This window comes from Geothermobacter hydrogeniphilus, from assembly GCF_002898515.1.
Lineage (GTDB): Bacteria > Desulfobacterota > Desulfuromonadia > Desulfuromonadales > Geothermobacteraceae > Geothermobacter_A.
Genome location: NZ_PPFX01000037.1, coordinates 1 through 40,748, shown reverse-complemented (window position 1 = coordinate 40,748; position 40,748 = coordinate 1). Strand labels below are relative to the sequence as shown.

Annotated in this window: 36 protein-coding genes; 12 read left to right on the top strand and 24 right to left on the bottom strand. The window is 56.9% G+C overall.

The features are described from left to right. Positions 1-242 precede the first annotated feature (242 nt). The 18 genes from C2E25_RS13790 to rnr form a co-directional block, all read right to left on the bottom strand. Positions 243-1,517, bottom strand: coding sequence for an ABC transporter ATP-binding protein (locus tag C2E25_RS13790; RefSeq protein ID WP_103116309.1), 1,275 nt, complete (start codon positions 1,515-1,517; stop codon positions 243-245). Between the two features lie 10 nt (positions 1,518-1,527). After that, positions 1,528-2,355, bottom strand: coding sequence for an ABC transporter permease (locus tag C2E25_RS13785; protein WP_103116314.1), 828 nt, complete (start codon positions 2,353-2,355; stop codon positions 1,528-1,530). Positions 2,356-2,366: 11 nt separating this feature from the next. Then, positions 2,367-3,281, bottom strand: a complete 915-nt coding sequence (locus C2E25_RS13780) for a glycosyltransferase family 2 protein (protein WP_233189438.1) — start codon at positions 3,279-3,281, stop codon at positions 2,367-2,369. A 3-nt stretch (positions 3,282-3,284) separates the two neighbouring features. Beyond that, entirely contained in the window at positions 3,285-4,190 is a 906-nt protein-coding gene (locus tag C2E25_RS13775) for a decaprenyl-phosphate phosphoribosyltransferase (protein WP_233189437.1), read from the bottom strand. Beyond that, positions 4,129-5,877: a tetratricopeptide repeat protein gene (locus C2E25_RS13770; RefSeq protein ID WP_103116307.1), complete on the bottom strand. Its 1,749-nt coding sequence runs from the start codon at positions 5,875-5,877 to the stop codon at positions 4,129-4,131. The genes C2E25_RS13775 and C2E25_RS13770 overlap by 62 nt, the downstream gene beginning before the upstream one ends. After that, on the bottom strand, positions 5,877-6,803 hold the full coding sequence (locus C2E25_RS13765) for an ABC transporter ATP-binding protein (RefSeq protein ID WP_103116306.1): 927 nt from the start codon (positions 6,801-6,803) through the stop codon (positions 5,877-5,879). Before C2E25_RS13765 ends, C2E25_RS13770 begins: the two co-directional genes overlap by 1 nt. Beyond that, the gene (locus C2E25_RS13760; RefSeq protein ID WP_199177438.1) at positions 6,796-7,752 is read right to left on the bottom strand and encodes a tetratricopeptide repeat protein; all 957 of its coding nucleotides are present in this window, start codon (positions 7,750-7,752) and stop codon (positions 6,796-6,798) included. The genes C2E25_RS13765 and C2E25_RS13760 overlap by 8 nt, the downstream gene beginning before the upstream one ends. Next, positions 7,722-8,510, bottom strand: a complete 789-nt coding sequence (locus C2E25_RS13755; RefSeq protein ID WP_103116305.1) for a hypothetical protein — start codon at positions 8,508-8,510, stop codon at positions 7,722-7,724. Before C2E25_RS13755 ends, C2E25_RS13760 begins: the two co-directional genes overlap by 31 nt. A gap of 111 nt (positions 8,511-8,621) precedes the next feature. Further along, positions 8,622-9,011, bottom strand: coding sequence for a hypothetical protein (locus C2E25_RS13750; protein ID WP_103116304.1), 390 nt, complete (start codon positions 9,009-9,011; stop codon positions 8,622-8,624). Positions 9,012-9,046: 35 nt separating this feature from the next. Beyond that, positions 9,047-9,274, bottom strand: a complete 228-nt coding sequence (locus C2E25_RS17995; protein WP_103116303.1) for a type IV pilin protein — start codon at positions 9,272-9,274, stop codon at positions 9,047-9,049. Positions 9,275-9,563: 289 nt separating this feature from the next. After that, entirely contained in the window at positions 9,564-10,958 is a 1,395-nt protein-coding gene (locus C2E25_RS13740; protein WP_269845117.1) for a sigma-54-dependent transcriptional regulator, read from the bottom strand. Positions 10,959-11,209: 251 nt separating this feature from the next. Next, positions 11,210-12,826, bottom strand: coding sequence for a two-component system sensor histidine kinase NtrB (locus C2E25_RS13735; RefSeq protein ID WP_158247274.1), 1,617 nt, complete (start codon positions 12,824-12,826; stop codon positions 11,210-11,212). A gap of 41 nt (positions 12,827-12,867) precedes the next feature. Continuing rightward, positions 12,868-14,085 (bottom strand): type II secretion system F family protein, encoded by a 1,218-nt coding sequence (locus C2E25_RS13730; RefSeq protein ID WP_103116301.1) that lies wholly within the window; start codon positions 14,083-14,085, stop codon positions 12,868-12,870. Between the two features lie 169 nt (positions 14,086-14,254). Next, a complete protein-coding gene (locus C2E25_RS13725; RefSeq protein ID WP_085010888.1) occupies positions 14,255-15,382 on the bottom strand; it encodes a type IV pilus twitching motility protein PilT in 1,128 nt (375 codons plus the stop codon). A 63-nt stretch (positions 15,383-15,445) separates the two neighbouring features. Further along, the gene (gene pilB, locus C2E25_RS13720; RefSeq protein WP_103116300.1) at positions 15,446-17,146 is read right to left on the bottom strand and encodes a type IV-A pilus assembly ATPase PilB; all 1,701 of its coding nucleotides are present in this window, start codon (positions 17,144-17,146) and stop codon (positions 15,446-15,448) included. A 90-nt stretch (positions 17,147-17,236) separates the two neighbouring features. Further along, positions 17,237-18,103, bottom strand: a complete 867-nt coding sequence (gene aroE / locus C2E25_RS13715) for a shikimate dehydrogenase (RefSeq protein ID WP_103116299.1) — start codon at positions 18,101-18,103, stop codon at positions 17,237-17,239. 1 nt (position 18,104) lies between these two features. Beyond that, positions 18,105-19,082, bottom strand: coding sequence for a bifunctional riboflavin kinase/FAD synthetase (locus C2E25_RS13710; RefSeq protein ID WP_103116298.1), 978 nt, complete (start codon positions 19,080-19,082; stop codon positions 18,105-18,107). Beyond that, positions 19,079-21,163 carry a ribonuclease R gene (gene rnr / locus C2E25_RS13705; RefSeq protein WP_158247273.1) on the bottom strand — a complete coding sequence of 695 codons (2,085 nt, stop codon included), beginning with the start codon at positions 21,161-21,163 and terminating at the stop codon, positions 19,079-19,081. The genes C2E25_RS13710 and rnr overlap by 4 nt, the downstream gene beginning before the upstream one ends. Before the next feature lie 401 nt (positions 21,164-21,564). Between rnr and C2E25_RS13700 the strand changes: the two genes are divergently transcribed. From C2E25_RS13700 to C2E25_RS13665, 8 genes are all read left to right on the top strand, one after another. Further along, the gene (locus C2E25_RS13700) at positions 21,565-21,984 is read left to right on the top strand and encodes a type IV pilus modification PilV family protein (RefSeq protein WP_158247272.1); all 420 of its coding nucleotides are present in this window, start codon (positions 21,565-21,567) and stop codon (positions 21,982-21,984) included. Beyond that, entirely contained in the window at positions 21,981-22,850 is an 870-nt protein-coding gene (locus C2E25_RS13695; protein ID WP_103116295.1) for a PilW family protein, read from the top strand. Before C2E25_RS13700 ends, C2E25_RS13695 begins: the two co-directional genes overlap by 4 nt. After that, a complete protein-coding gene (locus C2E25_RS13690) occupies positions 22,825-23,424 on the top strand; it encodes a PilX N-terminal domain-containing pilus assembly protein (protein ID WP_103116294.1) in 600 nt (199 codons plus the stop codon). The genes C2E25_RS13695 and C2E25_RS13690 overlap by 26 nt, the downstream gene beginning before the upstream one ends. A 28-nt stretch (positions 23,425-23,452) precedes the next feature. Further along, the gene (locus C2E25_RS13685) at positions 23,453-23,803 is read left to right on the top strand and encodes a hypothetical protein (protein ID WP_103116293.1); all 351 of its coding nucleotides are present in this window, start codon (positions 23,453-23,455) and stop codon (positions 23,801-23,803) included. A gap of 54 nt (positions 23,804-23,857) precedes the next feature. Continuing rightward, complete coding sequence (locus C2E25_RS13680) at positions 23,858-27,796, top strand: PilC/PilY family type IV pilus protein (RefSeq protein ID WP_158247270.1); 3,939 nt, start codon at positions 23,858-23,860, stop codon at positions 27,794-27,796. 1 nt (position 27,797) lies between these two features. Beyond that, a complete protein-coding gene (locus C2E25_RS13675; RefSeq protein WP_103116291.1) occupies positions 27,798-28,475 on the top strand; it encodes a hypothetical protein in 678 nt (225 codons plus the stop codon). Between the two features lie 225 nt (positions 28,476-28,700). Then, entirely contained in the window at positions 28,701-29,180 is a 480-nt protein-coding gene (locus C2E25_RS13670) for a prepilin-type N-terminal cleavage/methylation domain-containing protein (RefSeq protein WP_158247269.1), read from the top strand. A 113-nt stretch (positions 29,181-29,293) separates the two neighbouring features. Continuing rightward, positions 29,294-30,289, top strand: a complete 996-nt coding sequence (locus C2E25_RS13665) for a S1C family serine protease (protein ID WP_158247268.1) — start codon at positions 29,294-29,296, stop codon at positions 30,287-30,289. On the opposite strand, the gene C2E25_RS13660 is transcribed toward C2E25_RS13665, so the two are convergent. Further along, positions 30,286-31,644, bottom strand: coding sequence for a sigma-54-dependent transcriptional regulator (locus C2E25_RS13660; protein WP_233189436.1), 1,359 nt, complete (start codon positions 31,642-31,644; stop codon positions 30,286-30,288). The genes C2E25_RS13665 and C2E25_RS13660 overlap by 4 nt on opposite strands. Further along, positions 31,637-33,157, bottom strand: a complete 1,521-nt coding sequence (locus tag C2E25_RS13655) for a sensor histidine kinase (RefSeq protein ID WP_103116288.1) — start codon at positions 33,155-33,157, stop codon at positions 31,637-31,639. Before C2E25_RS13655 ends, C2E25_RS13660 begins: the two co-directional genes overlap by 8 nt. Before the next feature lie 167 nt (positions 33,158-33,324). Between C2E25_RS13655 and C2E25_RS13650 the strand changes: the two genes are divergently transcribed. The 4 genes from C2E25_RS13650 to C2E25_RS13635 all read left to right on the top strand — a co-directional run bounded on the left by C2E25_RS13650 (position 33,325) and on the right by C2E25_RS13635 (position 36,654). Continuing rightward, positions 33,325-33,879 (top strand): hypothetical protein, encoded by a 555-nt coding sequence (locus C2E25_RS13650; protein ID WP_103116287.1) that lies wholly within the window; start codon positions 33,325-33,327, stop codon positions 33,877-33,879. Between the two features lie 61 nt (positions 33,880-33,940). After that, positions 33,941-34,540 (top strand): DedA family protein, encoded by a 600-nt coding sequence (locus tag C2E25_RS13645; RefSeq protein WP_103116286.1) that lies wholly within the window; start codon positions 33,941-33,943, stop codon positions 34,538-34,540. 213 nt (positions 34,541-34,753) lie between these two features. Further along, positions 34,754-35,776 carry an agmatine deiminase family protein gene (locus C2E25_RS13640; RefSeq protein WP_103116285.1) on the top strand — a complete coding sequence of 341 codons (1,023 nt, stop codon included), beginning with the start codon at positions 34,754-34,756 and terminating at the stop codon, positions 35,774-35,776. Then, complete coding sequence (locus C2E25_RS13635; RefSeq protein ID WP_103116284.1) at positions 35,773-36,654, top strand: carbon-nitrogen hydrolase; 882 nt, start codon at positions 35,773-35,775, stop codon at positions 36,652-36,654. Before C2E25_RS13640 ends, C2E25_RS13635 begins: the two co-directional genes overlap by 4 nt. Positions 36,655-36,807: 153 nt before the next feature. On the opposite strand, the gene C2E25_RS13630 is transcribed toward C2E25_RS13635, so the two are convergent. From C2E25_RS13630 to C2E25_RS17900, 4 genes are all read right to left on the bottom strand, one after another. Continuing rightward, positions 36,808-37,674: an HDOD domain-containing protein gene (locus C2E25_RS13630; protein WP_103116283.1), complete on the bottom strand. Its 867-nt coding sequence runs from the start codon at positions 37,672-37,674 to the stop codon at positions 36,808-36,810. After that, positions 37,671-39,617 (bottom strand): GspE/PulE family protein, encoded by a 1,947-nt coding sequence (locus tag C2E25_RS13625; protein ID WP_233189435.1) that lies wholly within the window; start codon positions 39,615-39,617, stop codon positions 37,671-37,673. Before C2E25_RS13625 ends, C2E25_RS13630 begins: the two co-directional genes overlap by 4 nt. Before the next feature lie 110 nt (positions 39,618-39,727). Beyond that, positions 39,728-40,534, bottom strand: a complete 807-nt coding sequence (locus C2E25_RS13620; RefSeq protein ID WP_146032979.1) for a hypothetical protein — start codon at positions 40,532-40,534, stop codon at positions 39,728-39,730. Continuing rightward, positions 40,531-40,748 (bottom strand): hypothetical protein (locus C2E25_RS17900; protein ID WP_233189434.1); only part of this gene is annotated, 218 nt, incomplete at its 5' end. The genes C2E25_RS17900 and C2E25_RS13620, both read right to left, overlap by 4 nt.

Below are 40,748 nucleotides of genomic sequence, written 5' to 3'. Positions count from 1 at the left end.
ACGACAAGACCCCCGATGAGGCATATTGGCAAAAACCCCGGCCCGGCTACGCCGGACCGGCACTCAGGCTGGCGGCATAACCATGAAGGCTTTCCACCTTATTTCCGCCGCCGACCTGTCCGAACATCGGTGCCAGCTCTGACTATCTGTTCTTGTGTCAGTTAGATAATGCCACATAACTTTCAATTCGTATTGAGTTTCTATACAATCTAAACAGTTCAAATAATTTTGCTTCAGGTAGCTCAATTCTGGATGTCCGTTTTCCAAACATGGTTCACCATCAATCCCTCCTTGATCGACGGTTGAATGCCTGTGCCAAAAAAGTCTCCTGTTTCTACACGGACCTGTCCTGCATTCTCAATCGCATCTTCAATCTCTTTATTTACCACTACTTGCAAATCATAAGTATATACACCCTCAAACAGAGGAGTTTTTTCGATCTCCATAAAAACTTCTCCGCTACCACTCAAACAATTAAACCCACCATTACTATGCAAGTTATTACAAACAAAAAGTATTTCCCCATAACTGTTTTTTAGTATAAATCTAAACCAAACGTTATTCAGATTACAAAAAGACGAAACATAAGAAATCTTAAATCTTAGCCTCTCGCCTGAAATCAACAAATCGGTTTCATTGCCACCATCGTCAACAAAACAGCAATCATATAATCTGACGTGCCCACGACCCTTCCTATCTAATCTTTCTATCAACGTTTTCTTACTGAAACTATTATGCAGTGAAAGATATCTTTGAATACCATCACCAACATCACCAAAGAAAAATTTTTCCCCTTTATTCAGATTCATGACCTTTGTGCACAATTTTTTTACAGACCCCATATTATGACTGACATAAAATATTGTTCGCCCCTGTCTGCCAACATCTTCCATTTTGCCAAGACACTTTTTCTGAAAAGCCACATCACCGACCGCTAACACTTCATCGACAATCAAAATCTCAGATTCCAAATGGGCGGCTATTGCAAAAGCCAAGCGAACGTACATTCCTGAAGAATAACGTTTGACCGGGGTATCCAAAAAATTTTCTACTTCGGCAAAAGCAACTATTTCATCGAATTTTCTTCGTATCTCTTTTCGGGTCATTCCAAGAATGGCACCGTTCAGATAAATATTTTCTCGGCCCGTCAGTTCAGGATGAAACCCTGTCCCGACCTCAAGCAAACTCGCCATTCTTCCTCGAAGAGAAATTCGACCAGTCGTAGGTTCTGTAATTCGGCTCAATATTTTAAGAAGGGTCGATTTTCCTGCTCCATTAGGACCAATAATACCGATCCGTTCTCCCTGATCGACAGCAAATGAGATATCCTTCAATGCCCAGAATTCCTCAACCCGGCCACTGAAGACACCACTCCCGGAGATTCTAGGACGCAAAAGAGAACTTTTGACAGCGCTGAACTTTTCTGTCAACGCGTCACGCAAGGTGGGAAACCGCTGCCTGCTTTGGTTCAGGAAGAACCGCTTTGACAAACGTTCGATCTTTACAACCGTACTCACATCACCCCCCTCAGATCACGTCAGCAAATCCCTTTTCAGCTTTACGGAAATAGGCAAAGCCAGCCCAGAAAAAAACAACGCAAAGCACCAAAGAAAGCAAAAACCCGGGCCAGTAAATCGTTGCCGCCTTTCCTAGAATGGACCAGCGAAAACCGTCTATCACTCCGACCATCGGGTTCAATGAATAGAGCAGACGCCATTTATCCGGGATCACATTACTGCTGAACCCCACTGGAGACACGTAAAGGCCAAACTGAACAATAAAAGGTATAATGAGTCTGAAATCCCTATATTTGACATTCAAGGCAGACAACCAGAGGCCGCCCCCCAGAGCAGACAGAACTGCCAGTGCCAAAAAAACGGGTAAGGCAAGAATGTGCCAACCGGGAACAACATGATACCAGACCATCAGCAACAGCAGCAGCACAAAAGAGATCAAAAAATCAACAAAGCAGACAATGATTGCACTTGCCGGCATAATGACACGGGGGAAATACACTTTGGTAATCATCCCGGCGTTAATAATCAGTGAATTGCTGCTTTCAGTTAACGCTCCGGAAAATAGCTGCCAAGGAAGCAAGGCCGCAAGGACCAGTATTGGGTAAGGGGCATCTCCCTCTGAGGGAAGCCGGGCAATCTTGTCAAAAAGAACAGTAAAAACAACAAGGACCAAGAGTGGCCTCAGCACGCTCCATACCACACCAATGACGGTCTGTTTATAACGGACCAGGATATCCCGCCATGCCATGAACAGAAATAGTTCCCGGTATCTCCAGAGGTCCAGCCAATACTGCTGTCTGGTTTTACCAGCCTCAATTACAAGATCATACTCATCCATATCTGCCATTATTATCTGTAATGTCCCTGAAGCTCACATCTGAAAAAACCGCGAACAAAACCACATAGAAAACCTATGCCAAATTTCCCCATTTCCCGGTGTTTCCTCGTTGGAGAGAAAATCAGAAACATGTGTCGACTACAGTTTATCCCGACCAACAAGAAGAGAATCTTAGGGTATCGTCTCCTGAGTTGAGAGAAGGAGAGACCGACGACCATCGGCTTACTCAACCTGGGAACCAGCAACGGTGGATGATGATAGCCAAGGTCTGCAAGGCTGATTACTGTTTTTGAGGCAAGATGGAAACGAACAACAAACTCCACGTCCTCCTGGCCAACAAACTCGGAGACAAACCCGCCCAGATCCTCAAGAACATCACGCCGATAAGCCATGCAGCGACTGGTCATAAAAAAAGAATCGTGAAAATCATATTTATCCTTGATCAAGCCGAAACTGGCACTCCCATGAGGAATCAGAGCATCGACCTCTCGGTTATCGTCAAAAGCCTCGATCAGGCGGGAGAGGAAAAACGGTTGCAACAATACCGTGTCATCGTCCAGAAAAAGGATGATTTCGCCCTTTGCGCGAGCAAGTCCGAAGTTACGCGAATATCCCATGCGACCATAATTTTTATCCAGCGGGAAATAGCGGATGTTCAGTTGCTCAGAAAAAGCTTCGCAGAAAGCCCTCCCTTCAACGGTCCCACCTCGATCCTCAACCAGAACAACCTCGAAAAGATGGCGAGAGAGATCCTGCTGCGCCAGAGAGTGCATAATCCCTGACAAAAGATCGAGACGCCCATAAAAGTTGATGATGCAGGAAATCCTTATGGTGTCCGACCGAGGCGCAAACTCGGACAAGTCCCCCTTGAGATCAAAGGGGAACAACTTATATAAAAACGGCAGCACCCTCGCACGAGAATTCACAATTCACCCCCCGTAAACATCCCAACTCATAAGCAGAATCCAAGCCAGACCGGTGAGCAGAAGAAGATGGTCCCTGAGCAGCGCCCGGGTTGGGTCCCCCCCCTGACCAGACAATACCCGCTTAACAAAAGCCAGCAGCCCAAAACAGCTCAACGGGACAACCCAGATGGTGCTTTTGTGGCTGATAACATACACAGTATAGGTTACCAAGACGGCCGCACCGGAAATAAACATGCTGGCCTCAAGAAACCCTTGTGGATACCGGGCCAAGACCGTCCGGATCATCTCGGGAGCCTGCCCGCCTTCGTGGCACAATTCACTGAGCCTCTTACCGCAGACCAGGAAAAGTGCCAATAGAAACACGCTGAGAAACAGCCAGTCAGATATTTTCACTCCAAAAGCCTCTCCACCGGCAAAGAGGCGCAAAAGAAAGCCGCTAACCACGCAAAAGAGCTCAATCAGCGGCACATTTTTCATATACAGGGAATACGCTATTGAAATAGTGAGATATGTCAGCAACAACAGAACAAACCGAGTTGAAATCAGGGAAGCTGCAACAAGTCCGACAACAGACAACAATCCGGCAACAGCACCGGCTGAAACAGGAGAGATCCGGCCCGCTGCTAACGGCCTGTTCTTTTTTCGGGGATGAAGCCGGTCCTGTTCGCGGTCACAAATGTCATTGACAATATAACTGGCGCTTGAACCGAGGCAGAATGCCGCAAACGGCCACACCACCTGTCCCAATCCATAATGTCCTCCGAAAAGCGTCCCGCCCAGAAAAGGGGGAAACAGCAGCATCAGGTTTTTGAGCCACTGGTGGGGGCGCAACAATTGAAAACAACATTTAAATTTCATGATTTTCAAGGCGGCGGATGAAGGTTGCCGCCGCTCCGCGATAGTAGGCATCCCGGGGGGCTCCGGCATAGGCTTTCTTGAAAAACTCAAGGGCCTTGTCCCGCTCTCCCAGAGCGAGATAGCGCTTGCCGATCCGGTACAGCGTAAAAACCCGCGGTTTGATCAGTTGCTGTTCAAGCAACCAGCTGAGGTTTTCCCTGTGAATGGCCGTTTTCGCCTCGACGGTCGCCACTCGGCCGAGGCGTTGATCATTGATTCGGATCAGCGACTGCAGAAGCTCAAAATACCTTTTCGGCTTTTTATCCAGCAAGGGAAGAAGTCTGTTTCTGGCACCGTCGGGGTCTCCCTCGTTAAGAAGGATTGCCGCAAGATTAAGATCATCATTGATATAACCTGACCCAGAATCTTCCCTCCCGATCCCGCGCAGGATTTTCTCGGCTTCCGCCGTTTCTCCCCGCCTCAAAAGAGCTGAGGCTAACTCCGTCTGGACGGCAACGAAGCCAGGACTCTTAGCTGCAGTATCTCGATAGAGACGCAAGTTGTCCTGCCAGACCCATGAACGCTGCAATACCGTCCCGAAAAAGACCAGCAACAACAGCGTCAATCCCAGACTGAATCTCCTTCTGGAAGCACCCGCAAAACGTGCCCACTGCGACTGGACGAACCAGGCGGCAAGAGGAGCGGAAAAAGCGACGGACGCGTAAAGATATCGTTCCGCCAGAGGCGTCCAGGTCATTTTGCCGAAAACGACAATCAGAGCCGGAGAGAGGACGCAGAACGCCATCAGACCAAATGCTCCCGGCACATCCATACGCCTTAATAAGCAGAAGAGTATGACAGCAAGGACAATGCCGGACAAGACATACCACCCGGAGACTTCAACAATACCGAAATTCAGCGGCCAGGGGATCAGCAGCTTCTTGAAATAGAACCCGTAAACCTTGAAGGTGATCCGCACATTGTTCAAAAGATCAAAATCCCCGCCTGGCACCCCTTTAAGAGCGGTCCTGATCCCCGTGTCGCGGGCAACAGCCAGGTAGCGCAACAGAAAATAAACCCCGATAGAGGCTGTTGTGAGCAATAGAGGCCGCCAACGCTGCTGCATCCTGCGCAGCAGACTCTTGCGGGAGGGATAAACAATTATCAGCCAAAGCAGCCCGGGAAGGATAAATACAGCCACTTCCTTGGCCAAGCCGGCCAGAACAAGAGCCACCCCCGCCCCCAGAACCACAGCTGACCTGTTCGTTGCCAGCGAAACCATAACCAGGTACACGGCCAGCAGCAGGAACAGGGTCATCAACAGGTCGGTACGACCACTGATCCAGCAGACCGATTCGGTTCCCAGCGGGTGCAGGGCAAAGAACAACGCGGCAATCAAAGCCGTTCCGACAGCCTCTTTTTCCCGCTCAGGATAAAGTGCAACCAGTTGCCGGGAGACAAAGAACACCATCAGGCTGCAGGCGAAATGCAGCAGAATATTGTGCAGGTGCATGAAGGAGGCGATCATGCCCCAGAGATCCCGGTCCAGGAGATAACTCAGGATGGTCAGGGGCCGATAATAATAGGCGGTACCACCGGGAAGAAAAAGCTGCCGCAGGTTCAGCGGTCCGGCCTGATCAAGCCGGCTGATCATCTTCAGATCATCGACCGAGTTGTATCCCGCGGAAAGCGTCGGATAATAGGCGAGCAGAACCGCCAGGAACAGGAAAGCCAGCCAGTGCCAGGGTTTGAGACGCATCATAGCTCCCCGGCCTGACGCACCAGCGACAGGAAATAATTCTCAATATCCCGCCGCTGCGGTTCTACGAGATCGAAGGATCCTCCACTCCGGAACAACTGCGAAGCAAAATCATTGAATCGGTCCCGGGGGACAAAAAGCTCCTGTACAACATCATCCCGCCCCTTGTAGCCAAAGGGCTGAAGAACCTTGTCAGGACAGTTGCTGACTCTGCAGAAGTATCCTTCAACCCCTTCACGCAACAATCCGGCAACATCTCTCTGCGCCTGCAGGACGCCACCGACAATAACCCCGATCCGGTCACAGACCCGTTCGACGTCGGCCGTCACATGGGTGCTGAAGAAGACTGTTTTCCCCTTTGCCTTCAGATCAAGAATAATGTCCTTGACCAGAGCGCGGCCGATGGGGTCAAGCCCACTCATCGGCTCATCAAGAATATACAAATCGGGGTCATGCAGCAGGGTCTGCGCCAACCCCAGCCGTTGTACCATTCCCTTACTGTAACTGCGGATCGGCCGACCGGCGGCAGTGGTCAAATCCAGCATGTCGAGCACACGTTCGGCGGCCATCAGTCCCTGCTGTCTGGCCAACCCAAAACTGTGAGCCACCAGTGCAAGAAATTCCCGGCCGGTCAAGGTGTCAGGGAAAGCCGGATTTTCCGGCAGGTAGCCGACCCTTTGCCTCGCCCCGGCCATCCCGGCAGGCTGACCGAAAAGAGTGACCCGGCCTTCGGTCGGCCGAATAAGCCCCACCAAAGTTTTGATGGTGGTACTCTTGCCGGCCCCATTTGGTCCCAGGAAACCAAAGATTTCCCCGCTTCGAACCGTCAACTCCAGTTGACGCAACGCTGCAACCCGCTGCCATTTCTTGCCGCGGTAAACCTTGCTCAATCCGTGAATTTTGATCGGAAATGAAATCTCAGTCATCACGCAGTGTCTCTTCGGGGGTTACATCGACCTTTTTCTTTTTTCCGGCCCCTAAAGTCAGGCTGAATTTGCTGGTGGTCCGCACCCGGTGATCTTCAGTCAGATAAAAACGCCCTCCGTACGGATCTTCAGGAATCTCGGCAAGCATCCCCCTGGCCGTCAGATCTTCCAGCCCCAACGGCCATTCGCCATAGCGCCGACGATACCCATCCACGGCCTCTTCAATCTGCCGCAAGGCCTTGAAGGCGGTGAGACGCAAACGCAAAACTTTTTTTACCGAAGCGATTCTGGCACCGGCCAATTGAGTCTCCAGATAACCTATGGCCATTTCCGTCTTACCAACTTCCTGCAGATAACGGCCGGCCAACGTCTTGAACATAGCCGCTCCGGAGAGTTCACCGGCCCGCATGTACATCTTCGCCGCGCCTTCGAGATCTCCCAGGAAATAAGCCTTGTTGAAGCCGACGAAAAACGGCAGCTGCCAGTCCCAGTTCCGATAACGCATGCCATACTCGAGCAATTCATTCGCCAGTCGGTACTTGCCCACATCCCACACCAGAACCGCCTGACCGAAATAATAGGCATCCATGTTATATGGATCAAGCTTCACCGCCGTATGGATGGCACGGGACATGGCGGGATAATCAACAGCCTTCACCAGCAGCCGCGGATCATCGAAATGTTCGACCAACCCGCCGAAATAAAGGGTGACCCTGCCTAAAATCGTGGCTCCCAGCAACGCCCGAAAATCGGGAAAAAGCAGCTTGAGAGCCTGAGGATGGGGTATCAGCCCCAGTTTTTCGACAAACGGCCGCTGTTCCATGACTTGCCGAACAGGCCCCAGCAACTGCACGTACAACGTCAGAAGCACTCCGAAAAAAGCGAATATTCCAAGTCGCCTCATCATCTCGCCCACACTCACGGGATCTGCCGCCGGGCAAAAATCCAACCCGACAGCCCGAGCAGCAAAAGCGTATAGACCAGAAAATATCCGCCACTCAACAGTAGCTGAGACGTCTGCAGGGGCAAGCCATAGATTGCATACAGCTTGATGTCGAAAAGACTGAAGTTCGGCAACAGATAGTAAAGACTGTCCGCCAGCCTTCGCACCGCCAAACTGATATCGGTCGCGGCCGATGACCGCAGGTAATCATGAACCCCCTGGGACGCCCCACCGACCAGATAGATGGCTATGGTACCGAAAATCGGCAGAAAAAAGGACGTGCTGAAGGCAGAAAAACAAAAGGCGAACGCCACCAGCAGCAGGCATTTGAGCAGATCAAGAGCAATACAACCAAACACCACGGTCCAAAGAATCGGCCGGCCAGGTGGATAACCGGCGGCGACGAAGGAGGTGACCAGCCAGGTCATCCCTCCAAGGACCAGGGCACTGAGGCCCAGGAACAGAGCGATGCCGGCATAACGTTCCCACAGGTATCGCTCGCGACTCAAAGGCAGGGACAGCAGGGCATGACAGTAACGACGATCCAAATCCCGCCAGAGGACGGTGCCGCCGAGAAACAGCGCCAGGACAAGCAGAACCAGGGAGGAGAGGGACAGACAGAGGGTCAGGCAGAGGCTGACCACCTGCCGCATGGACAGTGTACTGACCGCGGGAATGGCAGCAAAAACCACCAGGACCATCAGCAGCCCGCGAAAAACCCGATCCCGAAATATCCCTTTCAGTGTCGCTCCAAGAAGTGTCATCTTTATCCGGACCCCCCAGGTCACCCAGAAGATCTCAATGGGAGCTGACCCCGCAGAAAAAAACGGGGCACCGAAGCACCCCGTTCCAACACATTTGCAACCAACCGGTCCTTACATCGTCTTCCAGCCAGTGCCACTGAAGTCACTCGTATCAGTCCCATTCAAAGCGCCACTGTTATAAGCGGCAGTCCCCGGATCGGCAACACCCGTGGTGACATAGATAGCGGTGCTGTCATAGGAGCTGCCGTAGGCCTTGGTGCCGCTCTTATGCTGAGTCATGAGGGCATAGCCACCCGTGGCGGTATTCCACGCAACACCGACGCCGGTCGATGTTTTACCGATCAGAGCAGTCGAAGAGGTTGCAGTCGTGGGATCCCCATACAGGGAAAGCCCGGTGTTATTCGCCAGATCTAGAGTGCCCGTCGCGTTTGAAGAAACCGCGGCAAAACAGCTCGGCGCCAAGAAAACCAGCACTGCGGAAATAACGATGATCTTTTTCATGACAATCTCCTGTCAGGTTTATGTGCATTTAAGTCTTACTGAAGAGCCAGCACCGCCGGATACTCCTGGGTGTCGGCCATGTAGGCCTCCATACCGGTCTTCAGGTTCTTCAAGTCGGAATTGGCCGCGCTGTTGTAAGCCTTCTGCCGATAGGAGGCAAACTGCGGGATGGCGATGGCGGCCAGGATGCCGATGATCGCGACGACGATCAGCAGCTCGATGAGGGTGAAACCCTTTTGATTCTTGCGGAACTTTTTCAGCATGTTCCAACTCCTTTCCTTCGTTCGAGTTCAGGGATGATTCCCACCTTGGTTAAAACCGCTTCTGACTTTATCGGCCAACAGCTGTTTCCTGTTTAGCCATTTCGTCCAACCTTCTTTGTCTTTAGGTATTAGCAATCTTGGTGCCAATCAAAAAACGGTCTAAAAATCCATGATTCATCAAATATTTTTCTTATATTTCAAGAGGTTGCGACTTCCTCAATATTTCCCCGAAACGGTTGTCCAGGAGCGGGTGACAAAAGGCGGCACTCATGCAGCAGCCAGCGCCGTTTTATGACCCTCCCGCGTCATCATCTTCTCCGAAGCCGAACTTGGCCAGCCGGTAACGGATCGAACGAAACGATATATTCAGCAACTCGGCCGCTTTCTTGCGCACCCCGCCGGTGCGATCAAGGGCCTTGAGCAGGATATCTTTTTCAATGCCGGCCAGGTAGTCATCCAGGTCAAGACCGTTTTCCGGCAGTTCCTGCAGTCCGCCACTGCCGACAGTCCCGGTGCGCAGCATCTGCGGCGGCAGGCAGTCGCTGGTCAGCCCCCGCCCCTGGCTGAGAACCGTGCAGCGCTCGACAACATTCTCCAACTCCCGGATATTGCCCGGCCACTGGTAATCGAGCAGGGTGCGCATGGCGTCTTCGGCGATATCGACCTTCTCCGAAGGGCTGTACTTTTCGAAAAAATGTTCGATCAGCAGGGGAATGTCTTCCCGTCGGCGGCGCAGAGGCGGAAGATCGATGCGAATGACGTTGAGTCGATAGAAGAGATCTTCGCGAAAATTCCCTTCGGCGACCTCCGATTCGAGATCCTTGTTGGTGGCGGCGACGATCCGCACATCGACCTGCTGGTTTTTCGTCCCGCCGACCCGGCGGATCTCGCGATCCTGCAGCACCCGCAGCAGCTTGACCTGCATCATCGCCGGCAGTTCGCCGATTTCATCCAGAAACAGGGTGCCGCCGTCGGCCACCTCGAACAGGCCCTCTTTGCGCTGAATCGCCCCGGTGAAGGAACCCTTTTCATGGCCGAACAATTCACTTTCAAGCAGGTTTTCCGGGATCGCCCCGCAGTTGATCGGCACAAAGGGCTGATCACCCCGCTCGCTGTTGTAATGAATGGCTCGAGCCACCATCTCCTTGCCGGTGCCGCTTTCACCGGTAATCAATACGTTGACCCGGCTGTCGGCAACCTTCTCGACCAGTTCATAAACCTCGCGCATCGACTTGCTTTTACCGATCAGGTTGCCGAAGGCATAGCGTTGGCCGAGTTCCTTTTTCAGTTGCAGGTTTTCGTGGCGCAGTTCCTTGCGTTCCAGGGCATTCTTGACAATAAGGCGGATTTCATCATTGCGGAAGGGCTTGGTGATGTAATCATAAGCGCCGAGCTTCATCGCCTCGACCGCCTGTTCGGTGGTCGAAAAGGCGGTGATCATAATCACCACCGTCTCGGGTGCCCGTTCCAGAACATGGGCGAGAACTCCAAAACCGTCAAGCCGCGGCATCTGGATATCGGTAATCACCAGGTCGTAAGTCTTTTGTTCCAGCCGTTCGACCGCCTGGCTGCCATCCTGCACCGCGTCAACCCGGTAGCCCTCACGATGCAGCATGATACTGAGAAATTCCCGCATGCTCTCTTCGTCGTCGACGACAAGGATATGATATCCGCTGCTGCTCAAGAAAAGATCCTCCTGCTGGGCAATGAAGTTGCAAGCTTAACGTTTTTAAATGGTCTGTTCAAGCCGAATTCACCCAAATCCACCGGCTGTTTTGTGGACCGAGGGTGGCGGAACGGGTGGAGATGCGAGGCGTCGCGCCGATTCGGGCGCAAACGTAGCCGAGCTACGTTGAGCACCGAAGCGGTGAAGGCAACGAAGCAGATTCAGCCGTAACGACAACCGAATCCCGAAATTGCCGGTGGTTTTGGGTTTCAGGACAACACCAGGCCGGGTCCGAAACAGAGCAGAAAACGGGCGCCGCCAAGAGCACCGGTTGTCATTTCAACACGTCCCCCATGTCCGTCAATCAGGGAATAGACCGTTGCCAGCCCCAAACCGCTGCCGGCGGCCTTGGTCGTGAAAAAGGGTTCAAAAACCCGCTCGGCGATATCCGGGGGAATCCCCGGGCCTGAATCCTCGATGGCGATCAGACCCCGCTCCCGGTTGATACCGATACGGATTTCGCCTGCGCTGTCCATAGCCTCGGCGGCATTGATCAAGATCCCCCAGAGAGCCTGGCGAACCTGGTCTCGATCGACCAGGAAACGGATACCACTCTCATAGTCCCGGATGAAAACAACCTGGTCGAAGCGGGGATCTGTACCACAAATATCGATCAATTCGTCCAGCAGGCCAGAGATGTCGCAGTCCTCAGTCCGGGGCGGCCTCGGTCGGGCATAGGTCAGAAAATCGGTCAACAGGCTGCTCAGGCGGTCCGCTTCCTTGACGACAATCCCCATCAGTCGGCGATCTTCGTCACTGACCCCCTCGGTCTCCATCAGCAGTTGAACGGAACCGCTTATCGACGCCAGGGGATTGCGGATTTCATGCGCCATGGCCGCCGAGAGCCGGCCGATGGCGGCAAGACGATCACTGCGCTTGAGCTGTTCCTCCATCTCCTTGACCTGGGTCAGGTCCTGGAAACTGACCAGCAGACCGAGTTCCCGGTTGCGTGGATCACGAATGCCGCTGGTGGCATAACCGAGAACCTTCCGTTGCCCGGACGCGTCGAAAATATCTCCTTCGGCTCGCTGATGGAAAACAAACCCCTGCCCGGACATAATTTCCAGACCGGGGAAAAGCTCATCGACCCGGCGGTTGTAAACATCCTTCAGACTGCGTCCGCAGATCATTTCGGCGGCCCGATTGAAGAGACGGATACGCCCCTGGCTGTTGACGATCATCAGACCGCTGCTGATGTTGCCGAGAATCGCCTTGTTCAGGGCTTCAAGCTCATCGTAATCGATGCGCTGTTCGGCCAGGGCCGCTTCACTACGCCGCCAGCGTTCCGACAGGGCGCCGCTCAACAGGGCGGTGAGGAAGAAGGCGACGACGTGGATAAAAATGGTATAAAATGCTTCCCGCCCGGCAACCGGGTCCAGTCCCGGCAGTCCCGCCGGATGCGGCAGAACCTGATAATACTGAAAGTCGATCAGCCCCCCGTACAGAATCGAAGAGGCGGCAGCCACAATCAGGATTTCTCGGGTCGAAAAAAAGACACTGGAACTGATGATGATAAAGACGAACAGGAAAGGAAACGGACTCTCGGTCCCGCCGGTCAGAGCAATCAGCAGAAAACAGAAAACCAGGTCCCAGGCGATCTGGGTGTGGGTGAACAACACCAGGTTCTTCACCCGGGGCAGCGACAGGGCGCCGGCAAGGGCGTGGGCGAAGGAAAGTCCGATCAGCAGATAAAAAAAGGGCAGCGCGGGATGGGCGGAGGTCAAACCGTCCCGGACCTGGTAAACGACCGTACCGCCGAGGAAGATACAGATGAAAACGACCCGCAACAGCAGAAACCACCCCAGCTGCTTGCGGGATGGTTTCAACTGCCTTCGAGCTGAGGAGGAACCTGGCATCGGGGAAGGCATCAGCCCCCGACAGTACCGGCCAGTTTGAAGATCGGCAGGTACATGGCGATGACCAGTCCGCCGACCGTGGTACCGAGGAAGAGCATCAGCAACGGTTCCATCATCGATGTCAGGTTGCTCACCGCGTCATCGACTTCGTCGTCATAGAAATCCGCAATCTTGTTGAGCATGGTATCGATGGCCCCCGACTGCTCGCCGACGGCGATCATCTGGCATACCATGGGAGGAAACACCCCGGATTTTTCCAACGGCTCGGCGATGGTCTTGCCCTCGCTGATGCTGGAGCGGACCTGGTAGATAGCTTTTTCAACAGTCTTGTTGCCGGCCGTCTTGGCGACAATCTCCAGTCCATCGAGGATGGGCACGCCGCTGGAAATCATGGTGCCGAGAGTCCGGGTGAACTTGGCCACGGCAACCTTGCGGATCAGCACCCCGAAGATCGGCAGTTTCAACGAAAATTCATCGATTGCTGAACGCCCTTTGGGAGTGGCGTATATCTTCTTGAAGGCGAAGATCAGCAGGACGATCCCGCCGATGATGACCAGAATGTAATGCTGGATGAAGTTGCTCAAGGCGATAACAACCAGGGTCGGCCCGGGCAATTCGCCGCCGAAATCATGAAACATCTTCTCAAACTGCGGAATAACGAAAATCAGGATGACACCGATGACAACCACGGCGATGCCGACCACGGTCGCCGGGTAGGTCATGGCGCTCTTGACCTGCTTCTTCAGCTTGAGGGCCTTTTCAATATAGGCGGCGAGACGGTTGAGGATGGTGTCGAGGATACCGCCGACCTCACCGGCGGCGACCAGGTTGACATACAGTTCATCGAAGGCCTTGGGGTGCTTGGCCAACGCGTCAGCAAAGGTGGACCCGGACTCGACACTCTCCTTGATCTCGGTGAGGATTTTCTTGAAGGTCTTGTTCTCCTGTTGCCGGGAGAGGATGTCGAGACACTGGACCAGCGGCAGACCGGCATCAATCATGGTGGCGAACTGGCGGGTGAAAACAACCAGGTCCTTGGTGGTGACCTTCGGTTCGAAGCCGGGAATCCGGATCTCCATGTTCATGCCCTTGCCCCGTTCCTTGATCGACGAGGGCATGATCCCCTGGCGACGCAGAGCCGCCGTCACCGCCCCCTGGTCAGGGGCCTCCATGGTTCCCTTCTGGACTTTGCCGGTTCGAGTCTTTCCCTCCCAGGCAAACTTGGCCATGCTTCACCTCACATTTGAGTGGCGTCGCAAAAACTCACCTGCAGCTGCGTTGCGACGCTTGTTCTCACTGCTTCGACGTACGCCGGTACGCCTCATTGCTCGACAATCGCGCGCCTTGCTGCCGGCGCTTTTTGCTTAGCCAACGGCATTTTGCTTTCTTGTGAAAGCCTCACATTTGAGTGGCAACGGGACGCGCGCCGCTGCCGGATTGAATCCCCCGCTTCAGCACCGACGCGGGGTTGGCGATCATCTGCTTCAGTTCGTCTGTATCCTGGGACCGCATCATCGCCATCTCCAGGCTGATCTTCTTGCCGTGATACAGCATGAAGAGGGACTGGTTGAGGGTCTGCATACCGAACTTTTCCTGCCCCATCTGCATCTGTGAATAGATCTGATGAACCTTGTCATCGCGGATCAGGGCACGAATGGCCATATTCGGCACCATCACCTCAATGGCCAGCGCCCGACCCCGGCCGTCAGCCTTGGGAATCAGTGTCTGCGAAAGAACCCCCTCGAGGACGAAGGAAAGCTGGGTCCGTACCTGGGTCTGCTGATGGGGCGGAAAGACATCGACAATCCGGTTGATGGTCTGGACACACGAATTGGTGTGCAGGGTCGCAAAACAGAGGTGGCCGGTCTCGGCAATGGTCAGGGCCGCTTCGATCGTTTCAAGATCCCGCAGTTCACCGAGCAGGACGATGTCGGGGTCCTGGCGCAGAATGTACTTGAGCGCTTTTTTGAACGAATGGGTGTCGGCACCGACTTCACGCTGGTTGACCACGCACTTCTTGTGCGGATGCAGGTACTCGATCGGGTCTTCGATGGTGATGATATGCTCGTGCCGCTGTTCGTTGATGTAATCGATAATCGAAGCCAGGGTGGTCGATTTGCCGCTGCCGGTCGGCCCGGTCACCAGCACCAGGCCGCGCGGCCGTTGGGCGATGCGGGAAACAACCGGCGGCAGACCGAGCTCATCAAAGGTCAGAAACTTGTAGGGAATCAGCCGGAAAGCGCCGGCGATGGCACCCCGCTGCATATAGATGTTGCCGCGAAAACGGGCCAGACCTTTGACCCCGAAGGAAAGGTCAAGTTCATTCTCTTCCTCGAATTTGCGTTTCTGGGCATCGGTCAGAATGCTGTAGCAGAGCTGCTTGGTGTCAGCCGGAAGCAGCGGGGGCAGCTTGAGCGGCACCATCTGTCCGTCAACCCGCAGCTGCGGCGGGGTTCCGGTTGTAATGTGCAGGTCCGAACCGCCCGCCTCAACCATGGTCTTGAGAAGCTGATGAATACTGGCCATTATGAATTCCTTACCTCACCGCGTTCAGATAAAACAAGAAGAGCATGCCCCGGCACAGACAGATCAATCGTCGGCAACGGTGCAGCGCACCACCTCTTCAAAGGAGAGCATCCCCTCCTCCAGCTTGGTCAGAGCCGCCTGGCGCATGGTCTTGACACCGAGGCGCATCGATTCCCGCTTGATTTCCGCGGTGTTGGCCCCGGCCAGCACCATCTCGCGGATATCCTCGAACATCGGCATCACCTGGTAGATTCCGACCCGTCCCTTGTAGCCGGTATCATTGCAGTTGGAACAGCCCCGGCCCTTGTAGCAGACCACCTCATCAAGCCGGTTTGCTGGTAGTCCGGCCTCAATCAACGCTTCCTTGGGGATATCTTCCGGCTCCTTGCAGTTGGAGCAGACCCGGCGACCAAGGCGCTGGGCGGTGATCAGGTTGACCGCCGAGGCGACCAGGAACGGCTCGATCCCCATGTTGAGCAACCGGTTGATGGTACTCGGGGCATCGTTGGTATGCAGAGTTGACAGCACCAGGTGGCCGGTCAGTGCCGCCTTGACTCCGATCTCCGCGGTCTCAAAATCCCGGATTTCGCCGATCATGATGATATCGGGATCCTGTCGCAGAAAGGCGCGCAGGGCGGACGCAAAATTGAGGCCGATCTCCTCGTGCATCTGCACCTGGTTGATGCCGGCGAAGTTGAATTCAACCGGGTCCTCGGCAGTGGAAATATTTTCGGTTGATTTATTAAGCTCCGCCAGGGCCGAATAGAGCGACACCGTCTTGCCGGACCCGGTCGGGCCGGTCACCAGGACCATGCCGAAAGGCTTGTGGATCTGTTCCTTGAACCACTTGAGGGCGTTCTCCTCGTAGCCGAGCTTGGTCATGTCAAGCTGCAGGTTCGACTTGTCGAGCAGCCGCAGACAGACCTTCTCGCCGAACAGGGTCGGCAGACAATTGACCCGGTAGTCCATATCCTTGCCGCCGGGCAGCTTGATCTTGATCCGCCCGTCCTGCGGCAGGCGCCGCTCAGCGATATCCATCTCGGACATGATCTTGAGCCGCGAGGTGATGGCGTTTTTCAGCTTCATCGGCGGCTTCATCACCTCGTAAAGCACGCCGTCGATCCGATAACGAACACGGAACGATTTCTCGTAAGGCTCGATATGGATATCTGAGGCCCCGCGCTTGATGGCATCGGTCAGGATCAGGTTGACCAGCTTGACAACCGGAGCGTCTTCACTGGCCTTTTCCAGCTCGCCGACATCGACATCGTCCTCATCGTCGATGACTTCCAGGTCGATGTCCTCCAGGTCACCCATAACGTCATCGAAGGAAGCGCTCTGGTCATAGTACCTGTCGATGGCCTCCTTGATCGACTGTTCCGGCGCGACCACAACTTCGACGTTGTAGCCGGTCATGAACTTGATGTCGTCGATGGCGAAGATATTGGAGGGATCGCTCATGGCAATGATGAGCGTGGCGCCGGCGCGGTTGATCGGAACGATCTGATATTTCTGGGCGACTTCGGCGGGAATCAGCTTGATGACGGCTGAATCGATTTCAAATTCGGCCAGATTGATGGATGGAACGCCATACTGACGGGAAAGGAAAGCGGCCAGCTCCTCTTCTTTGATGAAGCCGAGCTTGATCAGGCTGGCACCGAGTCGACCACCGCTGGTTTTCTGCTCTTCAAGCGCCTTGGCGAGCTGGGCGTCATCGATCAGGTTATTGCGAACCAGCAGTTCGCCGAGCCGGTTACTGGTCATTCTCAGGCCACTCCCCCCGAAAAGGTCTCATTTGCAAGTGCTGTTCATCTTATATAACACCCAAAAGGGTGTCAACCAGCCGTCAGAAGCCTAACTTGTTGCAACTTCTGCCAAAAGCCGACACTTCATCACGCCGGATGGCGGACTCTGGCCGGTCCAGATTCTGAACGCCAGCTCTCCCTGGGCCGCCAGCATGCCGAGGCCGTCGGCGCAGCGACAACCCTGTTGTCCGGCCCGAAGCAGCCAGGGGGTGCCGCCGCGACGATAGACGATATCGTAGCAGCGGGTCTCCGACGACAGGTATTGCCAGGGGAACCCTGCAAAGTCCTCACCCTGCAGGCCGATGGAGGTACTGTTCACCACCAGGTCGCACTCGGCAACCGCGACGACCAGATCCGACCCTTCAAGTCCGATTGCTGCAAAGGATGTGCCCGGAAGCACTGTGGTGAAATCTGCCGCCAATTGTCGCGCCCGGCTGCAGGTTCGATTGGCGATGGTGATCCGCTCGGCCCCGGCCCGCGCCAGGGCGACCGCAACGGACCGGCTCGTTCCACCGGCACCGAGCAGCAGAATACGTCGGCCACGCGGATCAAATTGCAAATCGGTCTGCAGCGAGGCGACCAGACCGTCGCCGTCGGTATTGTAGCCAACCAGCCGGCCGGACCGCTGCACCACCGTATTGACCGCCCCGATCAGGGCGGCGTCGGCATCGACTTCGTCGAGCAGCGGGCAGATCGCCTCCTTGTGGGGGATGGTGACATTGACCCCCCAGACCTGCAGGGCCCGCAACCCGTCAACCGCCCGCGACAGTTGTTCGGGCGTCACGTGAAAGGGAACATAGATGGCATCGACCCCCGCCTGCTGCAAAGCGGCATTCTGCATGGCGGGAGACAGGGAATGCGACACCGGATCACCGAAGATACCCAGGACCCTGGTTTTGCCGGTCAGCCCGCTCACCTCAGGCCCCCTTCTCAAGGCCGCAGTCGAGGTAGTCGCGATAAACGATCACCTCCCGGCCGGCGAGAAGCTGCCGCGCCCGGTCGACATCCCTGCGGATCTGGACAATCAGGTCATCCACTGAGGAGAAAACCATCTCTTCGCGCAATCGTTCGACAAAATAGACCCGCAGCGACCGGTCGTATATATCAGCTGAAAAATCGAGCAGATGGACTTCCAGAGAGATCCTCTCGGTCCCGAAGGTCGGGTTGAAACCGATATTCATCACACCATCGAAAATCCGTTCATCCAGCCTGACCTTGACCGCGTAGACGCCGGGACGGGGCAGGACCTCCTTGTCGGTCAGCAGATTAGCGGTCGGAAAGCCGAGCGATCTGCCGCGACTGGCGCCATGGATGACGCGCCCTTCGAGATTGAAATGCCGTCCGAGCAGGGCCACGGTACCGGCGACATCCCCGGCCGCCAGTCGCCGGCGCACCAGCGTCGAGCTGAAGACCTCCTCGCCACGCCGGATCGGCTCCAGCATCTCAACGGTAAAACCGGCCTGTTTCCCCGCCCGGCGCAGAAAATCAACATCGCCTTCACGATTGCGTCCGAAAGCGTAGTCGTAACCGACAATCAGGTGACAGATGCCGAGCCGGCCGACCAGAATTTCTCTGACGAAGTCCTCCGGGGGCATCTCGGCCATCTCACAGTCGAAGGGAATGGCGGCCAGAACATCAATGCAGGAAGCAGCGATCAGGCGTTCTTTTTCGGCATAGGTGTTGAGCAGGCGCGGAGCGCGTTCCGGTGTCAGAACCTTGAGAGGATGGGGAACAAAGGTCAGGACCGTCGCCAGGCCGTTCAACTCCCGGGCGCGACGAACCACGCGCCGGAAGATTTCCCGATGCCCGAGATGGACCCCGTCGAAATTGCCGATGGTCACAACACCCCGCTCAAGGGGGGGACAGCATTCATCAAGCTGGCGAATGATTCTCATGGGGTTTCCCGCAGGACAAAATCGATCTGTCGGGCCTCCTGATCAACCCGGGCCACGCGAATTTCAAGATGGTCTCCCACCTGAAAAATCCTGTGGCGATTATAGCCGACCAGGCGTTGTAAATCTTCCTCAAAATGATACAGGTCATCCTCAAGAGCGCTGACATGCAGCAATCCTTCAACAAAAACCTCTTCAAGTTCGATAAACATGCCGAAGGACCGCACCGATGCAACCACACCGTGAAAGGTGTCACCGATCTTCTTCTCCATGTACTGGCATTTTTTCAGCTGCACCTGGTCCCGTTCCGCCTCCATGGCACGCCGTTCGGCACGGGAGAGCTGCTCACAGAGGGTTTCGAGGGTGCTGCGCCTGGGGACCGGACCGCAAGCCGTTTCTTCTCCCCGGTCGCGGGTGATTTCACGATGCAGGACACGGTGTACGAGCAGGTCCGGGTAACGCCGGATCGGCGAGGTGAAGTGGCAGTAACACTCCATGCCGAGTCCGAAATGACCGGCATTGTCAACCGCGTAGCGTGCCTGTTTCATCGCCTGCAACAGGGCCTGATTGATGATCCGGGCGGTCACCGGATCATCAGCCTGCCTGAGCAGATCATGAAAATCTCCCGGGGCGGGACCGTCCGGAGAGAGGTTGAGGCCAAGACCGAAGTGGGCCAGGTAATGCTGCAGGCTGAGGATTTTCTCCTGCGCGGGCGGCTCGTGAATGCGGTAGGGGAAGGCGACCCTCCGCTCTTCCAGAAAACCGGCCACGGCCTGGTTGGCCGCCAGCATGAACTCCTCGATGATGCGATGCGCGAACAGCCGCTCGCTGCGTATAATCGCCTCCGGACGACCGCGCAGATCGAGAACCACCTCGGCTTCGGGCAGGTCGAGATCGAGGCTTCCCTGCTCCACCCGCTGTCGATGGAGGACTTCAGCGAGATGCACCATGGCGGGCAGCTGTTCCAGTCCCTCCTGTCGCGACGGGAGTTCGCCGTCGATGGCCTTCTGGACCTGACGATAAGTCAGTCGCGCAGCACTGCGGATGACCGCACGATAAAAACCGGCCCGTTGCGGCCGGCCGTCGACGGAAAAGCCCATTTCGGCAACCAGCACCAGGCGGTCGACCCCGGGATTGAGTGAGCAGATACCGTTGCTCAGAGTTTCCGGCAGCATCGGCAGACAGCGACCGGGAAAATAGACGCTGGTACCACGCTCACGGGCGTCGCGGTCAAGAGGTGTTCCGGGCCGCACGTAGTGGGCAACATCGGCAATGGCGACACGCAGCAGATAGCCGTCCGCGGTCTCCTCGACGCAGACCGCGTCATCGAAATCACGCGCCGTCGCTCCGTCGATGGTCACAAACGGTAGCTGCCGCAGATCCCGGCGGCCGGCACAGTCCTCTTCGGCCACCGCCTGCGGCACCGACTCGGCGACCGCCAGCGCCTCGGGACTGAACTGATGGGGCAGGTTGAAGCGGTGAGCGGCCACCAGCAATTCGACTTCGGGGTCATGAAGATCCCCGAGGATGCGCATGATCCGACCGCGCGGCGGCTGACCGCCTTGCGGGTAGACCCGGATAGCGGCGATCACCACCTGGCCGGGGGCTGCCTGCAACCCTTCGCCGCGTGGAATCACCAGCGGCGGAACCGGATCTTTCCCGAGAGGAACAACCAGGTTTTCTCGTCGCCCGCGCTGATAAACACCGACCAGTTCGCTGTGGGCCCGAGCAAGGATCCGCTCCACCCGCCCCTCGTAACGACCGCGACTGTCGCGCCAGGCGACCACCGCCAACCGATCCCCTGCCATCGTCTCGCGCAACTCCCGCGCCGGGAGAAAAACATCCGGCTGGTCGACATTGTCAACCTGCAGAAAACCATAGCCGTCCCGATGCAGGGACAAGACCCCTTCCAGACGCTTGCGTGCCGCCAGGCGATAGCGATCTCCCTTGAGACGCTCCAGCAGGCCGCGGTCGGCCAGATCGGCCAGCAGAGCGAGAAAATGGCGCCTTTCATGCCGTCTGACACCGACCTGGCGACCAATTTCTCCCGCCGCGTGAGCACCCGGGTTGTCCGTCAGCCACATCAACACCCTGCGGCCATAATCCGTTTTTTGTTTTGACGATCTTCTCATTGGCTATAAAATCAACCATCTCTCATTCAAATGCAAGCTTTGCATAAACCATATCTGCAATTTTTGCAGTCAGGCAACAGCAACGCTTGATGCAAACAAGCTAACATCGCATTTTTACAACACCCGGCAAGCTGGCACAATTCATGCTTAGAAGAGTTTCATAATACGTCGGAGCAATCAGGCAATCCGCGTGAACACATTTCTCGAGTCTCTACAAACAGGGGTCTGCAACCGTGAACGGCAACTGGCTGACAACAACTCGAAACGACAGACAGGCACACGAAGAAACGCTGTCCGGGGCTGCCGTGGATGCGGCAACGATGCCCCACCGGACACCGGGAAGGGAGCGAGCCATGGCGAAACCCGCAATGACGAGTCAGTACGGCTTCACCCTCCTGGAAGTCCTTGTCGCTCTGACCATTTTTGCCATCGGCCTGCTGGGCGTCGCCGGTCTGCAATTACGGGCGATATCGTTCAACAACGGGTCAAATATCCGCACCACGCTGGGGACAACCGCCCAGAGCGTCATGGAAGGGGTCATGGCCCTGGAAAGCGACGACCCCAGGCTGGCAACCAGCGGCACAGCCCAGTGGGATCTTGATCCGGATTCTGCCGCCACCACCCTGACCCTGCCGGGAGGGGGTACCTATTCGGCGACCTGGACGGTGACCGTTGACACTCCAATCACGGGCATCTCCAGAATCACTGTCAATGTCCAGGGGCCTCAAGGGAGCACCATGACACTCACCAGTTACAAGGGATACAATCTATGAGAACTTCGGGTCGGCGGAAACCAGGAGACAATCGCCGGGCAGGTTTTACGTTGCTCGAATTATTGATCGGCATCGCCATCACAGGCATTGCTCTTGCGGCGATTTACTCCCTCTATATCACCATGCAGAGAACGACAACCGACCAGTCCCGCGTCGTGGACAGTCAGCAGAATCTGCGTGTCGCCATGGACTTCATCAGTCGTGACCTGAGCATGGCCGGAGCCATCATTTACCGCAACACGCCCGGAATCGCCGCCGGATCCGATGCTTCGACCCTGACCATCAATACCGCGTCAAGTTCCGGGGCGTTCGCCCTCATTTCCAGTAGCCTCGAAGTGCCGCAGAGCGCCACCACGACAAGTAACGAAGCATTTACTGTCGAGGTCCCCGCAATGGTCGACCGGTTCTCAGCGGGCGATTCGGTCCGTATCTACCGCCCCCAGAGCGGCTCGCAACCCTACAGCGCCCTGCCCCTGACCGTTCAGTCGGTCAACAGCGGCACCCGAACCATCACCATTGCCGGGTTCGGCAGCCTCGCCGAACCGATTCAATACAATACCGGCGATGTCATCGTCCGGATAGGCGCGGGCGCCCCCGACCCGTCAAGCATCACCTGGACCCTGAACGGCACCGACCTGACACGACAGGCCGACAGTGGAGGGCAACAGGTGGTCGCCGACAATATCAGCCAGTTACAGTTTGACTATATCTTGAACGATGGAACCGAGGTTGCAACCCCCTCGGCATCACAGCTGGCGGATATCTCGGCAGTCAGGGTCACCCTGGTCTCCACAACCGCCAAACAGGCAAGCCAACAGAACCGGCAGAGGAGTCTGAGCAATGTTGTTCACCTTCGCAACCATTAAAAACAAGAACTGTTCCAGCTCCCCGGCGGGGGGCAAAAGAAACCTCTCCTCCATCCCGACAGGGCAGCCGTCCCCGATCGCCAATCAGCGTGGCATTGCCCTGATTGCCGCCATCTCGATTCTGGCGGTCATGAGTGTTCTCGGCCTTATCCTGATGTCGTCCTCAACCACGGAAATCCAGCTGTCAGGTCATTTCCGCAACGGCCTGGAAAGCTTCTACACCGCCGACAGGGCGATTACCTACGTCTATCGCAACGGCATTTCGACCAACACCACCGTGGTCGACCTTTACAACGACCAGGACACCACGGTCAGTCCGGCGGTGCTCTACCGGGACCGTATCGTCGTCGGCAGCGGAGCCCTCGAACCGAGTCAGTACAGTGCCAACTCGGATGACCGCAACAGCGTCCTCTACATCGGCACCAGCCCGCCGCCGGTCGGCTCCGGAATGGACGTGAACTACTTTGTCGCACGAAACTACGCCATTTCGGTGGTCGGCATAGCACCGGCGACGGCACCGAATCCATCGCGCACCGCACTGCGCTCACAAACATCCATCATTGTCCCCAAATGAGGCCAGCCCATACCGAAGGAGGCCAACCATGAGATACCTCGCCCTGATCCCGCTTTTCCTGCTGTTGGTGACCGTTCCGAGCCTGGCAACCGAAGATGGCGGGGACGACGCCTACATCAGCACCACTCCTTACCCGGGCATCTACCAGGCAGACAGGCTCTATCAGTACGACGACAGAGAGCAGCTCTGGTACGGAGCAAAACGGCCTAAGCTCTGGACATCGATTCCCTGCGACAAGGCGCGCACCACGTTGCGCGAACGGGGTTCCTGGACCGGCAACCTGTCGGATACCGGCCGATGCCTCGGCAATGCCGAGGCTCCGACCTGGGCCAGCGGCAACTATCTCAATTACCTGGCGGAAAAGAATGATCGTGACTGACTCCCGGGGAGCGCAGAAACCGGGTGCATCCGCTACCTCGAAATGGAGAGGGTTATGAATAAACTCACGCTTGCAGCTCTGATCTCGTTGGTCTTTTTCCCCCTTACGGCCATGGCCCAGCCGGATACCTATATCGGCGACACGGCCATCTATGGAGGCACCACGGCCTCTCTCAAACCGAACGTCCTGATTGTTTTCGACACCTCGGGAAGTATGGGCAACCAGGTCAACGTTCAGGTCTGCGAGCCGGACTCTGACGGTGACGGCATCGCCGATAACAAGGACAACTGCGTCAACACCCCCAATCCCAGCCAGACCGACACCGACGGCGACGGACTCGGTGATGCCTGCGACAATAACACCACCTACCCCGACACCGACGGTGACGGGATCACCGACAACATCGACAACTGCCCGACCGTTCCCAACGCTGACCAGGCCGACAGCAACGGCGACGGTGTCGGTGACGCCTGTACCCTGACGACAGGCTCCTACAATCCGAACTCGGATTATACCGCGATAACCGGCACCAAGTATTGCGGCAAAAAGGAAAACGGCAGCTATGACAAAACCTGCAAAAAAAACACGGTCTACGAATGTGAGCAGAAAAACTGGAACAACGGCACCTGTTCCGACTGGAAGGAAAAGATATCGAATGTCACCAATGTCTACTGCAGCGGCCCGCGGAATAAACTTATCAACAACGGGCACTGGACCGGAACAAGAAAATTAAGGACCAGCAGTTGTCAGAAGGAGGATAAAACCTACCAGTACGCCACCGGCAACTGGATCGTCTGGTACAATCAGTCCGGCGGCAACGCCGACCTCGACACCGGCATGAGCATGGAACAGTACGCGCAGATCCCAACGGCTGACACCACCGCGGACACCAGCGCCGCGGGGCAGGTCTGCACGACCATTCGCGAAACCAAGAACCAGATTGCCCGCAATGTCGTGGAAGACCTCATCCGCAGCACTGACGGCGTCAATTTCGGCCTGATCGGGTTCAACTACAGCCAGGGGGGCAGTTTCCGCACTCAGAACGTCGGCGGTAAAAACTACACGACCTATGTCAAGGACATGACCGCCACTCACACCGTCAGCGGCAGTGTCACCATCACCAACGAGGACGCCCTGATTGACGTCGTCCGCACCCTGCCGGCCAACAGCTGGACCCCGCTGGGAGAAACGCTCTTTGAATCGCTGCGCTACTTCCAGGGCGGTTACAGCGCCTTCAACGGCAATTTCAAATACACCTCACCCATTACCGCCAGCTGCCAGGAAAATTACATCATCATCATCACCGACGGCATGGCGACCATGGATAATGACCCGGTTCTGCGAAGCATCTGCTCCGCCGGCGACTGCGACGGCGACCGCAAAGAACAGAGCGGAGGAGGATGGTATGGCAGCACCGACTACCTTGACGATGTCGCCAAGTACCTGCACGATACCGACCTCTCCCCTGAAACCGGCACATCAGGCTTCCCCGGCACCCAGAATGCCCTGACCTTCACCATCGGCTTCGGTCTTGGCGGTGCCGACGCCCAGGCGGTCCAACTGCTGAAGGACACTGCCGCCAACGGCGGTGGCAAAGCCTACCTGGCCTCCAATTATCAGACCCTGACCGGCGCCCTGACCTCGATTATCGGCCAGATCCTGGAGGTCAACAGCGCCTTCGTGGCTCCGGTCGTCCCCACCAGCCCGGAAAACAAGACCTACAGCGGTCGGCGCGTCTACCTGGGCTTTTTCAAACCCATTGTCGGCAACGACTGGCAGGGGAACCTGAAAAAGTTCGGCATCAATCATGACGGCGACGTGGTGGACAAGAACGGGGTGGTCGCGACCGATGCCAACGGACGCTTCCTGCCGACATCCACCTCGTTCTGGTCGGTGAATCCGGATGGCGGCAATGTCAATGAGGGTGGTATCGGTGACGTGCTGCAGGCACGCGACCTGGCGGCAAACCCGAGAAAAATATACACTTACCTGGGCACCAGCAAAGTTCTGACGCAACCGGTCAACCTGTTCAGCAAGAGCAACACCAGCCTGACGCCTGCCGTCCTGGCGGTCAGCACGGCAGCAGACCGGGACCTCATCATCGACTACATGCAGGGATACGACAGTTATGACCAGGACCTCGACGGCATTACCGCCGAAAAACGCGCCTGGATCATGGGCGATATTCTCCATTCAAAACCCTTGATCCAGCCCTACAACAACTACACGATCAACAATGAGAGCGACCCGAACCTGAACAAAACCGTTATCTTCTACGGAGGCAACGACGGAATGCTCCACGCCTACCGGGATGCCGACGGGGTGGAACTCTGGGCCTTTGTCCCGCCCCCCGCCCTGTCGCGCCTCAAGTACCTGGGAGGCTCCACGCATCAGTATTTCGTCGACGGCAGTCCGGCGGTCTACGTGTATGACGCCGACCATGACGGCAACATCGGCCCTGGACCCGAAACGGCTGCGACAGATACAGACCCGGCAGGAGTCACCGACAATGGCCAGAAGGACAAGGTCATTCTCCTGGTCGGCATGCGCCGCGGTGATGGTATCGACACTCTTGATCCCACCGCCAATCGCGGCTATTATTTCGCACTCGACGTCACCAATCCGACCGCGCCGCAATTCCTCTGGGATCTTTCCGGGACAACCACCGGGTTCAGTGAACTTGGAGAAACCTGGTCCGATCCGGTCATCGGCACGGTCAGACTGGGATCGTCCAACAAGGTTGTTGCCTTCATCGGCGCCGGTTACGACAACAACGAAGATCTCAGGTTCGGCAATACCCAGCACTTCCCCGACGGGACTTCGCCGACCTCGCAGACGACTCTGCCGACCGCCGACGGCGGCAGTGCTACAAGTACCGGCACGTCAGACCAGGTCAACCCCCGAGGACGCGGTATCTACCTGCTGGAACTTGCAACCCTGAACACTACCGGACCGAGCATCAACACCGCTCCGACCAAGCTGTGGGAGTACGTCTACTCCTCCGCCCGGGCCGCCACCGACCCGCAGAACAATCCAACTTATTCTTTTGCCAGCGCCCTGAAACCGATTGACAGCAACTTCGACGGCTACGTCGACCTGGTCTATGCCGGTGATACCGGCGGCAATATCTGGCGGTTTGACATCTCCAGCAAGGTATCCGCCGGCAACTGGGATGGAAAAAAGATTTTCTCGGCCAACCCGAGCGACGCAACGATCAGCGGTGAGACCCCGGCAACCCAGGGGCGCAAAATCTTCTATCCGCCTTCAGTCGTTCAGGAGAGCAATTACATCGGTATCTATTTCGGCACCGGCGATCGCGCTCATCCGCTCAATCAGGCGGTCACCGACCGGCTCTATGCCGTCTATGACTATCACTACAAGCCGAATCGACCCAGCAACCTGGCCCCCATGACCGAAGCGAACCTGGTCAACCTGACCCAGGACTTCCTGCAGGCCTCGAGCCCGCAACCGAATCCGCAGGATCTGAGTACCTGTACACCGACGGACACCTCGACCGGCTGCACCCTGCAAAGGTTGTTCAATCCGCAATATCCGGGCTGGTTCGTCAAACTGGATCAGACCAGCGGCGAAAAAATCCTCGCTCCGGCACTGGTCTACAACAAGGTCGCATACTTCACCTCATTCACGCCGAACGTGATGACCAGTGATCCCTGCCTGTCCGGCAATCTCGGCATCGGCAAAGTCTACGCCGTCGACTACAAGACAGGAGAAGCCGTCTTCAATTTCGACTTGAACAATGACAACCAGTATGCTTCCAATACCAATATCCGGGCGACGACGAAGAAAACCGGGGTCATCCTCAGGAGAAGCGACCGGGTTCTGACGTTGGGAGCAGGGATTCCTTCCGGCGCCGTCATCACCGTCCACGAAGATCGCAGTGCCGGAGCCCTGATCGGTTGCGGCGGGGGTCTGTGTACCAGCGAAACCAAGAGCGGCGGCAGTTACCAGCCCCTTTACTGGCTGAGGGAATAGGATGAGATCGGTACAACTGGGAATCTTCCTGAGCCTTCTCATCCTCTGCTCGGGATGCGACAGGCAGCAAACCGCATCGGCTCCGCAAGGGGCCGATGCGACCGTCAAGAAAACACGGCGTCTGCCGGCAGGAACAGGTTCGGGCAACGAGGGCGGCCCCACATTCACGGCAACTCTTCTGCCTCAGCCGGTGACTGTCACCAGACCGGCGATTGTCAATATCATGGGCTGCGGAACGGATGTTGATGTGGAATGGTTGGTCGACAACCGGGAAAAATCACCGACAACTCCGTTCAGACTGAACCCGGATAATTTCAGAGTGAACTCGGTCATTGAAGCCCGTATCCAATGCGGCGACAAACAAAAGATTCTGAAAACAACAGTTAAAAACAGTCCCCCCCGAATTTCCCGGGTCATGTTCAAAAACCCCAGGGTGCGCCCCGGAGAGCCGATCACCGTCATCCCGCAAGCTCATGATCCCGATGGCGATATGATTTCATTTGACTATCGCTGGACAGTCAACGGCGAAGAATTGTTCGATGTCAATGGCGCGACCCTGCCGGGCAGATACGTGAAAATCGGAAACGAAATAGGCCTGGATGTAACACCCCGGGACGACACCGAAGCGGGTCCGGTCTTCCCCGGAGGGCGGTTCATCATTCCCGATCCGAATGACTAGTACCATGTAACCCATAATCTTTCGCAACTTGCTGGTTATTTTCCGCGTCAGCTGCGTTGCGCTTCACCGCTTCATAGCTACGGCTATGCAGCGGAAAGCGCGCCTTGTCGACACGGAAAATCCCGGCGCAATATTACGAAATCCTATGAGTTACAGGGTACTAGCATCTGAAGCAGAAAACAAAGACTGCGCTTTCGGCATGATACGTGGTCAGGAGGAATCCATTTGAAAAACTCGGCAGCCGGCTTTTCCCTCATCGAACTCATCGTCGTCATGGCGATCATGGCCATCGTAACGACCATTGCCGCCCCGTCCTTCATGCAATGGCGGCAGAACGCGGTCTACCGGGAGGCCAGTCTCGATTTGCTCGGAGCGCTTCGCAAAGCGAGAAATTTTTCTATCTCCAACAACAGGGAATACCGGGTCGAAGTCCAGCTCAGCAACCGGAGATTCAGGTTGTCCGAAGGAAACCTGGCAAGCAACAGTTCGGCCTTTACGCCTTCAAGCTGGTACAATTTCCCGACTTCCATCACCTTGCGAAGGAATGCAGACTGTCTGGGGACCGCCGATCTGACCTTCGGCTTCAACCCCAACGGCACCTCAAATTCCGGCTACATCTGCATCATGGACAATTCCTCCCCACCGGTCAGACATTCCAGGGTTGGTATCCCCTCGGCCAGCACCGGACGGGCGGTTGCTGATTGACCCTGCGATACCTGGTCCCGGAGGGAAACCCGGCTGATTCGTTCAGGAACCGGTTCATGCTGAGTGTCCCGCAACCGGCCGGGATTTTCTTCTTGCTTGGAGGCTTGCCCGTTTTGTTTCAGCGCAGCACCAACCAGGCCGGCGGCCGTTCTTTATGGCTGATCATTATTCTCCTTTTCCTCTTTGCAGGATTGCCCTCGAACTGCCCCGCCACGGCAAGGGGTTCCTCGCAGAGGACCGCTATTGAAACTGCTTCATTCGACCTGCTGGCCAATGGCCGACTCATCGGCAATGGCTGGTTCGCCAGTCCTGCCGGCTTCGCCGTCACCGCGGCCCACCTGCTTGCCGAAAATGATTCCGTGGAAATTTCCTCCCCCGCGACGGGACGGCGGAAGGCCGATGTCATAGCCGTCGATCGGGCCTACGACCTGGCTCTCCTGCGGATCCCAAGAGACGGAGACTTCTTCCCCTACCTGCCGATTTCATCCCGGAAACCGACGGTCGGCCAGGCTGTTTTTTCTTATGGTTCCGCGCTCTTTCGTCACCAACTCCATTTTCAGGGGATGGTATCGAAAACCCGACCTCATTTTGAATGGAACGCTCGTAACCAGTGTTACAGCCAGGTGTATCTGCTCTCGGCAATGACACCGAAAGGCTTGTCGGGAGCGGCCTGGGTGAATGACAGAAATGAAGTTGTCGGGATACAGAGCGGCATGATGACCTGGAAAGGAGCCCTCATGGGGACGGCCTTTATCGCTCCGGCAGAGGCTATTGCTTTTCTGCTGAAGCATAAGCGGCCCCGTCCTGCCGCAACCCTGGGATTGCAGGTCGCGGAAACCATGGAAGGGGTTTCCACAACAAACCATTCCGGTTCCGGCCTGCTGGTAACGAGAGTTCTTGCCGACAGTCCCGCCGCGCAATCCGGGATCAGCAAAGGAGACCGGATTCTGACCCTGAACGGTCGAAAGATCCGTTACCGGGATGATTTTTTGTCGACGGTCAGAAATACGGAGGAAGGGCAAAAGCTGCTGCTCGAACTCAAACGGGGCACAGAGAACTGGAAGCTGAAAATCACCCCCCGACCGCTGTCGGCCGCCGGCCGGCCTTAACCCTCCTCCTGATACTCCTTGATTTTATACATCAGGGAGCGCAAGCTGATTTCCAACAGTTTTGCGGCTTTGGTGCGGTTTCCATCCGTCTCGGCGAGGGCCTTGTGGATATACTCCCGTTCCAGTCTCCGCACGGCTCGTTTCAGCGACAGGTCCCGTGACGCCTGCCGGTTCCGCCGCCGCATTTCCCAGGGAAGTGCCTCAATGCTGATTTCGTCCCCACGGCAGAAAATCATCGTTTTTTCGATGAAATTTTCCAGCTCACGCACATTGCCGGGCCAATTGTAGGCCTGTAGCCGGGCCATAACCTCCGGATGCAGCTTGGGCACGGGACGCCGCTCACGATAGGCAATGGTCCGGACAAAGTGTTCGGCCAGCAGCGGGATATCCTCACATCGTTCACGCAACGGCGGCAGCGTCAGTTCGATAACGGCCAGACGGAAGAACAGGTCGCTGCGAAAACGGCCGGCGGCAACTTCATCCTGCAGGTTGCGGGCGGTCGCAACCACCACCCGGGTATCGATCCGGCGCGGCCTGGTTTCACCAACCCGCCGGACTTCCCCTTCCTGAAGAACCCGCAACAGTTTCGGCTGCAACTCCAGGGGCAGTTCGCCGATTTCATCCAGAAACAGGGTGCCTCCGCTGGCGACGATAAAGAGTCCATCACGCGCCTTGTCGGCTCCGGTGAAGGCCCCGCGGGCATGACCGAAAAGCTCACTTTCAAGCAGACTGGGGGCAATGGCGCTGCAGTTGACGGCCAGGAAGGGGCCGTCCTTGCGCTGACTGGAGAAATGCAGCGCCCGGGCGATCAATTCCTTGCCGGTCCCCGTTTCACCGGTCACCAGTACCGGGGAACGGGCAACGGCCACCTGGGCCACCTGCTCGGCCAGGTTGGCCATAACCGAGCTCCGGTAGACCAGATCCTCCAGCGTTTCGTTACGGGCGAGTTCCTTTTTCAGCAGCCGGTTTTCCCGCAACAGCCGCATCCGTTCTTCAGCCTTGCGCAGGGTGAGAATAATTTCGTCCGGCTTGAAGGGTTTGGAGATGTAATCGTAGGCGCCCTGTTTCAGACATTCAACAGCGGTATCAAGACTGCCGTAGGCGCTCATCATGATGACCGTCGCGGCCACCCGACGCCGTTGCAGTTCCTTAAGAAAAGCCATGCCGTCCATTTCCGGCATGCGAATGTCACAGAGGATCAGGGAAAAACTTTTCCGTTCCAGAAGTTCAAGGCCCTCCGGTCCGGTTTCGGCATCGCTGACCTGGTACCCGGTCCGTTCGAGAACCATTCGCAGCATGGAACGCATGCCGGGTTCATCATCGATGACAAGGATATGCCTGATCATTTCAACCATCAACATCTCCAGCAGGCGGTAGCAGAAGAGAGAAACAGCTGCCTTCACCTTCCACCGATTCAACCCTGATCTCCCCACCGGCTTCGGCCATGACCCGCTGGCAAACCGCCAGCCCTAGCCCCCGCCCCTTTCCAGGAGCCTTGGTGGTGAAAAAGGGTTCGAACAGTTGGCTCTGAACATCGCTGCTCATGCCGCAGCCGTTATCCGCGACCCGCAATATAACCCGATCCGCCACCACTTCGCCCTCTAGGCGAATGATCCCTTGACCGTTGCAGGCGTCGCGGGCATTGATCAGCAGGTTGACCAGCACCTGTTCAAGCTTGCGACGATCCATGGAAACGGAAGGTAGAACAAGATCTTCAGCATAGATCAACCGCATATTCTTCAACGTTCCCTGCAGCTGGAGCAATTCGATCGTCTCCAGAACCGCATCCCAGGGATCGAAAGGGACGGGATCAGAGGATCCCGGTGCGGCATAGTCCAGCAAATCCCGCACCAACCGATCAATTCTCTCAGCTTCCCGGATTGCAAAATCAGCCATTTCGGCCGACTCCCCGACGGGCAGGTCCTGTCGCAACAGAGCCAGGTACCCCATCAGGGCACCGAGTGGATTGCCGATTTCATGGGCCATGCCCGCCGCGAGGTGACCGACGGTCGCCAGTTTTTCACTGCGCACCAGTTCATCGCGGGTCTGCCCCAGCTCCTGGTTGGCCCTTTTGAGTGACTGGATGGTTGCCTCAGTCTGCCGTCGACTCTGTTCCAGGGCGCGGGTCATCTGGTTGAAACTGCCGGCTAAACGGGCAATTTCCAGCGGCCCTTCGGTCGCAAGAACCGTGTCGAGCTGCCCCATGGTGACTTTCTCCGTCGCCGCGAGCAGGTTTTTCACCGGCTGAATCACGTTACGGCGCATCAGCAGGAATCCGGCAGCGGCCAGGACCAACCCGTAACCAAAAGCGTAAAGGAAAACCCAACGCCGTGCCCGGCGTATCTGTTCACGCAGGGGAGCGAGAGAATATTGCACCACCAACAGACCACGAGCGGGAGGCTGGGTCGAAAGGGGAACAATCACCCGGGCACTGCCGTCCCAATCCCCGGTGAACAGCGGCAGAGGATTCCAGTCAACATCCAGGGCTTCCTCTCTCTGCAGCAGCAGGCGGCGCAGGCGAATCGTCGAAACCTGTGGAACATCCTCGATGGCATATCCCTGCACCAGCTTGAGTCGGGCATCGTAAAGCCACCAGGCTTCTGCGCCGAAGTCCCGTTGAAGCCGACTGAGACGAAACTGGACCGGACGAACGTTTCCATCGCGAACCTGGTCCATCGCCGTTGAACGGCTCACTTCGAGCAGCAACGCCAGATGCTGGTCGAGAAATTTCTGTTCGGCAAAGCGCAGAAAGAGAAAGCCGCCAAACAGCAGGGCCGCGCCGAGAAGCAGAACCAGGGTCAGCAGAATTTCACGGTTCAGACCGCCGTGTTTCCGGCCTGTACGGATATTTTCTATTTTACAGTTCATAATTGATTGAATTTTCAATAAAATAGCGAATAGGCACAAAGTTGCAAAGAAATTCTTTTTTACCCCCGGATCCTCCAGGCCGATGTCCACAGCCTTTTTTCTGCTATACCTGAACCTGCGAGTTCTTGACCGATGGACAACACAACTGACTGATTCCAGGTTGTAAAATGAAAACCATGACCGTTGTGAAAATAATTGTTCCCGGCATCCTGCTACTGTTTCTCTTCAGTTGCAGTACCGCCCCGAAAGGCAGTGACGGCAAGGAACTGCACAAGAAACTCTACCTCGATGCCAACCTCGAATTCACCCTGACCGTCCCCGATGACTGGTCACGACGGTTTCTTCCCGCTACCGTCGGTTCTCCGGCAACCTACGCCGTCATCTGGCAGTCACCGATCGACAAAGAGACTCCTGATATTGACCTGGCTGAAATTCGGGTTGACCTGCTCTCCCGGCAAACGCCGATGGATGAAAAATCGCTGGCCAACAGATTCCAGCTCAGCCATCCGGGCTTCAACAGTACGGCGGTACGAAAACTTGAGGATGTCCTTTTCACCACCGTGGAACTCCTCGGCCACACCTCGGCGCGGAGCTATCAGGTACTCTTCATTCAGGCACCGAAGCAGGTCTACCAGATCAGTTTTTCCAGCGTACCGGAACAATTCGCGCCGAACCAGCAGCTCTTCAAACTGGTTTTCGGTTCCTTCGCGCCACTTGAATAAGGTCCGGGTCACCAGCTCAAGCTCGAAGCCCCCTTTTCTTGTTTAACAATGGCCGCAACCCATGGAAGCCTGGCTGCAAAACTTTTTCACCTACCTCCCCGACGGCGCCCTCTATTATCTGCTGATCGGCCTGATCGCGTTCTGTGAATCGCTGGTCGCCATCGGCCTGCTGCTTCCGGGCAGCACGCTGTGTGTCTTCGCCGGATTTCTCGCCCTGCACGGCAAGGGCGACATTCTTGCCCTGGTCGGCGTTGCCGCCACCGGCGCTTTCGGCGGCGACCTGCTCAGCTACCTGCTCGGCGCCAGGTTTGCCGGACCGATGCTGAAGAGCCGGTTGCTTGCCAATCGCCTCGGCCTGGTACGCAAATCTGAAATTTTTTTCGCCGCCCATGGCGGGAAAAGTGTCTTCTTTGGTCGTTTTTTCGGCCCGGTACGCGGTTTTATCCCCTTTGTTGCCGGCGGTGCCGGAATGAGGCCGGCTCTTTTCACCGGTTATTCCATGGTCAGTGCCATCCTCTGGGGGCTGGCCTACCCTGGAGTCGGCTACCTGGCGGGAATCAGCTGGCAGAACGTGCAACTGTGGACCGGCCGTTTCAGTCTGCTGATTCTGGCCGCGCTGTCGCTGACCGTTGTCTGGATCTGGTTGCGCAACAGGAAATGAAGAATTGATGGCGTCGCAAAAACTCACCAGCAGCTGTGTTGCTGCGCTTGTCTCGCTGCTTCGACGTACGTAAGTACTCCTCATTGCTTGACAACCGCGCGCCTTGCCGCTGGCGCTTTTTGCTTTGCCAACAACATTGTTGTTTTCTTAAAATTGCGACCGGGATGCAATTTCTGTAAAGTGCGCTGACAAATCCCCGCACGGAGCAACACTATGTCAATTCGTCTGCCGGCGGAATGGGAACCACAGGACGGTATCCTGATCGCCTGGCCCCATACCGCCACCGACTGGGCGGAAACCCTGGACGAAGTCCTGCCGGTCTACCTGCAACTCGCCAAAGCTGTCAGCGACCGGGAAAAACTTCTTATTGTCACCCCTGAACCGGACTCGGTGCGCCGTCAACTGGACGACGCCGGCATCATGCGAAACACTATCCGATTAGCCCGGGCGACAACCAACGATACCTGGTGCCGGGACTTCGGCCCGTTGACGATCTATCGCGGCGAACAACCGCAACTGCTCGACTTCGGTTTCAATGCCTGGGGGCTGAAGTTCGCTGCCGATCTCGACAACCAGGTCAGCCGCAGGCTGCATCGCCAGGGCTGCTTCGGTGCGATCGGACTGGTCACCGACGGCCTGATTCTCGAAGGCGGCAGCCTCGAAAGTGACGGCCGCGGCACCCTGCTGACCACCTCACGCTGCCTGCTGAGTGCCAATCGCAACCCGCAGCTCAGCCGCGAACAACTGCAGGCGCGGCTCTGCTCGCGATTCGGAGCCGACCGCGTGCTGTGGCTCGAACAGGGGCAACTGGCCGGGGACGACACCGACGCCCACATCGACACCCTGGCCCGGTTCGCCCCGGATGATGTCATCCTCCACGTCGCCTGCGACGATCAGCGGGACGAACACTATACCGAACTGCAGGCCATGGCCACGGAACTGGCCACCCTGCGCACCGCCGCCGGCCGTCCCTACCGCCTGCTTCCCCTTCCCTGGCCGCAGCCGATCTGCCGTGACGGCCGCAGGCTGCCGGCAACCTACGCCAACTACCTGGTCATCAACGGTGCGGTGCTGGTCCCGACTTACAATGACCCGGCCGATCAGGCGGCAAAGGACATCATCGGCGCCGCTCACCCGGGACGCGAAGTGATCGGCATCGAGGCACGACCGCTCATCACCCAGGGCGGCTCGCTGCACTGCCTCACCATGCACCTGCCGAAAGGAGTGCTGCCATGAAAACCCTCAAGGTCGCCCTGATTCAGCAGCCCTGTCCCGACCCGCCTGACGAGGCCCGCCGCATCAGTGACGAGGCCGTGCGCCAGGCGGCTGGACGGGGCGCCCGGCTGATCGTGTTGCCGGAGCTGCACTGCGGTCCCTACTTCTGCCAGCAGGAGCAAAGCGAAACCTTTGATCGCGCCGAACCGATCCCCGGGCCCTCCAGTGACCATTTTTCCGCCCTGGCCCGGGAACTTGATATCGTACTGGTCATATCCCTGTTCGAACGGCGGGCCGCCGGGCTCTGTCACAATACCGCCCTGGTCATTGAAAGGGACGGCACCATCGCCGGCCGTTACCGCAAGATGCACATTCCTGATGACCCCGGCTATTATGAAAAATTCTATTTCACTCCCGGCGACCTCGGCTTTGAGCCGATTGCCACCTCGGTCGGCAAGCTCGGCCTGCTGATCTGCTGGGATCAATGGTACCCGGAAGCGGCACGCCTGATGGCCCTGGCCGGTGCCGAAATCCTGATTTACCCGACCGCCATCGGCTGGGACAGGCGCGACGACGAAACGGAACAAAAGCGTCAACTGGAGGCCTGGCGCACCGTTCAGCGCGGCCACGCGATCGCCAACGGCCTGCCGCTGCTGGCGGTCAACCGCGTCGGCCATGAGCCGGACCCGTCCGGCAGTTCGCCGGGGATCACATTCTGGGGCAACAGCTTCGCCTGCGGTCCCCAGGGAGAATTGCTGGCCGAGGCGGGCGTGGAAAAAACGGAATTGCGGGTGGAAATCGACCTGCGGCGGAGTGAACAGGTTCGACGTATCTGGCCCTTTCTCCGCGATCGACGTATTGACGCCTATGGCGATCTGCTGAAGCGCTTTCGCGACTGATCAGGAAATAGCCGCCACGGGTTGATTGAAAAACTTCCTGAATCTGTGGGTTCATGGCGGATGAAGAGTGCAAGGGCTTGATCTGAATGCGATTTTCAAAAATCTGAGGCGCACCAGAAGGTTCGCTGGTGTTTTTTGGAAAGTGCAGACGGGTCAATGACTTGTGCTATTCGCCGGCAATGAATTCACTGATTCAGGAAACTTGTCCTCCAGGGCGATCTCGAGCTGCGCCAGAGTGGTTTCCTTGACCCCGAGCAGTTGCGCTTCGCGACTGGTCGCCAGCACCAGCTCGGGATGATGGACCAGGGAGATCCCCAGCTTGCGGCAGGCCTGGTCGGCCAGCATCACCAGCGTCAGCAGAGAGGACTCGATCGGCGGTTCGGGATGATGGTGGTAGCGCACGATGTCGGCATACTCGTCGGGAAGCCCCCAGTGCTGCATCAAGCGATACCCCTGCTCGACATGCATGCTGACCAGGACTTCCATCACCAGCGCCTCAGAAAGCCGGGTCTGCGGCTGGGCCCGACAGACATCTTCCAGCACCTTGAGTAGAAACAGGTGGCCGATATCGTGCAGCAGACCGCCGAGGAAGGCCTCCTGCATCAGGGTCTGATAGCCGGTGTTTTTGGCCAGCCAATAGGCCCCCAGGGCGCAGCCGAGAGAATGTCGCCAGAGCTTCTCCATCAACAGATTGAGCCCCTTGTGACGACAGCGGTAGAGTCCCCGTTGGGTCACCTGCACCGTCAGTCGCAGCACCTCCCTGGCCCCGAGGCGCACAATCGCCTCATTGATGGTCACCACTTTCTTCAATCCACCGTAAAAACTAGAGTTGGCTTCCTTGAGGATTTCGCTGGCAAGAGCCTGATCACGATTGATCAGGGCGGCACATTTCTCCACGCTGAAATCCGCTTTGCCAAGAGCCCGCTGCAGCTGCAGGGCGGTCTGGTTGAAGACCGGAAGTTTCAGGTCCTCGGCGGCCAGGGCCTGCTCGACCATGGCCAGCAGTGACGGGGCACTCATCGCTGTTCTCCTGTCAGTCGGTAAAGCTCGGGCAATCCCCTCGGTTTCCCAAGTCGCGGCAGCAGTCGCATCACTTCCTGCAGCGAGATCAGGCCCCGCGAGGCCTTGACCAGGCCATCCTCGTAGAGGGTGATCAGGCCGCTGGTTTCAACACTGATGCGGCGAATCTCATAGGAGGTCTTGCGCTGCAGAATGGCATCCTTGACCTGTTCGTTGAGGACCAGCAGTTCGAAGACCCCCACCCGGCCGTGATAACCGGTAAAGCGGCAGCGGGAACAGCCCTTGCCGGTCATGAAGGACGTCCCGGCCAGGTCGGCCTGCTGATAGCCGAGATGACGCATATCGGCTGCTGTCAGGGTATAGGGTTCGGCACACTCACAACAGATCTGGCGCAACAGCCGCTGGGCCAGGACACAGACCACGGTAGAAGAAATAAGAAACGCCTCGATCTCCATGTTCATCAGGCGCAGCAGACCGCCGATGCTGTCTTCGGTATGAAAGGTGGTGAGGACCTTATGGCCGGTCAGGGCGGCCTGAATGGCGGTTTCAGCCGAGAAGTGATCGCGGATCTCACCGAGAATGATGACATCCGGGTCCTGGCGGACGATGTGGCGGAGGGTCTCTTCGAAGGTCACGCCGATCTGGGCGTTGATGGAACACTGGGCGATGCCGTCGACGATGTACTCGACCGGATCCTCGGCGGTGATGATACTGGTCTCCATGTTGTTGAGATAGTTGACACAACTGTAGAGAGTGGTGGTCTTTCCCGATCCGGTCGGCCCGGTGACGATCAGCACCCCGCTTGGCAGGTCGAGAGCATCATAGCGGAACCGATCGAGCATCTTCGGCGCCATGCCGATATCGTTCAGCTCCAGCAGTTCTCCCTTCTGGTTGAGCAGACGCAGCACCACCTTTTCGCCATAGATGGTGACATAGAAGGAAACCCGCAGATCGAGTGTTTTCCCGGTGGTTGGACTCTCGTAAAGGATACGACCGTCCTGATGACGCCGCCGTTCGGTGATATTGGCCCTGGCCATCACCTTGAGCCGGCTGGTGATAGGGGCCGCCAGGTCCAGGCTCAGGTTCTGATGCTGCAGCAACACCCCGTCACAGCGGAAACGGATCCGCAGGCGATCCTTGAGCGGCTCAATGTGAATATCGCTGGCCCCCTCCTTGACCGCCTCATCGAGCAACTTGTTGATCAGGCCGATAACCGTATGCTCATCACATGCAGTTCGAGAGACTTCGCGTACATGACGGTATTTCTGCAGCCATTCGGCGATGGCCTTGGCCGAAGCGATACCGACGTCGATATCCCGGCCGAACAGGTCCTGCGCCATGGCCAGGTCTTCCTTGTCCTGGGGATCGACCAGGGCGACCAGGATACAGCCATTATCGCTTTTAACCGGTACGAACTGATGCTGCTGATAAAGCTTGAGCGGTGCCCGCGAAAGCAGGGAACGATCAAGTTCCTCGACATCGAGGTCGATTGCCTTGAGCCCCAGCTGGTAGGAGAGGACCTCCAGGAATTTGTGTTCTTCGATGAAATGATCCGCGACCAGGATTTCACCGAGTCGGCGTGCCCCACCCGACTCTTTCTGCCTGGCAAGAGCGGTCTGCAGGTCCTTCTGGCGCAGGTAACCGAGTTCGACCAGCAAATCCCCGATGCGCATCCCTACCCGGTCCTGCTGCAGAACCTGACGCAGCTGGTCATCATGGATATAGCCCAGCTCCTGCAGGACCTGCAGCAGGGTTTTCGGCGTTGCCAGCTTCTCCAGGACGCGTCGCGCATACTGCAGTTGCCGGGCTGTCAACAGACCATGACGAATCAGGAACCCGGCCAGCACCTCCCCGCTGCTGGGCAACGGGCAGTCGGCGACAGCTTGTTGCCTGCCTGGTGGCTGAACAGTCTGCTGAAGCTGCGGGGGCATGGTATCCGGCATCAATTTTCCCATCGGTGAAAGGTTCTGTTTCTTCTATCGACCGATGGTGCCGAATTGTTTACCGCTTCGCCTGCGGACCGCAGGGAAAAACCGGGGCTGCCTCCACGAGCTTACTGTCCAGCCTGTTCTCGTTCGATTTTCAGCATGCGGCGACGGGCCAGCCAGACGGCCAAAAGGTAAACGAGGGCGAATGGGGTGCCGCGAAAGATAAAGACCACCCAGTAGCTGAGCTCCATACCGAAACCGACGAGGCTGGCGAGCACCAGCGGAACCAACGAAACCAGCGGTACGGTCGCCAGATCCCGCCAGCGGCCGTGGAACCTCCACAGCGCGTAGCCCTGCAGGAGCAGGTAAAAGGGAATGGATGCGCAATTCAGGTAGAATAGCAGCGCGTCGAAACTTTTCTTTCTCTGCTCAAAGGGATCGGAGATCCGTTCCCGCACCCAATCCTGATGACGTTCAAGCTTCTTGACCCAGTTCGGTTTTACCCGTTCGCCGGTGACTCCGGCCGCCGCCTTCCAGGAAAACGTGAATGGTTTCGAGATTTCGGCTATCTTCTGCCGCTCGGCATTGAGGATCTCGACCCGCACCTCGTCGATGTGGGTCACGTTGGAAAAGCCGATCCAGCCCAGCGCTTCACCTGCGCCGGCTCTCTGCAATTCCGGGTGGCCGCTGTAAAAACCGGCCTCGAGTTTCTCTCCGTGCAGGTAGGCCGCATAGCGGAAGGCCAGCGGGATATCGCTCTGATAGGCGACCTTCAGGAAGAGCTGCTGGTCGACGGCCAGCGAGTTGCCGGGCTGCGGGTCCGTTGTGACAAGACGGACGTGCAGATTGAAATCGGCCTGCGCCGGAACGACATAAAACGGGACCAATGCAATTAAAAGCAGTAAGCGGCATGTCTTGTAGGCAACTGTCATCGGGAATTTTCTCGCTCAACCTGGGGAGGGCACTGAACCTGGCGATCAACTCTCCGGGGTTCCGCATCACAGTTGTATCTGGCCGGGTGGTCGACCGTAAAGAAGAATTTCTTTTCAGTGTATAGCCCGTCACTTCCCATTCCGTCAATTTCCAATTGAATCGGGTAGGAGGCGGGGTTGCCCCCGCCGTCCTCCCACACCACCGTGCGTACGG

Excerpts from the sequence above, each read along its gene's own strand:
- C2E25_RS13785 (WP_103116314.1), bottom strand. The coding sequence starts at position 2,355 with ATGGATGAGTATGATCTTGTAATTGAGGCTGGTAAAACCAGACAGCAG.
- C2E25_RS13775 (WP_233189437.1), bottom strand. The coding sequence starts at position 4,190 with ATGCCTACTATCGCGGAGCGGCGGCAACCTTCATCCGCCGCCTTGAAA.
- C2E25_RS13770 (WP_103116307.1), bottom strand. The coding sequence starts at position 5,877 with ATGCGTCTCAAACCCTGGCACTGGCTGGCTTTCCTGTTCCTGGCGGTT.
- C2E25_RS13765 (WP_103116306.1), bottom strand. The coding sequence starts at position 6,803 with ATGACTGAGATTTCATTTCCGATCAAAATTCACGGATTGAGCAAGGTT.
- C2E25_RS13755 (WP_103116305.1), bottom strand. The coding sequence starts at position 8,510 with ATGACACTTCTTGGAGCGACACTGAAAGGGATATTTCGGGATCGGGTT.
- C2E25_RS13750 (WP_103116304.1), bottom strand. The coding sequence starts at position 9,011 with ATGAAAAAGATCATCGTTATTTCCGCAGTGCTGGTTTTCTTGGCGCCG.
- C2E25_RS17995 (WP_103116303.1), bottom strand. The coding sequence starts at position 9,274 with ATGCTGAAAAAGTTCCGCAAGAATCAAAAGGGTTTCACCCTCATCGAG.
- C2E25_RS13730 (WP_103116301.1), bottom strand. The coding sequence starts at position 14,085 with ATGGCCAAGTTTGCCTGGGAGGGAAAGACTCGAACCGGCAAAGTCCAG.
- C2E25_RS13725 (WP_085010888.1), bottom strand. The coding sequence starts at position 15,382 with ATGGCCAGTATTCATCAGCTTCTCAAGACCATGGTTGAGGCGGGCGGT.
- pilB (WP_103116300.1), bottom strand. The coding sequence starts at position 17,146 with ATGACCAGTAACCGGCTCGGCGAACTGCTGGTTCGCAATAACCTGATC.
- C2E25_RS13710 (WP_103116298.1), bottom strand. The coding sequence starts at position 19,082 with ATGAGAATCATTCGCCAGCTTGATGAATGCTGTCCCCCCCTTGAGCGG.
- rnr (WP_158247273.1), bottom strand. The coding sequence starts at position 21,163 with ATGTGGCTGACGGACAACCCGGGTGCTCACGCGGCGGGAGAAATTGGT.
- C2E25_RS13700 (WP_158247272.1), top strand. The coding sequence starts at position 21,565 with ATGGCGAAACCCGCAATGACGAGTCAGTACGGCTTCACCCTCCTGGAA.
- C2E25_RS13695 (WP_103116295.1), top strand. The coding sequence starts at position 21,981 with ATGAGAACTTCGGGTCGGCGGAAACCAGGAGACAATCGCCGGGCAGGT.
- C2E25_RS13690 (WP_103116294.1), top strand. The coding sequence starts at position 22,825 with ATGTTGTTCACCTTCGCAACCATTAAAAACAAGAACTGTTCCAGCTCC.
- C2E25_RS13685 (WP_103116293.1), top strand. The coding sequence starts at position 23,453 with ATGAGATACCTCGCCCTGATCCCGCTTTTCCTGCTGTTGGTGACCGTT.
- C2E25_RS13680 (WP_158247270.1), top strand. The coding sequence starts at position 23,858 with ATGAATAAACTCACGCTTGCAGCTCTGATCTCGTTGGTCTTTTTCCCC.
- C2E25_RS13675 (WP_103116291.1), top strand. The coding sequence starts at position 27,798 with ATGAGATCGGTACAACTGGGAATCTTCCTGAGCCTTCTCATCCTCTGC.
- C2E25_RS13660 (WP_233189436.1), bottom strand. The coding sequence starts at position 31,644 with ATGGTTGAAATGATCAGGCATATCCTTGTCATCGATGATGAACCCGGC.
- C2E25_RS13655 (WP_103116288.1), bottom strand. The coding sequence starts at position 33,157 with ATGAACTGTAAAATAGAAAATATCCGTACAGGCCGGAAACACGGCGGT.
- C2E25_RS13650 (WP_103116287.1), top strand. The coding sequence starts at position 33,325 with ATGAAAACCATGACCGTTGTGAAAATAATTGTTCCCGGCATCCTGCTA.
- C2E25_RS13645 (WP_103116286.1), top strand. The coding sequence starts at position 33,941 with ATGGAAGCCTGGCTGCAAAACTTTTTCACCTACCTCCCCGACGGCGCC.
- C2E25_RS13640 (WP_103116285.1), top strand. The coding sequence starts at position 34,754 with ATGTCAATTCGTCTGCCGGCGGAATGGGAACCACAGGACGGTATCCTG.
- C2E25_RS13635 (WP_103116284.1), top strand. The coding sequence starts at position 35,773 with ATGAAAACCCTCAAGGTCGCCCTGATTCAGCAGCCCTGTCCCGACCCG.
- C2E25_RS13630 (WP_103116283.1), bottom strand. The coding sequence starts at position 37,674 with ATGAGTGCCCCGTCACTGCTGGCCATGGTCGAGCAGGCCCTGGCCGCC.
- C2E25_RS13625 (WP_233189435.1), bottom strand. The coding sequence starts at position 39,617 with ATGCCGGATACCATGCCCCCGCAGCTTCAGCAGACTGTTCAGCCACCA.
- C2E25_RS13620 (WP_146032979.1), bottom strand. The coding sequence starts at position 40,534 with ATGACAGTTGCCTACAAGACATGCCGCTTACTGCTTTTAATTGCATTG.